Origin of the sequence: Ditibartonella apihabitans (assembly GCF_002007485.1) — a bacterium.
Taxonomy (GTDB): domain Bacteria; phylum Pseudomonadota; class Alphaproteobacteria; order Rhizobiales; family Rhizobiaceae; genus Bartonella; species Bartonella apihabitans.
Genome location: NZ_CP015820.1, coordinates 2,018,499 through 2,076,169, shown reverse-complemented (window position 1 = coordinate 2,076,169; position 57,671 = coordinate 2,018,499). Strand labels below are relative to the sequence as shown.

The following is a 57,671-nucleotide window of genomic DNA, read 5'->3' as shown; positions in this document are numbered from 1 at the left end:
AACCATTCGGACAAGTTCCTGTTAGGTTTCGACACCGAGCCGGTTCCGGCGATGGGGAACAGCAAGGATGAAGTTGATCTCATTGACGATGCCGGTTCGATTGTGGGCTCCTATCGTGATGGTGAGTGGGCGACGCGGCAAGGCCAGCATGGCGAGAAAGTTGTTATCACCGACGATACAACGCCCACCCTTAAAGGGCATTTGCCGACAGATTTATTGAATTCCGGCCGGATTTCGACAATCAATATATATGACAATGGCAAATTACTGACCAAAATTCCGGTAAGCGAAGACGGAAGTTGGGAATATACGCCGACACTCAACGCCGGTAATAATCATAAGTTCGAAGTTGCTTATGAAAACAAGGCAGGTGTCGAGGGAGCACGTACATCATTTCCGTTTGTTCTTGATATGGCAACCGTTGGCCAGACGTCGATCGATTCGGCGACAACAGGTGACAATAATGCACCCTATACATGGGATAATCCGACGAAGGAAAACATATTCCATCTTCAGGGAAGTGCGCCGGCCAATTCGATCATTACTGTTTATCTGAAAGATGATAGCGGCAAGGTCATTCATACGTTTGAAACCACGACAAGCAATGGCTCCGGTAGCTGGTCGCAGACAGTGGATTTGAGCACAGTTTCAGCAGAGACACGCAAAGCCATTACCGATGGTCGTTATAGTTTTGTAGCCGATGCCAGGAACGATGCGGGAGCGGTCGGGGCACCATCGGGTGATAGCTGGATCAATCGTGATACGACGGCACCGGCAAAGCCCGATATTGTCAAAGCGGAAGATAATTCCGGCGATCAGCATGGAAGCATTGAAGAAGGCAAGACCTATGACGAGGATATGCCGATCCTTTCGGGAAAAGGTGAAAAGAATTCAATTGTCACCATTTATGACAATGGCAAGGTTATAGGAGAGACGACCGTCCATGAGGATGGCACTTGGTCATGGACGCCCACCACGCCTCTCAAAGCCGGTGCACACAGTATAACAACCACTTTGACCGATGCGGCCGGCAATGTGAGTGATAAAAGTGACCCGTTAGGGTTCAATCTTGATTTGACACCACCGGAAGTCAAAATCGATCACGCTGTTGATGACTACCAGAAAGACGCAAAAACGATTGTCAATGGCGGTGCCACCAATGATGCCACGCCGAAGCTTGTCGGGCGTGGCACACCCGGACAAAAGGTGACGATTCTTGATAAGACAACCGGTTCAACCTATGAAACGACGGTCAAGGCCGACGGGACATGGGAATTCCAGTTGCCGGCCCAACAGAATGCCGGTGAAGACAAAATCCATGAATATATTGCCTCTTTGACAAATAGTGCGGGCAATAAAGTCGAACATCATTTCAGCCTGCATATCGATACAACAGCACCGGCAACACCTCAGCTTGTCGAGGTTATCGACAATGTCGGCAACGATCCGGCAATCTATCCGGATGGCAACCGTCCATTGAATGATAATTATGTTACCGACGACACCACGCCGACCTTTAATGGTAAAGGTGTCGCGGGAGATATTATCAAGCTTTATACCGTTAATGATAAGGGCGAGCGTACGCTTATCGGCCAGACAGTGGTTCGTGAGGATGGAACATGGTCGGTTACGCCAACGGTCGCTTTGACCGATGATCCAAATCATAGTCCGACAAAATATACATTTGTTGTGACAGAGACAGATAGTGTCGGCAATGAAAGCAATCCGACAGACGGCTATGATCTTTTCATTGATCGTACAGCGCCGGTTCTCGACGACAGCACCATCAAGCTTGTCGATAACAAGGAAACAAATGTCGGTGACTTCCCGAGCTGGCTCGAGAAGGATGACGGTAAGGGTGGAAAGATCAAGCTTACCAATGATGATACGCCGACAATGAGCGGACGCGCGATTTCAAGCGATACCCAATCGGTCAATATTTATGACAATGGCAAGCTGATCGGTTCTGCAAAAGTTGACAAAAATGGCGACTGGAGTTTCACGCCGTCAACAGAACACGGTCTTGCCGATGGCGTGCATGAATGGATAGCGCGTCCGGTTGATAAAGCCGGTAATGAAGGTCAGCCAACACCGGCCTATAAATTCGAGGTTGATACCAAGGGACCGACAGGGACACTTGGCAGTGACATCGGTTTGTGGGATGACGAGGGACCACAGACTGGCGAATTTGATGGCGCCAATGGCACCACGGCATGGAACATAAACGATGCCGGTCATAAAGTAACCGACGACAAAACGCCTGAGATCAAGGGCAAACTTCCGGCAGGAAGCGATGTCACGAAAGTCCATATCTATATTGATGGTACGCTTGCCGGTATTGTCGATGTTGCAGCTGATGGCACATGGTCCTATACGCCGCATTTAAGTTCGGGCTCGCATAAAATCGAAGCCCGTCCGTCCGATGATGCGGGCAATGAAGGTGAGGCCAAGACCTGGGATTTCGACATTGCGGGGGCAGCCCCGGGAATGCCAGCCATTACCGGTATTTACAACAATGATGGAAAAGAGATTGATGCATCCCATCCGGATGGCAAGTTCATTGATAAAAACCAGTTTACCAATGATGCCACACCGCTCATCAAAGGAACCGGTGATGCCGGTTCGTTTATCAATATCTATATTGGCGATAAACTTGTCGCCAAGGGTGTTAAGGTCGGCGGTGACGGCCATTGGGCGGTCGAGATTGATCCTTCATTGGCCGGTATTTTGCCAAATGGCGAGAGCTGGCAAATTCGCGCTTCTGCAAGTGACAGCGCCGGACAGGAATCCGACAAGACAGGGTTCTGGCCGATCAATGTCGATACATTAAAACCGACAACACCGGATCTGCCGAAGTTGGACGACCATGTCGGTGATAAAAAGGGAGATGTCGAGCCAAACACGACAATTGATGACAAGGCACCGACTATTCACGGAAAAGCTGCCGAGGGCAGTGTTGTTGTCAATATTTATGATACAGTTGATGGCAAGACAAAACTTGTTCAGACTGTTATGTCCGATGCCGAGGGAAACTGGAGCTATACGCCAACCGACCTCGGTCAGGGCAACCATTCGATTACCACGACTTACACCGATAAGGCTGGCAATATCAGTGACAAGAGTCCGGCATTCGGCTTTATCATAGATAGTTCGTCAATTCTCGTTTCGATCAATTATGCTGCAGATAATGCAGGCCATATTGTCAAAGACCTTGCAAATGGTGAGACAACGGATGACACGACACCGACGCTTTTCGGTTCAACCAGTCCCAACACTGTTGTCACCATCAAAGAAGGTGACAAGGTTATTGGCACGGTTACGTCCGACGGGCATGGCAATTGGTCGTTCGAACTTCCAAAACAAACAAACGGGCACCATGTTTATACCGCTGTTGTGACAGCTCAAAACGGCAACAATGCCCATTCCGATTTTGCCCTTGATATTGATAATACGCCACCTGAAGCACCGGACATTACGCGTGTTCAGGATGACGTACCGTTAAAAACGGATGATCTAGTTTCGGGTGGCAAAACCAATGATACCAAGCCGACATTCTATGGCGAGGGCAATCCCGGCGATACAATAACCATTTATGACGAGATTGATGGCAAACTTGTCAAGATCGGCACGGCCACTATCGGTAATGATCATCAATGGGTATGCACGGTTGACGAGCTTCTTCCCGGTGCCCATCATTTCAAGCTCCAGACAACCAACAAGCTTGGTGTCGATAGCGAAAAATATACCGAATATGATCTGACGGTGAAAACAGATGCACCGACCGAGACGACAAGACTTGTTTCGATTAATGAAGATCGGGGTTTAAGCGATAGCGATTTCAAGACCGGCGATGACAGCCTTGTTTTCAAATTCGGTGTTAATGAAAAATTGCCGGCCGGCTACAAGGTTCAGGTCAATATTGACGGCAAATGGTATGATGCCACCTATGACGCGACTGACGGTTATTGGTATTATGACCATTCCAACACTCATCTTTCTGAAGGTGTCCACAAGGTTTACGGGCGCGTTGTTGACGATGCAGGCAATGTCAAAGAAGGTCCGGCTCAGGACGTTGTTATCGACAAGACTGCGCCAATCGGTGGCGACTATCAGATTGTGATTGACAGCTATACCGATAATGTCAATGAGGAAGGCGGGTCGAAGAGCCGTTCCAATGGTGAAGCAACCAATGATAATACGCCGACTTTGAACGGTCATACATCGGGTATGAAGGCCGGTGATTATGTCACTGTGCAGGTCAAAATCGGTAATGACTGGGTAACAATCGGCACGGCAACAGTTGATGAGTCAGGCAATTGGAAGTTCGACGTCAAAGGTATTCCCGGTGGTACGGCAAAAGACCATCTCGATGATGGCTATCACGAGTTCAGAGGCGTTATCACCGATGAAGCGGGTAATCTCGGACAAGCTTCTTCAGGCTTTGGCCTCGACGTTGCAACAACACCGCCACCTGCAATCAACGAAAGCGGCCTTGATCTTTTTGACGACCAGTTGCCGACAACCGGCACAATTTTGAAGGGTACAACCACTGATGACAGCCGTCCGACATTAAAAGGGGCTGCCAATTCGGTTGACCCGACAAAAGTTGGTTCAATCAACCTTTATGACAATGGCACATTGATCGGAACGGGTAAGGTCAATAGTGACGGGTCATGGAGTGTCGAGCCGACTGTACCGTTGCGTCAGGGTAATCACAGTTTTGTTGCAAAACCGGTTGATTACGCCGGAAACGAGCAACCGCAGGGAACAACGGCATGGGATTTCAACTTTGTTGGCCATGCACCGGCTACACCTTCGATTATCAATGTTCTTGATGACAATGGCGATACCATCCAGAAAAATGCCGTTACAAACGATTCCACACCGCTTATCAAGGGCACAGGCACAACCGGTTCGACTGTTCATATTTACGTTGACGGGGTGGACGTTGCCCAAGTTGCTGTGAAGGAGGATGGAACCTGGGAAACCACGCTTCCGGCGCTTGCCAATCCGGCAACAGACCCGAATGGTACCCGCCATGTCATTACAGCCAAAGCATTGGATAAGGAAGGCAAAACATGGAGCCATGAAACGGGCGAGTATCCGGTTGTTGTTGACAGACAAGCGCCGGATGCACCCGATGCACCGACGGCCAAAGATGATCAGGGCAATACAATTACCGGAACAACGGCCGATTCAACACCGACTTTAAGCGGCAAGGTCAACGGGCATCAACCCGGTGACAAGGTCAATATCTATCAGGATGGTGTGAAAGTCGGGGAGGCAAAGGTGAACGATCAGGGAGAGTGGTCATGGACACCGAAGGATCCGTTAGGGAAAGGCAATCACCAGTTCCAGACGTCTTTAAGTGATGCGGCCGGTAATGAAAGCGGCAAGGGGACGGCGACCAATATCACGGTTGACACAAGTACGGTCAATGTCAGCATTGACTATCTTGTTGATGATCAGGCACCGCTTGAATCACACATCACAAACAATAGTAAGACCGATGACAGAACGCCGCTTATTGTCGGTAAAGCAACACCGAACTCCGATGTTGTTCTGACATATACCGATGCCAATAATCAGGTTCATGAGCTTGCAAAGGTCAAGGCCGATGGTGAAGGCAATTGGTCTTATCAGGTCAAGGATAGTGAAAAATTCGGCGAAGGCCATTATATCATTCATGCTGAAACCACGAGCCCGTCGAATGTAAAATCGACAGCCGATTTCAATTTCGATGTTGATATAACCAACAATCAAAAGCCGTCGATTGATAGAGTAACCGATGATGTCGGCGCTATTCAGAATGATGTTGGAAGTGGTGAGAGCACCGATGATACAACTCCGACAATTATCGGAAGTGGTGCAAAGCCATATCAGAAAGTCAATATCTATGACCAGGAAGAAAATAGTAATGGCGAAAAAGGCGAAAGCAAGCTGATCGGTTCGGCCATAGCCGATGGTGAAGGAAAATGGAGTTTCACACCACCTTCTCCGCTTGGAGGAGACACAACACATCATTTAAGCGCGACCACTGTCGACGAGGTTGGCAATGAAAGCCAGCACTCTCCCGATTATAATGTGATTGTCGATATTGAACCACCTACACCGATCGCCAATGATACAGTTTCGGTGACCGATGATGTCAAAAACGATGCCAATGATTTTACCGGTCAACTTAAAAAAGACCAGTATACCAATGACAATCAACCCGAATATTCAGGAAAAGCACCTTCGGACGCAAAAACTGTCAATATTTATGACAATGGCAAGCTGATCGGTTCGACAAAAGTCAAGGAAGACGGGACATGGTCATTTACGCCTGACGAAACCCACAAGCTTTCCGAAGGTCAACATACATTGACTGCTCGTCCGGTGGATAGTGCCGGTAATGAAGGCACAGATTGCCAGGGTTCGGAATTTATTGTCGATACAATTGCACCAGGTGCAGTGCCGACAATCAGCGGCGTGTCGAACGATACCGGACCAAAAGACGACGACTTTATCACGCAGGACAAAAATCCGACGATTTTTGTGAGCGTCAATCAGCCGCTTGCTGATAACGAACATGTCGAGATTTCGCTTGATGACGGGCTGACATGGGTTACAGCAAGCTATAATAAGGACACCGGAAAATATTATTATGCGGTGGGCCATGAACTGACCGATCAGGTCTATCACGTCAAAGCGCGTGTGGTCGATGCGGCAGGCAATGTCGGTCATGATACAGCACGGGATATGACGGTTGACACCACCCCGCCTTTAGACGGTTATACAGTTACGATTGACAAATTCCATGACGATGTCGAAAACAATGTTGGCGATTATCCGTCAGGAACGGCAACCAATGACAAGACGCCACTTCTTAAAGGCACCGTGAAAGGTGCACATGAGGGCGATGTTGTTCATCTCTATTATCGTGATTCCCAAGGCAATCTCCATAGTGTTGCCGACAATATTCACCTCACATCAAACGGTGATGGCAGTTATAGCTGGCAGTACCAGTTTTCCGAACTTGCCGAAGGCAATTACCAATATGTTGCAGTGGTCAAGGATGCAGCCGGAAATGAAGGTGCTTCAAGCAACGACTTCCTTTTGACTGTCGATGTGACAGGCCCTCTATGGGGCAATGCCAATTCTATAAAACTGGTGGACGACCAGCAACCGGATATCGGCGATATACCGCATTCGGGTGGCGTCACCGATGACAATTATCCGGAAGTTCAGGCGGGAGCGGGAACTGTTACAGGGGCAGCCGGTGGAATCGTAGAACTCTACGACGGAAACACCAAAATCGGTGAGGGGCTTATCGAGGCGGATGGATCATTCAAAATCGTTCCGAATAAAGCCATTACCCCCGGCCAACACCGTTTCCATCTGGTTGCTGTCGATCCGGCAGGGAACCGCACGCCGCTTCAAGATGTCGAATGGAACTTCAATTTTGCCGGACATGCTCCGGGGACGCCATCGATCACCAATATTATTGATGATTATAACAATCCGGAAGGCAAATCCGTTTACCTGCAAAAAGGCCAGTCGACAGACGATGCGACGCCGACCCTTCATGGTATGGGAACCAAAGGCACACGCATTCACATTTTTAAAAACGGCCAGGAAATCAATACCGATGACAATCCGGTTATTGTCGGCGATGATGGCACATGGACTTTCAAACTTCCGGCTGCTTATGCCTTGAAAGATACTTCGACCGATGGTCTTGGAACGCATTATAACTTTGCCGTTCAAGCGGTTGACCAGACGGGTGTGCCGAGTTCAAAAACCGGCGAATATCCGATTGTTTATGATAATCATGCGCCAAACCAGCCGGATGTTCCTTCTCTTCAATCCGATCAGGAACCCGGTATCGGTACGATTGAAAATAATGGCACGACACCCGATCAAACCCCGACATTCAGCGGCACTGTTCAAAACCCGCAAGTGGGCGACAAAGTTACTATTTACAACAAAGTCGACGGTCAATATGTCAAAATTGGCGAGACAACGGTCGACCCGTCATCGGGCAAATGGTCATGGACACCGGAAAATCCGCTTGCTAAAGGTGATTACGAATTTGCAACATCGGTTACCGATGCGGCAGGAAATGAAAGTGCAAAAAGCCAATCAACAACAGTCACTGTTGATCCGACAAATGTCGATGTCAGCATCCTTTACGCTGTTGATGACCAAAAGAAATCCACCGAAGATTACACCGGAAAGATTTCCGACGGAGGGCTCACCAATGACGCAACGCCGGATTTGCATGGACGTGCAACGCCCAACTCGGCTGTCACTATCTATACTGATGTTGGCGGAGTGAGAACAGAATACGGCAAAGTCTATGCCGATTCCAATGGCGACTGGGCATTTGTCTGGCCGCAAGACAAGCAACTTCCCGATGGTAGTTACACGATTGTTGCCGAGGCAACGCTTCCGAATAATTCGACGAAGTCTGACAGCTTCAAGCTTGTTGTCGACACGCAAAATGACCACGTTCCAGAGATTGCCAGCGCCAGCGATGATGTTGGTGCGAACCAGTCGGATGATCTTGCCTCCGGTGCGGCAAGCGACGACACCACGCCGACTTTGAAAGGCCATGGTGCCGAACCGAACGGCATAGTCAATATTTATGATACGGTGAATGGCGAGACGCATCTGGTTGATAGCGTGAAAGCCGATTCCAACGGCAATTGGGAATATTCGGTTCAAAGCCCGTTACCGGAAGGGGAACATCACTTTCAGGCGACATCTGTTGATGCAGCCGGCAATGAAAGCGACAAATCACCCGAGTTCAAATATACGATCGATTTGACTGCGCCGGATGCTTTGCAGTCTGTCAACTTGACCGACGACGTACCGGAAACCACCGGTACGATCAGCAATAATGGCATGACGAATGACGACAGGCCGACCTATAGCGGTTCGGCCACAGCCGACATCGACAAGGTCTTTATCTATGACCATGGCGTCAAAATCGGGGAAGCCAAGGTTGTCAACAATAACGGGCAATATACATGGAGCTATACACCCGATACTGCCTTGGCAAATGGCGACCATTCGTTTCAGGCCAAGCCCGTTGATGCTGTTGGCAATATCGGTATTCCAACCGGTGCATGGAATTTTAAGGTTCTCACCGGAACGATTGCCACCAAACCGACAATTGTCGGTATTTCACAGGATACCGGTTTTGATACGAACGACTATGTTACCAGTGATACACAGCCGACAATCTACATCACGACCTCGGAAAAGCTCAATGCCGCAAATGGTGAAAAAGTCCAGATCAATATTGGCGGGCAGTGGTACGACACAGAATTTGATGAAGCAAGCGGCCGTTATTTCTTCCGTCCGGTAACAGCTTTGCCGGCGAGTGCCAATGGCACAAATTATATCATCAAAACCCGCATTATCGACAATGCCGGCCGGACATCGGATATCGATGAAAAAACAATGACGCTTGATAATCAAGGTCCGGATGGCACGATAACGCTTGATAAATTCGTTGATAATGTCGGCGTTGAACAAGATTTCAGCAGCCATACCGAAAAAAATTATACCGATGATCGCACACCCGAATTGCATGGAACAGTTACGGGTGCGAAGTCCGGCGATTATGTTGTCATTTATCTTGCCGATAAAGACGGCAATATTCTAAAAGACGAGAATGGCAAGCCGATCAAGCTTGGTTCTATCCATCCGGATGGCACCAATTGGAAATTTACCCCTAATCTTGATGAAGCCCATTATCCGGATAATAAGGATTATTATTTTGTAGCTGTGCTTGAGGATAAGGCCGGTAATCAGGGACCGAAATCACCACCTTTGGGCTTGTCTCTGACGACTGAAGGTCCTGATTGGTCCGGCTCGAAGGATTTTGATGTCTATGACGATCAGGCTCCCGATATCGGCATTATCGGGGAAAATAATAAACCGCACGTCACCGATGACAATCGGCCGACAGTCAAAGGCAAAGCGGGTTCCCTTGATCCTGCCGAGGTCGATTCTGTGCTTCTTTATGATAGCGACCCTTCAGACCCGAACGCCAAGCCGATTGGCAAGAAGACTATCAATAGTGACGGTTCGTGGGAGGTTGAACCGGATAGTCCGTTGATGCCGGGACATCACCGTTTCTGGGTGGTTCCGGTCAACCATGCCGGCGTGGTGGGCAAAACAAAATCCGATGTTTTCGAGTTCGATCTTATCGGGCATGCGCCCGGTACTCCGTCGATTACCCAGATTGGCCATGATGATGATCCGAATGTTGTTTTTCCGGATAACCAGATTCAGCAAAACGGGATCACGCGCGACAATACGCCGTTTATCAAAGGAACCGGTACAAAAGGCTCTTATGTTAAAATTTACGACCAGTTCAATGGCGAAGACAGGTTGCTCGAGACCGTAAAAGTCGATAATGACGGCCATTGGGAAACGAGTTTGCAGGGACTTGACGACGGGACCCATAAAATCTGGGTTCAGGCAACAGATGCCGGCGGCAACAAGAGTGCGGCAACCGCACCTTATCCGTTTGTGGTGGATACAACTCCACCGGCTAGTCCCGGACGTCCGACAATTACAAGCGATGTTGCCCCTAATAAGTCGGTGATCTCCGATGACAGCACCGATCACGGAACAACAAACGACACAACGCCCACCTTCTCGGGCAAGATAGATAAAGCGCAACCGGGTGATGTTGTGACCATTTATGATGGTGACAAAGCAATCGGCGAGACGAAAGTTAATCCGGATGGTTCGTGGTCGTTCACTCCGACAACGCCGCTTGATAAAGGCGAACATCATTTTACCACCACGGTAAAAGATGCGGCCGGTAATGAAAGCGATCGTGGTTTTGCAACCGATATTACAATAGCCGATAATGGAAATACCGTAACGGTTGATTATGCCGTTGACAATGTGGATCCGATTAAAGGCCCGATTGCCAATGGCGGTCATACCGATGATACAACGCCCGAACTTCACGGCACGGCACCGGCAGGCTCGACTGTCACCGTTTATAGCGATGCTACAAAACAAACGAAAGTTGGCGACCCGTGCATTGTCGGTTCGGATGGCAAATGGTCTATCGGTTTGACGGAACAGGCCGCCGGCGAACATAATTATTATGTCGAGGCAACAGGCACCGATGGCACTGTTCTTGCCGGACAGGATTTCAAACTGAATATTGATAATGGTGAACCTGACCGGCCGACAATTACCGAGGTTACTGATGATGTCGGCCTTATTCAGGGTGCAGTTGCAAATGGTGGCTCCCGTGTTGACAATGGCACGACCGACGATACCAATCCGACGATTAAAGGCACCGCACCGAAGAACAGCCTTGTTATCATCTATGATAATGGCAAGGAAATCGGCCGCGTTTATGCCGATGGCGAGGGCAAATGGTCTTATACAACCGGAGCAATGCTCACCGAAGATGACCACAAGTTTACGGCCGTTTCGCAAAATGCCGAGGGAAAGACCAGCGGCGTTTCAAACGAATATGTTGTTACGGTCGACATTACCGCGCCCAAGCAGATAACCGGCGAGACTGTTCAGGATAATGTTTTGCCGAATAGTGCCAATGGTGAAGATGGCCCGGCCATTATCAAGGTCAACCAAAATGATCACACCAATGATGATAGCCCGATCTTTAGCGGAACGGCACCAAGTGACGCCAAGAAAGTGCGCATCTATGACAATAATAAATTAATTGCCGAAGTGGATGTGGATAGCGATCATACTTGGTTCTGGGAAGCGGGTAACAGAAACTCCGATGCCAAGCTTGCCAACGGTTCACACTCGCTGACAGCCCGTCCGGTGGACGCTGCCGGCAACGAAGGACCGGCATCAGAAGCGCATGCATTTATTGTTGATAAAACAGTTCCCGGTGCCAAGGCAACACTCGACAGCATTACCGACGATACGGGCTTCGAGAGCAGCGACTTCACCACACAGGATAATACACTCCTCTTCAGCTTCAAAGTGGATGGAACGCTAAAAGATACCGACAAGGTACAAGCCCTCATCAATAATCAATGGTATGACCTTACCTATAATTCCGCCAATGGAAAGTGGGAACTTGATTGGCGAAACAAGCCTGCCCTTGCTGACGGAAGTTATGTCATCAAGACGCGCGTTATTTCGAGTACCGGCGAATACGATCATGATGCAACCGACAGGTCGGCAAAAACTGTTGTTATTGATAGCGATGGTTCGGCTCAACATTCCGAATTTACGGGCTTTACCGGCAAAGGCGGTAAAGTCTTCCAGAATGGTGAATATGTCGATGTTACAAATCCTGTTCTGCAGGGTAAAATCAGTGGCAATCTTGCCGACCTTGAAGATGGCGCGAAAATCGGCATTTATCGCGATCACGTGCTGTTGGGCTATGTTGACAAAAGCCAGATCAAATCGGATGGTACATTCAGTTTCAAGCTGCCCGATGGCAGCTTGACCGACCATCACAGCTATATCTTCACAACGGCGATTGTGTCGAATTCCGGCTATGTCGGAGAGATGCACAATGTCGAAGTGCGCGTTGACACAACCGGTGCTGCCAATGTTCCCGATTATGGCAAATCGAACAGGAATAAACCTACAGATACGGATGGTGATCTAAGTTATACCCAGGCCGTCGCTCTCAATAATAATGGCGAGTGGCAGGTTATTTCCAATTCGAATGTCTGGGTATTCCGTAACAATAGCAACGGCAAGGCTGACGGTTATTATCTTGATTACAGTCCGGGTGTTGCCGCAAAAACAGTTGACCAGTTCTGGTGGGCGGGCGAGAAAGCACTTTTCGGCTCCTATACAATGGCCGATTATAACCACGACGGTTATATCGACGTGTGGACAACGAAAGCCTGTTACGCCTATTACACGACAGCCGCCTATGTCGGGACGGGAGATAATCAATGGAATTATGTCGATGTGAAATATGGCGACATGTTCAATGGGGCTTCTATTGAAAATCACCTCGGCGGTATTGCCACGTTCGATATGAATGGCGACGGCTATCTTGATGTCATTCAGGGTGATTCCGGTATTGATTCAGGATCTGTCTTCTTGAACAAGGGAGCGACATCGTCAAGCCTGAACGGCAGCCAGTTTATCGGCATGGGGCGGCAATTCGGTGGTAACCAATCTCCGCTCACCAGCAATTTTATGACCGATCACCATGTGTCGGCAATCGACCTTGACAATAACGGGACGATTGATTTTGCCGGTAACGGGCTGATTAATGATACGACAGGCGTTTCCGGTTATGGCAACAACTGGTATCAATTGATGACGCTCATGAACAGTGGCGTTTCTGCCCCTAACGGAGTTTATGGCGCCAACTGGTCTGTCAACCAGCATTTTGACGATTCATTGCCGAGTTTCGGTAATGGCTATGATGATTTTATTGGTCAGGATACTTATAAGAATACCATTTCCATGACATGGGCCGATTATAATGGTGATGGTTATATGGATTTATTCCTTGCCAAAAATCATCACGGTTGGCATTCCAACAGGGAAAGCCAGATCTTTTATAATAAAGGTGACGGGACCGGGCAATTGCGTAATGCTGTCGGCTTGGGCGACGACCTTGACGGTCGCTGGTCGGTTGCAATCGACTGGGATCACGATGGCAAAATGGATATTCTGGAGGTTCCGGGCTACGGCCAGAGTGCTGCGGGAACGAAGCTCTGGCATAATGGCGGCGTTGGACTTGATGGTGCGGTCAAATGGGATAATTGGGATATTTTCGGTGCACAGGGTGGCCGTCTTTCCAGTGCCAATGGCGATGTCGATCCAAGGAGCATTACCGGCAGTGGTTATAACTACATTTATGGTATCGGGCTTGTAGACTATGATTGGGATGGTGCACTTGATGTCACCATGCAGCGTGACAACGCCCATTCATCGCTCATTTTGTCAAACAAAAACAAGGTCGGTTATGGAACGTCGTTGCATCTTCGCATCACCGACAAGGATGGCGCCAATGTGTTCTATAACAATACCGTCCAACTTTTTGACTCTTCGGGAAACCTCGTCGCCGTGCAGGTTATCAATGCACAAGGTGGCATGGGTGTTTCCGACAATACAGGCCTTGTCCATTTCTATGGCTTGAAAGAAAATGAAACCTATTCGGTTGTTGTCTTGCGCAATACCGAGGGGCAATCGAATGATGTTGGCGGTATTGCCCACACCCATACGAAAGATGCAAACGGTTACGGAAAAGACAATACGATAGAAAATGTCAACTCCTCGTGGACAGGTCTTAAAGCTGTTGAAGCCGACCATGCCTATATCCTGAATGCCAATAAGGATGGCGAAACAGTCACGACCGGTGCGGGAAACAATGATCCGGCAACCCAAGGCTATCGTCCGGGACTTGTCGGCACCGGTTATAATGATGTCTTCACCGCCGAAGCCGGTAGCCAGAGCTATTCCGGTGGCGGTGGCTGGAGGAATGATGCCGGTGAAAAATATTGGCAGGCGAGCGGTGGTGAAGACATTGTCGACTTTGGAAAATCGACTGTCGGTGTCACTGTCGATTTGGGTAATAGCGGCTATCAGTCGACGGGCTTCAACAATGCCAAGTTCAATGACATTGAAGGTATCTACGGCAGTAAATTCAACGATACTTTCACCGGTAGTAAAGGCGACAATTTCTTTGACGGTCGCGCTGGTGACGACACCTATCACCTTGAAGCCGGGGGTCACGATCTTCTGCTTTATCGCCTGATCCAGCAGAATGACGCAACCGGTGGCAACGGCCATGATACAGCCTATGGCTTCACGGTTGGCACCTATATCGACGCCGACAAATCCAAGATTGATGCCAATGCCGACCGCATTGATGTCAAGGACCTGTTGCAAGGCTACCGTGCCGATGCCGGTGGCGCTGCCCATTACGACGACAAAGGCAAAGCCCAGATCGACTGGGGTGATAATATCAAGGACTACCTTTCGACCCGCGTTGAAAACGGCAATACGATTTTGAGTATTGACCGTGATGGCAAGGGGAACGCCTTCCAGTCGACCGACCTTCTGACTTTGAACAATGTCCAAACCGATTTGGAAACATTGTTGGCGAACCACCAGATCATCATCGGATGATCCCCATTGATGGCGGATCAACTTCGCCATCTTTTCCGAAACCAAGCTCGGGTCTTCAAAAATCGCTCTATAGCGTGGAGAGAAAAAGTGCTGGATGTCAGACGCGTGAAAAAATTGCAATTATCGGTGGGGGGCTATCCGGCTGGCTCTCCGCTCTGATGTTGCGGCGCGTATTCAGTGCCAATGTCGATATTGCCGTTTTCGAAGACCCGAATTTGCCCTGTTTCAAAGGGGGCGAAGGCGGGCTTCACCATTTTATCGCAATGGTTCGCCGTCTGAACATTGATCTTCAGCATTTTGTCCACACGACAAAGCCGACATTCAAGATGGGCAATGTCTTTCGCGGCTGGCGCAATGGCAGTGCGAGCGACATTTTCTACAATCTTCATCCGGGCATGAACGATCATCTTGAAGAACTTGATTTTTCCCTCTACGGTTTTTGGCCTTATCTTGCCACTGCCATTGCTTCGGGCGTTCCGCTCGAAACAATTTTTCCCGCTTTCGCATTGATTGAACAGAAGGCTAACCAGATCGAAGCCACTGCCGTTTTCAATACACATAGAAGCGGTGTGGAACCGACTTTGCATTTTGATTGTCGTCTGGTTGTCGACTATCTCAAAAAAATCGGCATGGAACGGAAGATCCGTACATTCGCGAGAAAAGTCGTCGACTTCGGGATTTCACCGGATGGTCATGTAGACGCCCTTAAACTCTCTGGCGGAGATATTTTCAACGTCGATTTCGTTATCGACGCTTCAGGTCTTAGACATTTGCTCGTCGGACAAAAATTGAATGGAAAATGGCATTCTTTTTCCGATAGTCTGCTCACCAATAGCGCAATTGATTTCAGGCTTGCAAATAGCGGGGCTAAAGTTGACCTCGTTAGCGAATATTTTGCAACCCCGGCCGGATATATCTGCCGGATACCGTTAAGCGACCATTATAGCGGAATTCATGTTTTTTCAAATAATCATACCGACTGGTTACGCGCTAAAAGAGAGGTGGAATTGCTTTTCCGGTCACCTGTCGCAGCGCGGCCGGTCATTACATTCGATCCGGGAAATTTTGAAAAAACATGGATGGGAAATGCTATAGCCATCGGTGTTTCCTCTGGGTATCTCGGACCTTTGCAAGCAAGTGCTACGGAAACCACAATTCATCAAATTGCACGACTGGAGCGCATATTATTGGAATGTAACGGCGTTATTGGCGAGCATATTATTGAAGACTACAACAAATCCAATAACGGGGCTTTCAAAGCCAATGCCGATTTTTTAAGGATGCATTTTGATGGCGGGCGACGCGACACAGCATTCTGGCGCGATGCCGCATCGGCACGGCGTTCTTCACACTATCAGCAAATGCTTGCCTGTTTTGCCGAACGCTTACCACGCGTCATTGATTTTGAAAATTATGGCGCCGGTTTTCCTCCTTTATATCATGTGCTTGATTGGCTTTTTATTGCTTCTTCACTTGGAATTGTGAGTAAAGCCGCTGCTTTGAACGAGCTTGAGGGACTCCCCCCCAATATCCGCGATAAAATGGAACGCTATGGACGAGACATTTTGGTACGCGGCAATGTACAAAGTGATTTAGGGGCACAAAGTGATTTAGGGGCACAAAGTGAATTACCTCTACAAAACGGTTTGGGTGCAGAAGGCGAATTAAGCCCGCAAAACGGGTTGGGTGCGCAAAGTAAATTGAGCGCACAGAAAAACTTGCCACCTGTTTCCGGACACTCTTTCGGGCAGGAACCGCTTCATGAGGGGGAGGAAATCAAGGAAGCCGGACAAAATTGGCAACGGGGTGGTTACCAGTTTCAATTTGCCAATCATGCGCGGTTTTCCCAAGCGCGAACGGAACAGGATAAGGGGGGTGTTCATGCCGGTTAGCCTCTATCACGATCGTCATTCCGGCGTGCAGCGGAAAATGGCTTTGGCAAGCAGTGCGCTTTTGTGTTTTGTATTGATCGGGGTTACCGGTTGCACGACACCACGCCCTCACCAATCCCGTATTGTGCGTCATCAACAAGCCGGAACAGCACCTCTCCCCGATTATCAAAAGGCGAAAAACGTAAGTTATAAGGAATCGGGTTCCGAAAATCGGAAATTGACACATGCGCCATCATCGACAAAACCCGATGATGCTGTGACAACAATTTCGACTGACCGGATAGGCTTGAAAGATGCTGTCGGTATTGCTTTGGCCCGCCATCCGGATATCGGAAGGGCAAATGCAATTGTTGCGCAGAGTAAAGCGCAAATTGCGATTGAAAAGGCAGCCTGGTACCCGACATTCCAATATAGCCTCAACCCCGGTTATAACCGTTATTATAATTCCGGTAATAATAATAATGATGCCGGCAATGTGCGCGGCACTGTTGGCGCTTCACAACTCATCTATGATTTTGGCAGAACGTCAAGTCGCATAGGCGCAGCCCAAGCCACAAACGAAAAACAGACCCATCAATTGAATAGCACAATGGAAGATGTGGCGGAGAATATTGCCAATATTTTTGTTGAACTTTCTGCCGCACAGGAATTGATCGGCGCGGCAGAACGTGAAACCCACCTTTTGAGCGATACCCATAACAAGATTAGCCAACGCGTTCGTGCCGGCCTGTCGGATGCCTCCGATCTCAATCAGGCCGAGGTCGGAATGCAACGCGCAAGGTCCGATCTTTTACAGGCAACAACGCGCTTTGATGTAGCAGCCGGAAAATTTTCGCAAATTACCGGTTTTCGCCCGCAAAAAGTGAAAACTCTTGCTGAAACAACGCGCTTTATGGACAGTCTGAGCAATGGCGAAAACGACATTGACCATACGCCGGCAGTGCTTGCCGCAGAGGCGGAAGTCAAAGCATCCCAACAGCGGCTACGTTTGGCCAAAGCCGAACGGTTTCCCGCCGTCAGTCTCGGCGTGAGCCAGTCCGGTGCTACCGGACAGCGTAATGCGACGAATGATAGCACTTTTGTCGGCCTGCAATTGAGTGGACAATTTTCTTCCGGAAAGCGCGAAAAATACCAGATAGAAGCAGCAGAAGCAGAATTGCGGGCTGCCCGTCAGGCGGCCGAAAACGAAAAGCTTGTTTCGCGCACAACCAGAGGTGCGGCTGAAACGGAAGAAAGGGGAGCCACCGAGCGTATGGATAATGCCCGCCAGATGATGAATTTGTCGCTTTCTTCGCGCGATCTCTATTGGCAGCAATATACGTTGAACAAGCGTCCATTAACCGACGTCATCAATGCCGAACGTGATGCGTTCGTTGCTGAAAGTGACCAGATTACAGCTTTATCCGATCGCCTCTATGCAAAAATCAAAGCCTATTATGCGGTAGGGCAGTTGGTCAGTCGTTTGCGTGAGCATAGTTGAGAGTTTTGCCATGACAAGTTTTGATCATTTTACCGGTAAATTTGCTTTTTCTCCTCGTGGAATAAATGCGTTTTCGCCTGCCGACGAAGAAAATGACGAACAGAAAAACACAATTGCAAACGGAAGGTCGGCGCAATCTAAAATCAATGACAAACTCGAAAACGGACGCCGTGAACCATATGGGACATCGCTCGAAAATAGCGGAGAAATGTCGGCTGAAAGTGCCGGAAAACAGCAGAAATTGAATGGTGCTCGCGAAGCTCTCGGAGCAAAAGGTGAAGGCAGGAAAACAGGCCCGAAGCCATCCCATGCAGAACGCGATACATCGCAAAAACAAAGAAAAACTGCAAATTCTGCCCGCGAAAATAATGAAAACAGAAACAATGCATTGTTCATGGGAAAATGGGTTGATGTGCTGCTGCTTGCTGCCCGCCAACTCAATATACCGGTTTCAAACGAACTTGTGCGGAATGCTGCAAAATGGAGCAGTGGTGCACAAAAACACGAAACAATTGTCGATATTGCCCTTAGCTGCGGTCTGGCTGCAACATTTGTCGAAGTCGCGCCGACAGCAATTTCTTCGGTTATGATGCCCGCTATTCTTCAGATTGATGGCGAGCTTGGTTTGATCACAGCCAAAGAAGGGGCATCCGGCATTGTCGATTTTGTTGTCGACAACAATGTTTTCAGAAAACGCATTGCTTTTGATACACTCACGCGTGGCAAACAAAAGATAGAGCTTCTCGTTCTCGAACGTCATTTGAGTGTCCATGACGACCGGCTTGACGAATATCTGCAAAAAAAACCAAAATCATGGTTCAAAGGGTTATTTGTGGCCAATTGGCCGATATTTTTGCAACTGGGTCTCGGTTCACTCATCGGTAATTTGCTTGCAATCGGAACATCCTTGTTTGCTATGCAGGTTTGGGACCGCGTTGTACCTGGAAGATCCACCAATACATTATGGGTTCTGGCTTCCGGTGTGGCCTTGGCATTGCTTCTCGAATTCATTTTGAAGACAACACGTGTCGCCGTGACCGACCATTTCGGCAAACAGGCCGATCTCAAATTATCGGCAATGTTTTACGCGCGGGTTTTGAATATTCGCAATGATGCAAGACCGCGTTCTCCCGGAACATTGATTTCGCAATTGCGCGATCTCGACCAGATGCGGGAACTTTTAACGTCGACAACGCTGGGTGTGCTCATCGACCTTCCCTTCGTCGTATCATTTCTCTTTATTATCTGGCTCATTGGCGGCTATGTCGTGTTGGTTCCCATTGCGGCCATTCCTTTCATCGTGCTGCCTGGAATTTTTGCCCAAATCCCGCTTGCGAAACTTTCCAATCAGGGGTTGGAAGAATCCGCCATGCGCAATGCTATTTTGATGGAGTCGATTTATCGTGCCGAAGATATCAAATTGCTTCAGGCCGAACCGCGTTTTCGCCGTTTATGGGGCGAGGTCAATAAAGTAAGCGGCAATATCAGCCTGAAACAGCGTGAAATTGCTTCCATGCTGATGAATTTTTCCCAAACGATGCAGCAAATTGCCTATGTCGGTGTGGTGATTGCCGGTGTTTACGGCATACTCGACGCCAAATTGTCTTTCGGTGCGGTTCTTGCCTGTTCCATTCTCACAAGCCGGACAATTGCACCACTTTCACAAATACCGGCAATCTTGAGTAAATTACAAAATGCCCGTGTGGGGAAAAAAGGGCTTGATGGTTTACTCACTTTGCCGGTCGATCACGACAGTGACAAAGACTATTATCATAAACCCGTCTTGCGGGGAAAATACGACTTGCAGGATTTGGTCTATCTTTACGGGCCGCAGGAAAAACCGGCTTTGATCGTACCGCGTCTTCATATAAAACCGGGAGAAAAAATAGCGATCCTCGGGCGTGTGGGGGCTGGAAAATCAACGCTGCTGCGCCTCTTTGCAGGCCTTTCGGCACCTGTTCAGGGACGTGTTCTTCTTGATGATACCCCGATCGGGATGATCGATATTGCCGATATAAGGCGGGATGTCGGGGCAATGTTTCAGGAATCCAGTCTATTTTACGGCACATTGCGCGATAATCTTCTGGCGGCCAATCCTTTGGCAACAGACGAAGATATTTTGAAAGCCATGCATCTTTCCTGTGCCGACCAGTTGTTGCTCAACCAGCCGCACGGGCTTGATCTCAAATTACGCGAAAGCGGGGTGGGCCTCTCTGGCGGGCAAAAACAGACATTGATGCTTGCCCGTTTATTTTTACGCTCGCCACATATTATGTTGCTTGATGAACCGACTGCTTCGCTTGATGAAGCAACCGAGGTTGCAGTCCTTGAACGCATGAAATCCTGGATTGGCAATAAGACATTCATTGTGGCAACCCACCGCTATCCGGTTTTGAAGCTCGTTGACCGCATCATCGTTGTCGATAATGGCCGCATTGTCAGAGACGGCTCGAAGGACGAGATGCTCGGTCTCGACAGCGCCGCTTTTGCGACCGCAAGTGCTCCCAATGATAATCAGGCGAGGGGCTGACAATGAATGTCGATTCACTGGTAAAGATCCATGGTATCAATGAGAGAGCAAGGCTGATCCTCTGGATCATCATCGCGATGATTGTCATTTTCATGATCTGGTCCTATTTCGCTGTTTTAAACGAAGTCGCAATCGGCGAAGGGAAAGTGATGCCTGCTTCCAAAGGCCAGATTATCCAGAATCTCGAAGGTGGCATTCTTGCAGAACTTTCGGTAAGAGAGGGCGACGAGGTTCGCGAAGGGCAGGTTCTTGCCGCTCTTGATCCGGCAAAGGCAAAGTCCAATGTCGATGAAACTCTGGCCAAGATTGTTGCCCTTCAAGCAAGGGCGGCACGTCTTTTTGCCGAAATGAATTATCAGAACAGTGTCAACTATCCCGAGGAAATTCGGGATAAAAAAGATGTTATTGACCGCGAAACCGAGCTTTTTTTCACCAATCGTCGGGCCTTCAAGGAAAATGTGCTTAATCTGACGGAGCAGTTGAAACTTGCGCAAGACGAAGTGGAAATTGCCAAACCTTTGCTGAAAACAGGTGCCGCAAGCGAGGTCGAGGTGTTGAAATTGCAGCAGAATGCGGCCGAATTGTCATCAAAACTTGCGGCGACAAAAAATGAATATTTTGTCGCCTTACGCGGTGATTATACCAAAACAATGGCCGATCTCGAGCCGCTATTGAAAACCAGAGAAGGATTGGCCGACCAGTTGACGCGCACAGTCATCCGTTCTCCCACCAATGGAATTGTCAAAGATATCCGCGTTACAACAATTGGCGGGGTTGTTGCCCCTGGCGGAACATTGATGGAAATTGTGCCTTTGGGTGACCAGCTTCTTATCGAGGCAAAATTGAACCCGCGCGATATTGCTTTTATTCACAAAGACCAGCCGGCGAATGTCAAAATCACTGCCTATGATTCAGCAATTTACGGTTCGCTTCCCGGTCATGTGCAGATGGTCTCGCCCGATTCAATTGAAGATGATGTCGACAAGCGGATTTATTATTATCGGGCCTATATTCTGACCGATCACAGCTATCTTGAGACCAAGGACGGAAAACGTCATCAGATTATTCCGGGAATGGTTGCAACCGCAGAAATCAGTACCGGTCAAAAAACCGTAATGGATTATTTGATAAAGCCGCTCAATCGCGCAAAAGAAGCGTTGCGGGAACGGTGACGCGTGAATTAAATATTTGATATTAATAATAAGCCGACTAAATATTTTTATAAAAAACGAGTTGTTACACTGTAATAACAACATAATAAGAGGGTTATATGGTAAGTTTTCATAATTTTCTATGTGAAAAATATAGAGTAGATGATAGTTTTAGTTTAACTTATCAAATTATGGGGTAATGAAAAAACAGTTCTAGTGCAAATTAAACGGCTTCTATTGTTATAAAGATGGAAATAGCGCGCTACAATGATCAACATTCCAAAGCTGCTCAGGCATTTGATTGAACGACAAAAATCGCGTCCGAATTCGGACGGTCGGCAGCTTATTTATGAAAAAACGCGTTTGGCTATCAAATCGAAGCTGAATGAGATGAACGCGCCCGATATTGTCCAGCGCTCATATATGTTGAGGCTCGAGGCTGCGATATGCGAGGTGGAGGCTTCTTACCTTTTAAGGCCGGAATATTTCGTGTTGGAGGAAAATCGGGTTCCCTGCCATTTTGCCTATCAGGCATATTTACCGGATTATTTCGGTACAAAACGCGACGTGGCGGTTGATCATGGCCGCTTGCGGCAATTGGCTTCGAACCGAAATATGTTCAGATATTGGTCATTTGAAAACGATGAACCGTCAATGACCGATGTTATCGGCCTTTTCAATTTCAAAGGCCGTAAAGCAGCGGCAAATGGCGCACAAGGCTTAACCGATAATCCGCATCTGACCGATTTTGCCGCCCGCAGAGCTTCACGTCAAAGCGACAGCGACCAACCGGCGGTCATCAACAATCGTGATTTATCCCATAAACGGAATTTAAATGCGGAAGATGATAATGAAATCGAAGCATTGATCGAAGGTAGAGAAAGAACAGTAATCCCGGCTCTTGGCCGGCAGGCGAATTTACAATCGGTCAATGCCCGCAATGACACTTTATTTCCGGATGCCGGAGCACAGCAAATTTCGCAAGGGCAAACTCGGCAATATATGCCATGGCAGCAGAATTTCCAAAAGGAAAATAGCCCTTATTATAGTCTTTCCGGTTCGATCACGAATGGTTTCCGACAGTCTTCATTTAATACCGGCCGCACTCCTTCTTCAAACCGTCAGGCCGCAATGCAAGGGGGGCAATCTTTTCCATTGAATGGCGAGCGTGGTAACAGACCTTCGGTCAATAATATAAACCGGTTTCGTGAAGCCGGTATCCAAAGAGGTCGCGACGGGCATAGACAGTCAATGGGTAATGCTGAGACACCGATGAACGGGGCAAGATCGTCTCGACCGGATGGGGCGTTTTCAAAAAGACAGCCTCAAATGCCGTGGGAAAATGCTATGCAGTCACAGTCCTATCAAGCGACATCCGGCGTTAAGAAGAATAATGGCAAGCGCGCACCATCCGGTCAACAACCTCAACAAGCCGGATACGGCAATGTTGGCGGTTATGCTGCCACCCCCGACATTTATTTTCTTGATGAAACGGACGCGGTGGAACAATTCAGCGTGTCAAATGAGCCGGATCCTGCGGCAGACCGGAAAATATCGGTCGATGAGCAAATCAAGGAATTGGAACGACGTTTGTTCAAAAGAGAAACCGTGGTTACTGCCTCGCCTCTGCCGCGGCCGATAATATCGGCGCCGTCAGGGAGAGGACTATCAAACGCTGCTGCCTCCACTACCGGCATGAACGGCAAATCTCCGGAACAGAAAATATTTATCGCGCCTTTGAACAATGACGCAAAAAATGCTTTCTCCAATGGTGTTGGAGCTGACACCAATCGCAACCGGACAACATATCCACAAACTGTTTTCGATAACGGAAATCTTTTTGCTTTCAATGAGATAGAACTTGCTCGCAAAATTCCTGACGAGGAGACAAGACAGAGTTTTTCTGGAAATAACAGGGATGTGCTGGAAGATGAACCGCCAATTCCCGATTTCATCGTCAAATATGAAAAGCGTGATGCCGATGATGACAAGCGGGATGCCGATTTCTTCGAGCAACAGACGAATAATATAGCGACATCGGGCGAAAACACGAGCCGCAAGGCTCCGGACGAAAATCGGTCACAATCGAAAGAGGCAGATCAAAGGCAGTCCAAGCAATTCGAACAGGATCTTTTTCCGAAGGACTTGTCTTTTGATGACCGCCGCCAAAACAGGTTCGGGAGACAACTGACTTACAAAGCGTTATCGCATGCGATACGCGAAAATATCAAGGGCAAAGGGAGTTTGGCTGCCGGTATTCTGGCTGCGTGTGTATTATCGAGCGGGGTCTATTATTTCTGGCGGGGCAATGTACCGGTTTTCTCATCCATAAATATTGGTGGTGATAGCCGTACTTTCGATTTGTCCGCTACTTCGGCCATCAGTCCTTCAGCTTCGGACGACCTGCCGGCGCAAGCGCTAAGTTTGACCGATGCAAATCATGGCGCTGCAAATTCTGAAGCCGGAAAAACATTTTCAAAAGCTTCAGTTTCTGACATGTCATTCAGCCCGCTCAAGGAAACAAGAAAAGACGTTGATTTGCCCTCGGCGGCTGTCAATGCGAACGGTGTTCAAAACCCTTATCAACAAGCAATGTCGGAACCGCAGAAAACAAAAGGCGTGAAGGGTGTCGATCCGCAAGATGCGCAAATCCGGACAAGGAAACGCGCTGATGCTCGTATGTTGCTGAAAGACAAAAAAGGCATAGAGCGCAAGTTGGAGGGGTCAGTGGCATGGACGCTCCGGCCGCCTCATAGTTCGGAAAATCCTTATGACGAAACCGCTCTCGTAGCAGATTTCACAACACAGGATGGCCAGATGGGCGTGCGTATGAGCATTCGTAAAAATTATCGTGAAAACCTCGACGCTACGCATCTCATCGATTTGTCTTTTACCCAATTCGAAGGCGTGGATAGCAGTTCGGTTGTCGGCGTTCGCGGCATTTATTTTGGCGACAAAACCAATATCCTCAATAATCAGGCGTCAACAACCGTAGCCAATCTTTTTGAGAATAATTTCATAGCGTCTTTACGGCTCGTTCCCGATGATAAAGACTATAACGAAAATTTTCTCGGACATGCCGCGGTGTTCGGTTTTCCGGCTACTTTTAATGATGGTAAAACAGCCTTGTTTGTTCTGAACAAAGGTCCACAAAACCAGGAACTCTTTGATAAATTCAACGAGAAAATACCCATTAGATACCGGCTTTTTCCACAATTTGTGTTTTATTTAAATTTGTATTTGTAATTCAGTAAAATTTTTCCGTTTTCGTTTTCACTAGATCGTCTTGTCCATTTTGTTCTCTAGTAACAATTCAAGGGTCCCGATCGTAAATCGTTTTTCCCCATCGGTACAATTGTCGAAATCAGGTTTTCTTGTCTTTAGGGACGAGAAAAAGATTTATTTGCTTAAGACAAAGCCGTTTCGCCTTATTGTTCTTTATATAGCCCTTGAGTTGACATATAATCCGGCCATTCGAATTAATTCGAATTGTCAAAATTCAGGGGAGACGGGACTTTGGACCAGCAGCTCAAAAGGGATTTGGTGGAAGTGCTGAAAAGGAGTTGGCACAGGAGCTCAAGAAAGATCTGGCGCAGCAGATCGAACGGGATTTGTCCGAGCAACTGAAGCGGGGTTTGGCAGAGCAGCTCAGACGCGACTTGGCGCATGACCTTAAATGGGACGTGAGCCAACAGCTCAAAAAGGATTTGGCAGAGGAACTCAAGCGGGATTTGGTGCAGCCGCTCGAACGGGATTTGTTACAGCAACTCAAACGGGACCTGACACAGCAGTTAAAAAGAGATTTGGCAGAACAACTGAAACGGGATTTGCCACAGCAAATCGAACGTGATTTGTCCCAGCAGCTCAAGCGGGACTTTGAACAGGAACTAAAAAGGACTTGGAACTGGCGCTGAAACGCAGGTAGTAAATCCGGAGTAGCCTATAAAGTTTCAATTGTCTGGTTTGAAAGTGTTATACCGCATTGATTCACGCAAGCGAACTGGTGCGGCGCTTTTTATTCATTTTCGCCTTTTGTCTCTAAGAACAGAGGGGATTAATCAGGATAAAAGATGACTTCAGGGGCGAAACATATAACCCCGTGTTATAGCAAAATGACATAATCGTCTTTTTAGGACAGGAAGAAACATAGCATTTTGTAACGTATGCTCCCTTAAGCTCGCTTCATGAACAGCCAGAAGCAAAGTCGGCAATCGTTATATTCATCTATGAAATTTTCATATTAAAGCTCTTTAGGCGACTGTAAAATAAATAATCAATGTAAATACGAGTTGTCATTTCACGAATTAGTAGAAAAATTGATATTATAGAAACATAATTTATAATATAAAAATAAAAAAGTTAAAAAACGAAAGTTATTATAAAATAAATATAAATAATACTGTTCATAATTAATAATTCAAATTTATATAATATATTTTACAACTAAAATAATTATTTATTGTGTGCGATATAACTCGTTAACATACGAAAATGTGAACAGATCGGGTTGCCAAATAAAGATAGATAGCCGATTAAATGTTTAAAGAAAAATTTTCACCTACATGTTCAGGGATATGGGGATTGTAACAGAAAGTGAATCACAATTTTAGTTTAGAATGACTGTAAATAAAGCGAAAAACTTTTTAACAAATTGATATTTCGTATTAATTTTGTTGTTAACTAAAAATTCACCATATCTTGCAAAAATTTGTTAACTCATTAAAACGTTCTATGATTCTTGAATTGTGGAGTTTGGGCGCGCAGATGGGAAAAATTTCGTCAATATGGTCAATTGGCGGAAAAGCCGTTTGTAGCGGTGGGGGGTAGAATGTTTTTTCGGTGCAGGAGCTGCATCAAAAGGGGTTATTTATGAGATCTACTCGTTCTGTACTGTATTTTTCATTGGTGCTTGCGCTTCTGTCGCTCTTTGCGCTTGTTTACACCGTGGTGTTTCACGGCGATTTTGTGGCGCATAACATTATTTTTAATAGCATCATTGCTGTATTCGACGCGATCGTCCTTGTTTATGCAATTTACACAATGTTCTACCTCAAATCAGGGGTGAAACAGTGGGTAGAATTCAAAGGGAATTTTCCGCGCGATAGTGAAGAGCCGGTTTTAAAAGGCTATATGCGGTTGTTGCGCGGTCGATTGCGCGATCTTATCAGCTTTAATGAAGATGAAAGAAATTCCGCAATCTCACTGGTTTCTTCGGCGTTGGAGTGGCGGGTGGATTTTCTGTTCTATGCAGCCGGTGCTGTTATTTCCATGGGCTTGCTCGGTACGTTTTTCGGTCTGACATTTACTATGGAAGGTATTCGCGGGTCTATCAACGTTTTGTCGTCGGCTGATGAAATCCAGGCGAAGTCGCTGGTCAATTCGCTGGCAGCACCTCTCGGTGGTATGGCAACCGCGTTTTCTTCATCCATGTTCGGTCTGGGGTCATCTATTTGTACCGGTTTGATTGCCCATTTCATGGGACGTACAACAGAAGGTATTGTTTACGATATCGAAAAATGGTCGTTTGTTGCAAGCGGTGAAGAAGCTTCCAAAATGGCTGGCGAGACCGGCACAATCGACGCGACAACACGTGCGATCAACAGATTGGCAGCAGTTCTTTCCCGTCATGTCGAGTTTTCTCATGAAGATACCGGAAAATTTATTGAAATATCCAGTAGCTTCGTCGAAGGGCAGGCTGCCCAACAGCAAACCATGGACAAAATGCTGGAGGTTGTGTCCGAACAATCGGAAAACAACAAGCGTTCTGTCGATGCAATGTTGTCGACTGTCACGGCAAATGGTGAAGCGACAAGACAAATTGTCGAAGTGATCCAGAATAGCTACGAGATGCTCACCCATCTGAGCGACGTGGTTAAAACCAATAGTGCTTATATTGCACGGGGTACCGAGGCTCAGGAAAACAATAGCCAGACTATTGCCCAGGCAATTGCCGGTTTGAACCAGATGCGGATCGAAATTACGACCGGAATCGAAGCAGTTCTTGAAAAATTGAAACAAATTCAAGGGTTTGCTGCTTCGATTGATCAATCGACCGGACGGCTGACTTCTCATAATGACGAACAAAAAGAAGCTTTGGAGAGCGCAACGCAGGTTATGCGCGCACAACAAAAAGCTGTGATGGAGGGGATGCGGGATTTAACTGAAGCACGTGTTTCCATTGTCTCGGCTGTGCGAGCAGCTCAAAAGGTTAGTGAAGTTCCACCCACGAAAGGCTAATTCGAATGAATTGCTCAATCAATCTGAAGCGTGTGGTGTCTGTCCTGTTGGTAAGCTGTAGCGTCGTTTCAACGGGCTGCGCATCCGATAAAAAACCTACAGTTCGTGCTGGCGTCGATACAATGACAACGCAGGCTATCGATAAAAATAACCAGCCTGCAATCAGTAAGGACCCGAAGGTTGCAAACACCAACAACCCGGTAACTGCAAAATCGAAAGAATTTTTCAAGCGTGAAAAGCAAAGGCTGACGCTGGATGAAGCTTTGAAGAAGGCTGCAGATTATTCGTGGACAATCAAAGTTGCAAAAAGCCAGCTTGATATTGCTGAAAGTCGGCTTGATCAGGCGAAAGCCAAATATTATCCGACGGTCGGTGCCGAAGTGACCGCTCCGAATTTGCGCTACGATGGTGGTATCACCAGTCGCGACAGAGATTTTGATGATACAGCTTTCGCCGGTATTGATGTTAGCTACAGTATCTATGATTTCGGGCGGCGTGATGCTGACAAAGAGGCCGCAAGTTATAATTTGCGTGCGAGCGGTCACGCAAAACATGCCGAAGATCTGACGGTGATGTATAATACAGCAAATGCCTATATGGCTGTCCAGTCTTATACAGAACAGCTTCGCTCGGCGATGGCCTATGTTGACAAGATTACATCTCTCAATAAAACAATCGGCGAAAGTGTTGCCGGTGGTATTTCGCCGCAATCGGATGCTGTGCGCGGGCGTCTCGCTTTAAGCAATGCGATTAACCGCCGCAAGGATATCGAACTCAAATTGTCGCGTGCCCAGCAGAAGTTGAATGCTCTTGTGGGGATAGAGGTCGAGGCATTGCCCGCCAAGCGTATGGCGCTTCCCCGTGTTAGGGATCTTGATGCTGTTGCTGTCAATGCGGCAGAACAGAACCCGGCAGTGCTTGCACGTGGTGCGGCGCTGGAAGGAAGCCGGAAAAGTGTTGTCGGTGCCAAAGCGAGCTTGAAACCGAGGCTGGATTTGACAATCGATTATAAGCGCACGCTCGAAAACGTAGACAATCTTTATAATGTATCGGATACTGATGGCGGCGTTCAGCTCAAACTGACATTCGATATTTTTGACCTTTCGAAAAAGGCTAAAATTCGTGAAGCCTATGCACAATTGAATGTCAACGAGGCACAGCTTGGCAAGGAGCGCTCGACAGTGAATGACGAGGTGCGGGCTTTGCTTGGTGATATTGATATTACGTCGCAGCAATGGACAATCAGTGAAGAGGCGTCCAAAGAGGCTGATAAGACACGCGGTCTTTACCTTGAAGAGTTCCGTCTTGGTGATCGGAAACTTTCCGATCTGATCACGGCAGAGACCGAATATTTTTCGTCCCGTACAGATGCTATTGACGCCCGTTATGGCTTTATGCGCGCTGTGTTCAGTATCTATTATCTTGCTGGCAAGCCTCATGACGGACTTGTGGCTCTTCAGCTTGTGGAGCGTTGATAATGGCACAAAAACGTGGTGGCGAGAATATCTGGATTGCATATGCCGATATGCTCACCGTTCTGTTGATGGTTTTTCTTTTGCTGGCTATGTTGTTCCAGGTGATTGTGGCAACTTCGAAAATAGCCGGACCGGAGGATCAGGCAGGCAATCAGAAATCGCAAGCCGAGCAGAGTGCCAAGCAAGCTGCCTCGAAATTCGGTGAGACGGTAGAAAAACAACAAAATAAACCGTCGTCGGACGGAAACATTAATGACGGCATGGAGCAGGTTGCAACCAAATTGCCGCTGGTGATGGTTGATACCGCAGCCTTGCAACCACGCGATGGCGATTTGCGTATCAATGTCGAATTGAACAGAACCTATTTGACAGGTGTTCAACAAAACGAAGTGCGCGCATGGGCATTAAGAAATAAAAGCGTTCTGGCGACTGAAAAATTACGCATTTATTCGGTTGGACGTAGTATAAATGTTTCGACAGGTGATACATTATTGTTGCAAGTCAATCGTGCTGTGGCAACGATGGCTGCATTGCAAAAAGAAGGTGCCATCATCAAAAACATCAGATTTGATAATCTGATTGTGCCTAATAATACAGACGACTTTATTATATTACGTGTTGAAAATACCGATGCAAATAACGGCAAAACGCAGTAAACCGAGAAAAACGACCGACGGGCTTTGGCTCCTCCTGAAAGGGAAGTGGGCTTTGGCTTTGTGTATTCTGGCTGCTGTTTTGTGGGCTGCATTCTGGCCATTCGATGTTCTGGTGCGCGGGCACGGAATTATTCGTGTCGAAGGTCATAATATCGAGATACAACATCCCGAAGGCGGGGTGTTGAAACAATTGCTCGTTACCAATGGTGAAACAGTCAAAGCAGGACAGGTTCTGGCAAATGTCGAAAATTTGACAGTGGCTGAAGATAACGAAAGCAATTTTATTGCCCTTCGTGCCTATGAATTACGTGAACAGCGGCTGCGTGCGGAGCTTGCCGGCAAGGACTTCAAGCCTCCGAAACCGGAAAATCCGAAATTGGCGGAAATCTACCAGAATGAAACCGATTTATATAATGCCCGTCGCCGTGCACTCGACGAGTCAATTGCTATAGCCAAAACCCAATATGAACAAAAAGAAGCCCAGCTTGCATCGAATGCCATTGCAATCGACAATCTTGGCGCTGAAATGCAATTGTCAAATGAACATATCAAGCTTCTTGAGCCGCTGGTCGCGAGAGGTGCAGCACCGGAGGCAACGCTTGTCCAGCGGCGTCTCGAATATCAGAAAGTTTTGAGCACACTTGCCGATGCGCGCTCGAAAGTGCCGGGAATGACCGCCGCGCGTGACGAGGCAAAACTCAAAATGTCGATGTATAGAACCGAATTCAACGAGGATGCCAACAAGCAGCTTGCGGAAGTTCAGGTTAAACTCGAAACAGCGAAAGCACAGTGGGAAGCAAGTAGGCAGAGAGCAAAAAATTCGGAAGTTGTTTCGCCTGTCGACGGTATTATCCAACAGGTTGTGATGCCCCATGTGGGGGCGGTTTTGCGACCGGGTGAAAAATTGTTCGAAATTGCACCAAGCGAAGTGCCGCTGGTTGCGGATGTCAAAGTTAACCCGCAAGATCGTGACCGCTTGTGGGTAGGGCAGGATGTGCGTGTAAGAGTACTTGCTATTTCCAATTACAGCAGCCCCACTTTGAAAGGGAAAGTTTCGGTCATCAGTGCGGATGCTGTTGGCGAGGAAGACAAAGGGGGACGTTATTACGAAGTTACCGTGACAATGGACCCCAAGCAGAATGAAAGTTTGAAGATATTTCCGGGTATGACGGTCGAGACATTTGCACTTGCCGGACAAAGAACATTTCTGCAATATCTTTTCAAACCGTTTATTGATGGAATGTCGGTTGTCTTCAGCGAGTAAGAGAGGCACTGTGTCGCAATTGAGCTTGTTAAAAGATCGGCTATAACTATATTCTAGTCGAGGGATTTTTTTCAATGTCGGGGTATTGGATTATCTTAGGGGTTATATCGAAATGAAACTACCTTTTCCGCAGAAGGACGGCGTGTCCGTTCTGGTTGATACTTATTCGGATAACGATGTACCGCTAGCTATTTCCCAAGTCGAAATTATTATTCGCGGGAGCGATGTGGTTATTCGCACCCAGGACGGTTCGGAACTGACATTGGTTCAGGCTGCGCAGATGTCTTCTATGCATGAAAATCTGTTCAACCTGAATTTTGCTGACGGGACAAGTGTTTCGTCGAATGAATTGTTCCAACGTGCCGATTTGATCGAACCCGGCCCCGAACTCAGCGAAATTCGTGAAAACAATATCAAGAGCGATGCCAATGCCGATCCTTTGGTTGCCGTTGTCCAGTCGGCACCGGTAAGTGAAACGACAGATCTTGATTCCGACGACGTAACAGGTGGTCAGGGTGGCGGTAAAGGCGACAGCGATGAACATCTGTCTGTGGCCGATTTTTTGGGCAATCCGCCATCTGTAGAGGATACGATAAGTTTTGTTCCATCGACTTCAGCGGGAGGCGGCACTCCTCCGTCGACCAACACTCCTTCCGAGGCAATGCCTGCTCCGGTAATGCCAGCGTCACCGTCGGAACCGTCAACACCAACAACACCTGGCAATCCTGATCATGGCAGTGATCATAATGGTGGCAATAACGATAACAACAATGATCACAATGGCGGTAATAACGATAACAACAATGATCATACCGGTGGCGATGGCGATAACACTGGTAATGCGGGATTGGCTTTTGTCGAGCAGGCTAATCTTTATCAGGTAACAAACACCAAAACGGTTGTTGACAATGGAGACGGAACACAATCGACCGTTTGGCATCTGGGCGGCGGTTCGCCTGCTGCACGTACAAATCCTGATCTTGGTGTTCAATATGGTGAACCTGCTATTCTTGATTTGCGCAATGAGGCTGATCAGGAAAAAGGTTTTACTGTCCATGCCGATAACGAGGCCTTCAAATATGGTCAGGTCAATACAGAAAACAGCCCGAACAATCTGGATCGTCGTTTAGGGCGTATTGTCACTTTCGACCAATTGGTAGGCGGAGAATCTGTTGCCGGTAAAGCTATCAAGAACATAACCGGCATTCCGGACGGTATGACTATCATCTGGAAGGGAGGACCCGGATATGATGATTTTGTTGCCAAATACGGTATCGAACTTAAAGATAACGAGATATTCGTTAACTATAAGGGCAATGTCGATTATAACGGCAACAACATCAACATTACCTGGGTTGATGCTCAGGGCAGGATAACCAAAGCCAAATCCGAATTTACCAACCAGTATGACGGAGATCATCCGGATACGGTTATCAATGGTAATCACGCGATTGTTTTGCCGAAAACGCCGAATGCACGTGAAATTTATGGCGGCAGCGGAAACGATACGATTTATGCTTCGCAGTTCAACAACAACATCAAATATGATGGCGAGGGTGGTACAAACCGCCTGATCTTTGGTGATGATTATCCGATTACCACCGAGGAAGGGTCAAATGCACTGCCAGGACTGGTATACGATGTTGCCAATAACAAGATCACCGATACCGGCAATGGCGATGTTGCGGAAATGCATAATTTTACCGAAATTGTCGGTACCAAAGGCGATGATCATTTTCTGATCGGTGACACAGCGACTTCCTATTATTTCGACGGACGTGATGGCAATAACGTTTTCGATATGCAGATGACCGATCCGCAAGACAGCACCATTATTAAGGGGTCGAGCGGTAATAACCAATTATTTGCCGGCTCAGGGGAAGACACTTATAATCTTGTCAATTCTTCGGGCAACAATACCGTTGTCGATCGTGGTAAAGGTGACTCGAACGATACCTATAACTTTGAATCCTCAACAGGGCAAAACAAGGTTACAGATGCCGGCGGAAGTGATTTCTATCACTTCAACAAGGCGACCAATCGTGTAGAAATTAATGATTCGGCGGCCGGTAACGATCAGTATCAGTTCCACAATATTAAAGACAATCATGTTACGATCAATGATCGCAATGATGGTGACAGTTTAAGCGGAAGCGATATCTATGATTTTGCGACCTTGACTGCCGAAAATTCAAACGCAGACGACCATATCGAGAATTCCGTTGTTACTATTCTTGATGAAAATGGCAGTGACAAATATCAATTTGACCGCACAAAAGGTGGTTCTGTCACGATTGATGACGAAGGCAAGATCAGCGCAAAAGATGTAGCCAAGGATGAGTACCATTTTTCGGGCGCCGAAACGAAAGTTGATATTACCGATAAGGATGGTGCTGACAAATATTCCTTTGAAAATGCTAAGACGAGTGCGGATAACACAATCACAGTCAAGGATTATGGTACCGCCAATGATATTTATAATTTCAATGATGTAACATCGGAAAGCAGGGCTGAAGGTACGGCTTCGAATGTTTCGATTCTGGATAAAGGCGGCAAGGACGAATATCACTTTGACCGGCTTCAGACCAAAGTCCGTATTGATGATATTGGCTCGGGCGACAACTACTTTACATTCCACAACGCTGATAAATCCGACATTACGATTAACAACCTCAATGATGGTATTTATCTCGGTGGCAACGACATTTATGACTTTGCAACGCTAAAGGAAAATAACCAATCCGCTGAAGATCATATTAATGATACGACGGTTGCTATCGCCGATGAGTATGGCAATGATCTTTATAACTTCGATCGCACAACAGGCGGTTCTGTAACCATCAAGGATACAGGTGTCGGAAATTCAAACGACAGAACAGTGGCGGCTGATCAATATCATTTTTCTAAAATTAATACGAAAGTCGATATTACAGATCAGGATGGCAGTGATAGCTATGATTTCAGCGATTCTACAACATCGGCTGAAAATACAATTAAAATTACCGATAATAGTAACAACTATTATACAGACACCTATAATTTCAACAACACCCAGGCATCAAGTTTTGCCACAGGGGCGGCTGCAAATATCGTTATTTCCGATACGGGTGGCACAGACCATTATTATTTTAATAAAATCACCAGCAAGGTGAACATTGACGATTACGGATCAGGTCAAGACGATTATAGATTCCATGAGGCAAAAGACTCCAATATTACGATCTATGATCACTTCTCCAATCGTGGCACATCGCAAAATCTCGACAATGTTTATGATTTTGCTACCCATAATACATCATCAGGCGGTCAGAACCCGACAGATTTTATCTCCAATACAATCGTCAACATCACCGACGAAAGCGGTGCCGACAAATATTATTTCGACCGCACGCAAGGCGGCTCGGTCACAATTGTGGATTATGCAATCGGCAATAGTGGCTCGAACGATCGGGATCAATACTTTTTCGATGATTCCTATTCAAAGGTTTCAATAACCGATGGTGGTGCCTCCGATAACTATAACTTCAACCGTATCCTGGTTGATCAGGACAACACTGTTACTATCAAAGATCAGGGTGGTACTAATTCGGGAGATGATGTTTATAACTTCAACGACGTGAAAGCGAAATCTGACGCCGTTGCCGGTGGAAGTCATATTTATATTTCAGACGATTATGGTTCGGACCACTATAATTTTAACAATTTCGGCGATGCGACCAGTTCGGTTATTTCGTCAGTAAAAATCGATGACAGCGGTCGATGGGCTGATAATTACTCGTTCCGTAATGCAGTGAACGCGAAAGTCGACATTCATGACTATGGCGCCAACGATGCTGATGATAGTTACGACTTCGCAGGTAATGGTAACTCGGATACGGATCATATATCCAATGTGACTGTCAATATTCAGGATGACACCGGTCAGGATCGTTATTATTTCAACCGCACAGATGCTTCAACAATCAGTATTATCGACGGTGATAACTGGCAAGATAACTATTTCTTCAATGATACGAACAATTCGAACATCACGATCAGAGATGGTGGTGGTGTAAAGGGTGGCAGCGGAGGAGATAATTACAACTTCGATCGCACCCAAGGCGGTAGTGTAAAGATAACCGAGGGTGACGGGACCTCGAACTATAACTTCCATAATGTTAAGACAAAAGTAAACATTGAAGATGGTGGTGGCTGGGATAACTATAATTTCCAGAATTCAACGAACAGTGATGTAAATACAATTACAATCGTTGATGGTACAGGGAAAGATACTTATAATTTCCAGAATACCACAAGTGAAAATTTTGCTGCCGATAATTTGTATAATATTACCATCACAGATGGGTTGGGGGCTGATATTTATGACTTCACCGGTTCAAAAACAAAAGTAAGTATCGAAGATACAAATACCAAAGGCGATGAAAAGGATGATGGCAGCGATACTTACATTTTCAACAAGATACATGATTCAATTGTCAAAATTAAAGATATTGCCGCAGATACCCTAAATGGGAATAATACGTACAATTTCGGCGTGGATGAAGATACAAAAATTGTAAATTCCAAGGTCGATATTACTGATCAGGGTGGTGATAATAAATTTTACTTTAGGTATGGACAGGGCGGCGATGTGAACATCACCACAACCACTATTGAAGGTGCTGGTGATGATGGAGACGATAATTATTTCTTCAATAACAGTAATTTCGATACGGTAAAGATCGAAGATTCCTATTTTGGCGACTTATATAACTTCATTAGTTCAACGACAAAAAATGTAACGATTCTGGATCATGGTTCTAACGAATCTCGCACGCTCCGTCTCACAGATAATTATTATTTTAACGATTCGGCAATCGCTCAAACCACAATCGTAGATGATCAGGGAAGGAGTGATTATAATTTCACGAATTCCGGTACCGCAGATTCTATTGTAAAAATCAGTGATGGTGGCGACTCCGATATCTATAATTTTCAACAAGCCAAAGGCGATGTTACAATTTTTGACGGGGGTGGTAACGACGGTTACAATAACTTTGACAGAATTGTCTATGATTCCGAAGGGCATATGGATTACTATCGGGACAAAAACGGCAATTATACCGACAAAGACGGAAATTTGCTTTCCTTTGGTAGTCAACCAATTGTCAGACACGAGAATTTTGCAGCACAAAATCCGGACGACTTCGATTTCAGATATTCATCTGCTTCGAAAACTATAACGGACGGTATTGTCAATGACGCTGATAGCAGCGCAAGCGGTCTGAACAAGGATAATGGTAATTCGGCCGGTGTTTATCACCTCCAATATTCGACAGGCAGTACGGTTATCAACAACCGCGGCGGCTATGACAAATATTATCTTGGCGGTTCAACAGGAGAAACGATTATCAATGGCGGAACCGGTACCGATATTGTTTATGTCGGTAAAGGTAAACTCACCTATGATGGTGGTACACGAACCGATGGCGGCAAGGAAAATGACTGGATTTCGTTTCAGGATGTTCTGGAAAGTACAGATGCCAACGGCAAAAACGTCGCTCCAATGGATCCGAACCAACGCACCGAGGGGGTTTATATAAACCTGGCGGCCAGTGAAAAAGGTTATGCCATTAATAATAATCAAAATATACTCAGCCATGACAGTAATGGTGCAGTGCTTGCCGAAGGTGCCGCTCAGGGTCATGTAACCAATGTTGAAAATGTTATTGGCAGTAAATTTGATGATCTGATTTACGGCAACGAGAAAGACAATTATTTCTTGGCAACGCAAGGACACGACATTTATTACGGTGGTGCAGGTTCTGACACTTATTTCGTCGGCGCACCGAATTTAGGTGGGCGTGTCGATGGCTTGTTGCCCGATGACGAGCGCGATCTTTATCAGCTTGATCCATGGGCAGCCAAACCGGATATCGGCATTCAGAATGATGTGACCATTAACCTTGATACCGGAGAAGCGACAACGCTTTGGAAGGATAAGAATGGCAAGCAATATACAAACGAGCTTCATGATTTTGAAAATGCTTATGGTGCATATTTTTTCAATAATAAGATAATTGGCCGCTGGGGTACCGACGGAACATTGGTCGGCGGTTACAAAGGCGACCAGATCTATTCTGTAGAAAATTCGAGTAAGGATGGCATCAGCTATATTGATGGTAATGATCTCTCCACTGCTTCCAATGATACCCTCTATTACAATTATGTAAGCAACGGGCGGTTTATAAATGGCGTCTATGTCAAAATGGATGACGGGCAGAGCTATTCCGGAACAACGGTAAAGGGCTTTTACGGTTACGACGAAAACCATGTTGCCCAAGGTACCCAAGGCCACGACGTATTCAAACGCATCGGAACCATAACTGGTACGCAAGGTAACGATGTGTTTGAAGGCAGCAGTGCCGGTGGACACAAATTTAACGGCGGCGGCGGTGGTGATGACCTTTTCATCAGCCATGGTGGTGTAAGTTCCGATTATACGCATGGCGTTGTCGATTACAGTCACCTCAATCCAAACGAATTTTTTGTCTACAAGCTTGCAGGTGAATATAATGGTTCGCTCGTTCGTGACAGAAATCCGACTTATGAGGACCACCTGAACAATATCACCGGCATTATCGGTTCGAGCGGTGATGACAGCGTTCTATTCACCACTCACCCGACCAACGACAATACAAACCTTATTTCGTTTGATGGCGGCGATGGCACGGACTACATGCTAAAAAGAATTGACTCGACGAACAGCCATCCTGGTTCAATCTATAATATCTCCGGTGGCATCAAAAATGTCGAAGGCATCGGCTTTATTGATAACTATAAAGATACCGTCAACCTTGATATGGACAAGTTTTTCAAGGACTTTATGACCGGCAAGGCAGATACCGACGGTCATTACCACGCCCACTTCTTCGTCGACGGTCAGGACGAGTTCAACGCCTTTTCCTCCGGCACAGGTGATTGGCAATGGAAACTGACGTCGGATAACGGGAATGGCGATAAGCAATGGACTGCTTTCGGGAAAGATTCAGATGGCAATTACACGCATGATACGGGCAACACCATCGACGTTGCGAAAGGCAGTGTTGGGGATTCGCATCCGCAAGACAGAGGATAATGCGCATTGCCAATTCTCTTGCGACGCTTGACCGATAACATCTGGAAAGAACCGAATGACTCCTCTGATCGACGCTCTGGAAACCGCGTGTAACAAAATACGCGGTTCTCTTCCTTTTCACTGGCAGCGTCTGCGTACTTTGCCAATGTCAGGCGACGAAACCTTGATCAAGCTCGTCGAGCGCCAACTCGGCGTTCACATTGTACGCGTCAACAAACAATCGGCTTTGCAGATTGGCGGCGTCTATATTGTGCTAACCCCTGCGGGTAATTACCGTGCGGTGGAAGTGGCAAATGACGGGACATTCGTTTTTCTTGATGAAGATAAAGAGCAAAGCCACCACAAAGCCGAAGCTGATAATATCCGTTCTGCTGCGGATGTGGTGACCGTTGAAAGCAAAATCGAACCTTCCCTTGAACTGGAAAAACGGCCTCCCGAGGCAAGCGAAAAGCCGCAGGCTCTCAAAAAAACTGTGCATCCGGCCGAGGTTGTGAAACTTGATGCACTCGCCAAAACGGATGACAAGCGCGATATAGCGCAATTGGGCAATGCGGAAAACGGTGGCTCAAAAACTGCTCAAGAAAAAGCTCAAAAATTTACTGATCAATGCATTCCGCAATATCAGGTTTTCAAAGCAAGCCTTCTTGATAATTTCGATTTGCGCCGCCTTATTTCTTCCGATCCGGTGGCGGTTTCTATTCTATGGAAATTGCTTTTCGGCTCGATTTTCATCAATCTGATGATTGTGGTCACACCGCTTTATCTGAATGCAATTTATAGCCGCATTTTACCGGCCTATGCATCTGCATCGTTATGGACTTTTTCGATTGGAGTCGCATTGGCATTGCTCGGTGAATTCCTGCTTCGTCGTGACCGCCAGAAGCTCAATATTTCGCTCATCCAGCGCATTCACACAACAATCGAACCCAACATTGTGAGGCGGCTTTTGCGTGTCAATGCCAGCCAGTCGAATGAATGGGGCGCTGCCCAGTTCCGGGCACTTGATGACTGGAAAATGGTGCGCAATTTTGCGCTTTTGACTTTGAATCTCAATGTCGTGGATGTTCCCTTCATTCTGCTCTTTCTTTTGGTCATTGCCATACTCGGGCAATGGGTTGTCATTGTTCCGTTATTTATCATCGCCATTATTTTTTGCGTCATGTATTACTATTGGCGACAGGCAGAGTTGCAGTTTAAAGAACGGCCACTTCATCGCGACCCTCCGACACCCGTTGATATGATGGTGGCTTCGATTATTGGTCGGCCGGATGTTGTCAGTGATCGCTATATGTCCGATTCCGAGACCGATATTGAAGCCTGGCAAAAGCGTTATCAACGAACTGCTGCTTTCCAGCGTTTAAATTATGCAATCAATGGCATTCAGCTCGTGCTCATTGTCATTATGGCTTATTATCTGGTGCTTGCCGGTTCTCTAAATCAGGGTGCAATTTTTGCGGTTATTCTGCTTGCCGGCCGTATGTTGATGCCATTGTTCGGTGTTTCAAGTATTGTCTATGAGGCTTATGGAGCCCATCTTAGTTACAAGCGGCTGAAAAAACTTATCGGCGAAAGCTCCGACAATCAGGAACAGCCGATCCATCTTGAAAAATACGAAAATCTCAAATCGCCATTATGGCTAATTGAACATGGAACTTTTGCCTATAACAGTGAAAAGGTTATTCTCGATGATCTTGATCTTGTTATACCGAAGGGACAGAAAGTTGCACTGTTCGGGCGCAACGGGAGCGGCAAAAGCACGTTGTTAAAATTGCTGGCCGGCTATCTTTCACTTGAAAAAGGTACAATTACGTTTTCAAAACGTCCGCTCCATGCCGGCGATGAATCGATCAAACATCTCATTCATTATGCCTGGCAGGAACATGTGATGTTGACAAGCTCGGTTTATGAATTTTTGTGTCTGGAAAGGCGGCTGTCGCGCGAAGAATGTGAAAACATTCTCCATCAGCTTGATCTTGTAAGTGGCGAAATGCAAATTGCCGACAAACTGGAAGTGACATGGCGCGATGCCGGATTTTATCCCAATCCTGCACATCGCCAAATGCTGGCCTCGGCACGCCTTGCACTGACAAAACGCAAGATTCTCATTCTGGACGAGCCGACCTCGCAATTGTCGCAAAAACAGGAGTCGCGTGTTGCCAATGTGCTTAAAAACATATTGCAGCCGGATACAACAATGGTCGTGTCGACAGACCGTTTTGATATTCTGAATTTGACAGAACGTGTTATCGTTCTTGATCAGGGACATATCCAGTTTGACGGGCCAACACGCGAATTTCTGCGCCGTTCCAACCACCCGCAAAATAGCTAAAAGCGAACATGAAGAACATAACAACTCTTGAAATGTCCCAAGGAAAGAGGTCCTGAATTCAATCTCAAGGTTTTATGCTTGGGGGCAAAAATCGTTGTTTCCACTTTTTAGCTCGTCAATAATTTTTAACATATCAGGTGGAAATTCACCGACCTACAATCAGGACTTTTATTCATAATAATACATTACAAATAGTGCATTATAAAAATCATAATAGAAAACGGTCTGAAATCTGTTTCATTCAATTTTTTTGCCGGCTTATTGGCGAAATTTGAATGCAAAATGTTGCACATGGTTTGGTATGACACTTCTCTCTCTTTTTGCTATCGCTTCGCGCTGCCGGCACAAGCAAAATAGAGCAGGACGATAACAAACAACAAAGTCTTTTCGATTAGTGTTTTGTGTGATACAATCTAAGTGTATTTATGAAAAATACATTATCGGATGGCGTAAAATCATGAGGATTAGCACTCGTCCATGATCGTTGTGGAGAGAGACCATGGTTACATCTGTACATTCTTTATCCGGTGTGCGCGGAGAGATCGCGCTCAAGCTTATCACTGATATAGCGCACCCCGAAGCCGCAAAATCCAAGAAAAACGAAGAACCGACTGTAAAAGTAGGTGCTGATACGACTGTTTCCGACCGAACACAATCCGCAATTTCATCAATTACGTGGGACCCTAATAAAAAACCATCAGCTGAACAAGTTGCAAAGCTCGTTGAATATTACTCAACACATGATGAACCTATGAGTTATGATGCTATGATGATGATCCATTGCTCTGATTGGGCTAAAGTCAATCTACAAGGTGGGCAAATAAATCAACGTGTGCCGTCGGATATGTCGATGGATGAATTTAAGCAGCTTGCAAAAAATGTTGTCCGCGCTCAATTAACCGAAGCTCAAAAAATGCTTGGCGATGAAGATGGTAGTATCTCAAAACAACTAGCCGCTTTGAAAAACGGTAATTTTGAGATTTATACAAATGGAGAACGATCAGACCTATTCGGTTCTGCCAGTGTTGAAAGCACCTGGCATAACGGTGCTTTTGGATTCAGCTGGAACGAGGACAATGTAGATCAAGATGTTGTTCAGCAAAAAATAAAAGACGGTTTAGGAATTGCAAGATTTCAAATAGGCGGTTTTGTTTTCACATTTACCTACTGGTAAATGTGCTTTTTGTTAAGTGAGAGGAGAATAATAGGCGTATTTTACCTGCTGTTTTATCATCTATTGCTATTTTGACTGTTTCTATTGGATCGTCTTATGCCGCAAACAGTATGAGTGTGGGCATCCGGAATGCTGTTAAGGATGATAACGGCCGTACATATTCTGTAAGCCGGACAAGCGAACGGTGGTGCGGTTCTGGACAAACATGTGACGCACCTTCATCAATCGGTTTTGGCGGTTATGGCACAGCAACAAATCGATAAATCGGCTTTGGAATTGGAAACATTTCCGGATTCGACGGGAACATTATTATCTATCAAAAGTAAGGCCATCCAATCTGCGAGCGAAGGTTGGACGCTGACGGTCAGGTTTATTTTGCACTTAGATTCTATCTTGACCGAAATTCTACCGGTCCGCTTCTCTATCAGATACGGCCGCTTGGCCGCGACTTTCAGGGAGCCTATGAAGCCATAGAATGTATCGGTTTCCATTTTAACGACAAGTTGAAACTTCCCCCGTCGATCGACCGGAAAATTCAAAATGACGAAGAAAATGAAAAGGTTAATATTGCTACGTCAAGGTTTTCGGCAATATTGCCAATTAATTCCGACATTTCAAGTTGCAGCTTTCCCTGGTGTAAAAACGATCTATTAGACCAAACTGACTGGTATGATTATGTGTCAGGCGGTTTACGGAACTCTATGATCAGCTATCAGTGGAAATTTACCCGGCAAGAAGAGGTATTTTCCGATTGTTCAACATTTTTAAAGTTGCGCACACGTCTAACTGGCCCGAAAGTTTTGCAACACTACATACCGAATATCTTCGTCGTCAGTATCTTAGGGAATATGACAGCTCTCATCATGGGAGCATTGGTTATTAAATTGGCGGCATTGGTAATGAGTGTCATTGTGGGCGCTATAGCCCTATTCTTTCTGTATTCTGTGTTTGAAATGATTCAAATTATAATCAATACAAAAAGTTGAAAATATGAATTGTTTTATAAAAGTTAATATAAGACAGGAGATTTATATGAAATTGCTGAAACATACATTATAAAGCACAATGTTGTTGGTGAAATTTGTAATTAGGTAAATTATCCTTCCGTCAAAAATATCCGGTGTTGCTATGTCAGATATAATTTCCCACATATCAATATTTCACATGCTGACAAACGGTTAATTGCTTTTGAAACAGGATTTTAACAGTTGCAAAAACAGAAAATCACTGTTTGAGAAACGTATTTTGAAAGATTGTCGGGCGGGCTTTTAAAACAAAATGAAGATTTTCGCAGTCTCGCCAATTTGAATACCGGCTATCTCTATGATAGGAAGCAATAAAATATACTTACCCGAGGGAGAATAAGGGGATGTCCCGACCAGAGTTCAGACATAGAAATGTTTCTTCGAAATCGGTAAATCTTTGTCATTGATAAATTTTTTGCGGGATGAAATTGGATTTTCTGGAAACAACAAAGCCGGCGGCGAAATTTGCCAGTGCCCGTTATTGGCAGGAATGGGCAAGCGATATAGCAAAGATTGTACAAAGTTACATCAGGCAAATTGCGGAACGTCTTAAAAATGCCGACAAAACGGAAATAGGTGCTGTTTTTGACGAGTTTTCAGAGTTTCTCGGCAAAGACATTGAAAGCCCTCCTGACAAGGATGACATCGTTGAACTGTTGGCACAATATCTCGTTAGCAAACCTGTTTTCGATAGTTTATTTTCACGTTCCAGTATTGCCGAACATAACCCGTTATCGGGAAAAGCCATTCGCAAAATTTTCAACACTTTTGACGATATTCACAGCATTTTACCAAAGGAAAGCCTCGATCAATTCTATCAAGCTGTTGCAGAACGCGCAAAAGGATTGGAACAAAAACCGGAAGCCCGTCAAAAATTCATTGCCGAATTGTATGACCGATTTTTCAGCAGAGCTTTTCCGAAAATCACCAATCGTTTAGGGATTGTTTATACGCCTGTCGAAGTTGTGGACTTTATTCTTCACAGCGTCGATGACATTTTGCGAAGGGAGTTTAATTGCTCGTTTGGAAGTCAAGGCGTGCAAATCCTTGATCCTTTCACCGGAACAGGCATTTTTATTGCCCGTTTGATCGAGTGCGGGTTGATCAAACCGCACGATTTAGAACGGGTTTATAAGAACGACCTTCACGCCAATGAGGTCGTTTTACTTGCCTATTTTATCGCCAAGCTCAATATCGAAACAGCCTATCAAGTGAAAAACGGCACGTTCTATCGGGCTTTTTCAGGTGTCCATTTTTGCGATACATTTGTGACCAGTGAAAAAGACAAATCCCGATTGGTGGACTCTGCCAACAGCCACGATCGCCAACCGGATCATAGGAAGCTCAATTATGAGAACAGACGCGATTTGCCGGATATCCGGATTATTATCGGCAATCCGCCTTATTCGACGGGGCAGGAGAGCGCCAATGATGATGCGGCCAATCAGAAATATCCGGAAGTTGACCGGAGGATTGCCGAAACCTATCTTGCTTCGACATTGACAAAAGGTGGCAAGCGTTCTTCTTATGACAGCTACATCCGTGCTATCCGTTGGGCGTCCGATTATATCGGCAATTGCGGCATTATCGGCTTTGTAACCAATGCCGGTTTTATTCAATCCGCCTCAGCCGATGGCATGCGCAAATGTCTTGCCGAAGAATTTTCCAATATCTACATTTTTCATTTGCGGGGAAATGCGCGCACATCCGGCACATTGCGACAAAAAGAGGGAGGCAATATATTCGGCGTCGGTTCACGCGCACCTGTTGCCATTTCGCTTCTTGTCAAAAATCCTTTTGTCAAACAAAAAGGGCAGATTTTTTTCTATGATATTGGCGATTATCTCGACATCACTCAAAAGCTTGAAAAAATTAAAAAGCTCAAAAGCATTGCCGGTCTTAAAGATAAATGGCAAAAAATTGTTCCTGACAATTATCACGATTGGCTTAATCAACGCGATGGGTGTTTCAGAAATTTTCCTGCAATGGGCGACAAAAAAAATAAACAGCGCCTCACCATTTTCAAACTCTATTCAAGCGGCGTTGTTTCGGGGCGGGATGCATGGGTCTATAACGCGTCAAGAACGAAGCTCTTGCAAAATGTCCGGCGGATGACAGAATTTTATAATCAGGAAATTGACCGATATTCCCGCTATAGGAAACGCTTTCCCAATACAATCGTCAATGTGCGAGATTTTGTCAAAAAAGACGTCAAAAAATTCAGTTGGGGCGGGGGCAATTGGCAGGCAAGTTTTAAAAAACAGATCAAAGAAACCTTTTCGGAAAATTTGACCGAAATATCCAATGTCCGGCCGTTTACAAAATCATGGCACTATTGCGCAACACGTTTCAATCACAGCTCCTATTCGATGAAAGAAATATTTCCGACGGGGGCTTCGGAAAACCTTGCTATTTGTGTGTCCGGTAATGGCAAGCGCGGCGGTTTTTCAGTTATCATGTCAAACAGGATTACAGATTTCCAGTTCGAAGATAATGGACAATGTTTTCCGCTTTATTTTTATGAAAAAAATGATGCGCGTGAAGGGGAAGAAGAGGGCGCCAAACAGAGTGGCTTCAAGCGTTCTGATGCTATCACCGATGAGGCTTTAAAATATTATCAAACCGCCTATTCAGATAATCACATCACTAAAGAAGACCTGTTTTATTATATTTACGGGATTTTGCATTCACCGGAGTTTCGAGCCCGTTTTTCCGACAATCTCGTCAAAGAATTACCCCATATTCCGGCTGTCAAAACACTTGAAGACTTCAAGGCTTTTGTGAGCGCCGGTCGTGCATTGGGGCATTTGCATGTGAACTATGAAAGTGTAGAACAATATCCGGTCAAACTTGTTACGAAAAAGAAAACACTTGGTGCGGCCGATTTTTATGTAACCCGAATGCGCTATGGCGGGATGGGCAAAAACAAAGACCGCTCGGTCATCCATTACAATGACAAAATAACTATTACGGGAATACCACTTGCCGCTTATGGTTATATCGTCAACAATAAAACGGCGATCGACTGGGTGATGGAAAGGCAAAGTATACGCATTGATAAAACAAGTGGAATTGTTAACGATGCCAATGACTTTGCACGCGAAACGATGCATAATCCTGCCTATCCACTGGAATTATTATTAAGAACTATTACTGTTTCTCTGGAGACGATGAAAATTATTCGCAACTTGCCGGAATTGGAGATTTGATATGGCATCTTCGCCAACGATATTAAAACAATCTATCGCAGAGTTGTTGGCAATCTGTGATAAATTACGAGAGGCTTATCCTGCAAGATCTTTCGCATTGGATGGTGTTCTTTTAGGGGATATTGGTAAAACACTTGCAGAAGCTGATTATTTTTTAAAAATATTAAGCCCCAAACAACAACAGCATAATGCAGTTTCGACGCATCCCGATAATCATGGAGCAAAAATAGAACTTCGTGTAACTATGCAAGACAGTATCTTTTATATGGGGGTGACGGAGGAAAGAGTACCGGATTATTATTTGGGCTTAAAGATAAAGCATAATGGCGATCTTGAAGAAATTTATAACGGTCCAGGCTGGTTAATTAATGAGTATTTTGGTTTTAAAAACAAGCAAATAAAAACGACCAGTCGTACGCTGGATATTAAACGACTAAAGCAACTGAATAAAGATCCGCGAGCCAATCTTAAAATACGGAAACGCCCATAAGTCCAAGAAAGACTATATTGGCCAAAACAGCTTTTACAAATGTGAGTTATGAGCATGTGGGGGAATGACAAATTACTTCTAAATCGCCTACTACCCGCCAAATTTAGGTATCTGAAGGGAATTAGGAGTAGTGCTGAAAAAGGTGATGAAACAAAAATAATTAATAGTGTATCCGATCTCATCGAAAAGGTTTTGAACAAACAAACCAAAAGTAATGATACCTCGGCACAACACAAAGAAAGTAATGATGACTCGTCTCAACAAGCCGAAAATTATGTATTTTGTTATCGTGGACAAGCAGACTTTGATTGGGAACCGGAACCGAGTCTTAACCGGTATGAGAACGGTGCTGATGTTGAATGCAAAAGTTTGACTGAATTGATCAATGAAATACCGGACGAGTTTCAAAAGGATGTGACTTGCTTTCAGCGCCTCATGCGTAGTCAACATTATGGACTACCGACAAGATTGCTTGATGTCACAACGAATCCATTAGTTGCGCTTTTTTTTGCATGTAATAACGAAGAAGAACAATGTAAAGATGGCGCTTTTTTTACATTTAAGTTCAAAGAGAAGGAAATCCTTAATCCGGATAGTGATAAGCTATCTATTATATGTAATTTATCCCAATTAAGTGAGTCCGAGAAAACATGTCTTAAATCGTTAATCGATAATTATAAAACAACGAAAAATAAGCAGGCGTTTACAGTATATTTAAAAAGCAGTTCACTAGAAGTAAAAGAAACAGAAAGCTATGGAAAATTATTAAGTTTCATACAAAAAGAAAAGCCATATTTTGTGAACAAAATAGAACCGGATTTTTTGAAAAATATTATTTTGTTAGTAGTTTTAAGTCAAATAAAAGAATTATAGCGCAGTCCGGTGCTTTTATAGTTTCGGGATTTATGGATTATAAGTTCAAAGATAATACGGAATTTAAAACAAAATTCAAAATCCCGAAGAAGAAGAAAAAAGCTATAATTGAGGAACTCAAAAAATTTAATATTACGGAAAAGTCGTTATTTCCTGATATTGAGCATATAGCTAGCTACCTGAAACATAAATATCAAAAGAAAAAGTAAGGATAGAACATGTCCGCCAAAACCGCTTTTACAAATGTGAGTTACGATCTTGCGGGATTGTTAAATGACTTGAAAATGGGAAGCATAGCTCTTCCTGATATTCAACGCCCTTTTGTCTGGTCAAATACCAAGGTGCGGGATCTTCTCGATTCCATGTATCGCGGTTTTCCTGTTGGCTACTTTCTATTTTGGGCAAATGCTCATGATGATCGCGCTCGTCAAATTGGCACTGAAAATAAGCAATATAAAAATCCGGCGCGGCTTATTATTGATGGACAGCAGCGTTTAACCTCACTTTATGCGGTGTTCAATAATCAAAAAGTTCTCGACAAGAATTATCAGGAGCGGCAGATTGAAATCGCCTTTCGACCACGTGATGCACGTTTTGATGTTTGTGATGCAGCCGTAACTCGCGACCCGGAATATATTCCGAATATTTCGGTGCTCTGGGAACCGGAGAAAACTGCTTTTACAGTTATCAATCAATTTCTTTCGAATTTGAAGGAGAGGGTCGAATTAAGTCCTAAAGATGAGCAACGTATCGCACAGAATATAGAGCGGCTGTTTAACTTGAAATCTTACCCGTTTACCGCTTTGGAAATAGAAGCAAATGTCGATGAAGAGCAGGTTTCCGATATTTTTGTGCGGATCAATAGCAAAGGTGTAAAGCTCAATCAGTCTGATTTTATTCTCACACTTCTTTCGGTTTTCTGGCCCGAGGGCAGGAAGGAACTGGAAACATTCTGCCGCCAGTCACGTGAGGTACCGAGGAGTGATGCGTCTCCGTTCAATCAACTCATCATGCCTGATCCAGGCCAGCTCTTACGTGTTTCTATCGCCCATGGTTTTGGTCGGGGACGTTTGCAAAGTGTATATCAAATATTGCGGGGAAAAGATCCGGAAACAGGCCTTTTTGATCCAGAACGTCGCGACAGGCAATTCGATACATTGAAAGAGGCGCAGGCGCAGGTACTCAAGCTGAGAAATTGGCATCAGTTTTTAAATGCAATCATCGGGGCAGGGTTTCGTAGCAGGGAGTTAATTTCATCAAAAATTACACTGCTTTATGCCTATATATTCTATTTAATGGGGCGGGAGCGGTATAAAATCGAAGAACACGATTTACAGCCTTTGATAAGCCGATGGTTTTTTGCAACATCTTTGACAGGACACTATACAAGTTCGTCAGAAACAACACTTGATGGCGATCTGGCGAGATTCAGAAATATCCGGAATGCGTCGATGTTCATGTCGGAATTGAATAACATGATCGCATCAATGCTGACCAATGATTTCTGGGAGATAACACTTCCTGATCGTTTGGATAATTCATCGGCAAATAATCCTGGTCTCTTTGCCTTTATTGCTGTTCAAAACATTCTTGGTGCCGGAGTTTTGTTCTCGACAAAAACCGTTCGAGATTTGCTTGATCCGGAATTGAGACCGAATAAAAAAGCTCTTGATCGTCACCACCTGTTTCCAAAAAAATATCTGGAACGTCTAGGCATAGAAGATACGCAAATGACCAATCAGATCGCGAATTATGCATTGCTAGAATGGCCGGATAATATTGATATTAACGATGCAAAGCCTTCTGAGTATGTTCCATTGGTGTTGAAAACCCGAAATATTAATCAAGAGCAATGGCAAAAAATGTGCTACGAGCAAGCACTACCAGAAAATTGGCAAGAAATGTCTTATGAATCTTTTTTACCTGTAAGACGTAAACTCATGGCGGCTATGATCCGAAAAGGATATGAAAGTCTGAGTAGGAATTGAGAAAAAGGGTGGGGGAAGTTCGAGAGAAGGCGCAAAAGAACCTATCTCGCTTCATGTGCTTTGTGTGCCAGTTTGAGAAAGAACGACGCTGGCGGCTTAGGATGGCGCAACATGTTCATGTCGGTGCGGCTACTATATGAACAGAAAAAAGCGGATTTAAAACGGTTGTCATTCCACTGTTTTTGCCCGTCTTAGCGTGGAAGTTAAAAAAATCACCAACAAGCGATATTGCCTTAATCTGTGGCAGTGACGGGCAGCCTTTAACAAAAGAAACGTTTGGTAACTATTTCCGCGTTGCCTGCAATAAGGCAGGTGTTCATAAATCTGCTCATGGCGTTAGAAAGATCAGTGCAACACGTGCTGCTAATGCGGGTGCAACTGTGGCACAACTTAAAGCACTGTTCGGGTGGACTGATGACGTAATGCCGTCACTTTATACCAAGAGTGCAGACCGCGTCCGACTTGCCAAGGAGGCGATCACAAAACTACAAAAATAGAACAAACTATCAACTTCTATGCCCTCTCTTTTAAAATTCTTGCCCTCTCTCTAAAAATAATTCAATAAAATCAGTAAGTTATAATTTAAAAAAATGGGAATGGTGCCCAGAAGAGGACTCGAACCTCCACGCCTTGCAGCACAGATACCTGAAACCTGCGCGTCTACCAATTCCGCCATCTGGGCATTGCGTTTCATCTAAGCTGGCAATCTTTAACTGTCAACCCGAATTTTGTTTAGCCCACAAGCCAACATGACATTTATCTCGGCGACAATTTCGCCGTTCAAGAAATTATAGATTTCTTCAGCAGCAAAATGGAAATCAAAACGACAATGGTCGGGTTTGATAAAAGCTGGTTGTTTTGCTTTTTTTTAGATCAAACAATGGAAAGAGGCACAGGTGTCACCTTATCCGGCAGGGGGGCACGACAAAAAAATCGAACTCTATAGGACTGGCCGGCAGCGGGATGATTGGCATGAGGTCGGTCGTTGTCAAAAAGTATGAGACGGCCAAAAAGTTTAAGCGGGTCATTGTGAACGGGATGGGAGCTAATAACAAAAGTCAGGTGAAACGGCGTGCACTCAAATAAACTAGATGGAACGAAACAGAGAAGTAAATGGAATGAAATTGAGCGCACGCAAAAGGGAAAATAAAAATGAAGGTGGGGTATAAACTAATGGATGAAATGGCAGGAATTAATCAAATTGTCTCGACTTTTCGTCGATTGATAAACATTCTTTCAGAATTGAAATAACGTAGTTTTTTTAACCGCAATTTGGGACAGTATAATATCGGGTATCGAGATGTCGAGCAGAGTTATGTCATGCAGAGCAACTTCACGAAGACTAATGTCGGGTGGGATAATGTCGTTAGGCAAATATCGGGTAGTTTGATCTCAGGCGGTGTAATGAGAAGCAATGTGACGTTACGTCAGAGTAATGTCGAGCAGTGCAAAATCAAGTAGCGCGACGTCAGGCATTGCGATGTTGAGCAATATGATGTCGGGCAATGTCGTTCAGAACAACGTCACGAAGAGTAAGTCGGCCAATGGAACGTCTCGGAGAACAATGTCAGGCGGTGTAACGCCGAGCGGTGCAATGTCACGCAAAGTAATGTAAAGCGGTGTGGTGTCGGGGGGTATGAAGTTTCGAGCAGGGTAATGTCGTGTAGTGTGGTGTCGGGGAGTGCGGTCTTGGTCTTTTTAACTCCGTACCGTCTTTAATATTATGCGTTGCTTTTTCACGTGCCTCAGCTTCAGGATTTTTGGCTTCAGCTTTATATAAAATTTCCACGATGCAGACTGATAGAAAGCAGTGATCATAAAAAATGCCGGAGCAGACTTGTTCCGGCATGGCTTAAGTTTAAATTGAAGTTTATCTATTCAAGCACTTTTTTGGAAGCAATTGTTGAATCGGCATTGAGTTCGTAAATCATCGGAACACCTGTTGCGAGCTCGCGTTTGACGATTTCTTCGCCGCTCAAGCCTTCCAGTGCCATGATGAGTGCGCGCAATGAATTGCCGTGGGCGGCAACGAGTACCGTCTCTCCACGCAATACATGCGGTTGGATGTTATGGAGGTAATAGGGCCAAACGCGTGCACCTGTATCGCGCAAGCTTTCGCCACCCGGAGGTGGGACATCGTAAGAACGGCGCCAGATGTGAACCTGCTCTTCGCCCCATTTCTTGCGGGCGTCATCTTTGTTGAGGCCGGAAAGGTCGCCATAATCGCGCTCGTTCAAAGCCTGATTTTTGATTGTTTCAAGTTTTGGCTGACCCATTTCGTCGAGAATGTGCTGGCAGGTATGTTGTGCACGTTGCAGAGCGGATGTGAAGGCAATGTCGAACTTCAATCCTGCTGCCTTTAATTTTTTCCCGGCGGAGATTGCTTCTTCCAATCCTTTTTCAGAAAGATCGGGATCTTTCCATCCGGTAAAGAGATTTTTCAGGTTCCACTCGCTTTGTCCGTGTCGAACCAAAACCAATATTCGCGACATTCTTTCCTCCTTGATAGGGGTTTACTCAAGTCAATTAATCATTAAGGCCTAAAACATCGGCCATGGAATAAAGTCCATGCTTTTGTTTTTGCGCCCAAAGCGCAGCCTTCACCGCGCCATCGGCAAAAATCGAGCGATCCTGTGCAAGGTGCGAAAGAACAATGCGCTCGTTATCACCGGCAAAAATTACCGAATGGTCACCGACTACAGTGCCGCCGCGCAAAGACGAAAAGCCGATTGTACCGGCTTTTCTTTCGCCTGTATGCCCGTCACGGCCGCGCACGCTCACATCTGCCAAATTCTGGTTGCGGGCCTCTGCGGCTGCTTTACCTAAAAGCAGCGCTGTGCCGGAAGGGGCATCAACCTTTTTGCGGTGGTGCATTTCGGCAATTTCAATATCGTAATCTTCCATATCCAAGGCTTTTGCCGCTTTTTTGACGAGCTCTGCGAGCAGGTTTACGCCAAGGCTCATATTGCCTGATTTGACAATTGTTGCATGAGCGGCAGCCGCTTTGATTTTCTTTTCATCTTCTTCGGAAAAACCGGTTGTGCCGATCACATGGACAATGCGTGCCTGCGCGGCATAGCCTGCATAAAGCACACTTGCCACCGGACTGGTAAAATCAAGAACACCTTCGACCTTGGCAAAAACCGGCAAAGGATCATCGGTAATGGTGACGCCAAGATTTGCCTGACCGATAAGAAGGCCGGCATCCTTTCCGATAAACGGAGAACCCGATTTGACAATGGCGCCTTGAAGTTCGACACCGTCAATCCGGCCGATTGCCGAAAGCAGCTCTCTTCCCATTCTACCATCAGCACCAACTACAGCCAAACGCATCGTTTTCTCCTGTCTATCATCATCGGAAAATCATTTTCTTCCGTTTTATCTGATCGGCAGGAAAATGAGAAGAGCTTTAACCGGTGAATAAAGTGGCATCCCGCTTTTTAAAAAATTGGCTGCCGAATTTTGAACGCCGTTTTGTGTCACGTCGATTTTCGTCATGCCGATTTGTCTTGGCTACAATTCCGGTTTTCTTTTTTTACTTTCTTCTTTTGAGGTGGTGAATTTGGCAATTTGAAAAAATTTTATGGAATGTTTTCTTGAGTAAAACGGACGGTCGAGCCGGATGTTTTATTCAAAAAAAGCCGCGCTTTTGTTTTTCTCTCAGGAGTAAGAGCGTTCGGTTTGATCAAGAATAATATTTCCTGACCAGTGAACAATAAAAATAAACTTATGATTTAAGATTCTAAAGCGTTCAATCACATTAGTAAATTGAAATGAATTGAATATTATTTATGTTGATCATATCTAAGCAGGATAAACGTCATTTTTAGATTTATCTAATGAATGATCGGGGAATATATTGATATTAAAATTGGAAATTTTTTAAAAATTTGAATTTATATGTGAAATATACTATATTCAAAATGGCATTAATGAATAATGTCAATCGGGTCCATAAAGGCAGACATGATGGCTGTCATTTCCCCTTCATTTATGCATCAGGTGGGGCGGTGCATAAGAGGTGAGTCAAATGATAAACACATCCTATTCCGCTTATGGCATTAATCAATTTTCCACTCAGAATACGACGACAACGTCCAAGCCCAAGGGGAGTGATACAGCAAACTCGGTTGCGGCCGAAAAGTTGAAACCTGCCCGTATCAACGTGACAGATGATGCTGAAAGTTTCAAAGGACTATCACGCAGTCAACTTGCTGAAATCATGGCCAATAAAGATGGACTTTACACGGAAGACCAGCAGGACACAGCAGAGTTCTTCATTTATGAGATGGGCATGGATGAATATACGAGGGTCTATCAGGCAACTGGTAGTCATAGAGCCGGTTTCGAGGCGTTGATAAAGTTTGAAGATCAAGCAGATCCTCTAGAAAAACAGACGTTTCAATGGGCAAAAAGGCGCGCGAATGCGGTTGTCATTTACGAGAACTATGCTCGAAGCGATGGTGTTATTGCCAAGGATTATGACATCGGAAACAGTCTCTATAAAAAGTTGAAAGCTTTCTATATTCGCATGTCTAACGAAAGTTCTATTGCTTTTCTCGCTGGTCGCGAAATGCCCGACCTTTATGGTGATCCGGAATATAAAAAGATAAAATCGGATTTTTATGAAGAGAACAGAGCCGGTTTCAAATTTACTGTTTGAGACGGTTTTATGTCTTCATCAGCAGAACTTGTAGTTGTTTTGATCGTCTCACGCTCCGGTTGAGTGTTTTTCGATTTGGCTGTCGGGTAGGGACGGGATGTTAGCAAGCAATCGAAAGGTCAGGATAAGTATAAAAAAGCGGTGGTTCATTGGCGTGATCTCCTTCGTCTTTTAACCGGATAATTCCGCCTTGACGTTCAAACGAAACGACCCTGTCCGGATAATTTACCGAAACAATCCTGCTTTTCCATTTCATTGATGCGCCCCCGTTCGGATAATTTTCAGGAACAATTTGGCGCTCCGATTTTAGAGATGAAATCCTATAGAAGCGTCATTGGTAAAACTTCTGCTTTGATTAGCTCAAAGTTTTCGCATTTCGTGGTTTTCTATCTTTTAAGTGCTTGCCGTCTTTTGCACGGATTTTAATTCAGAAATAAAAGGCCTTGCGGAGTGTTTTTCCGTAAGGCCGTAATTCGTTACCGGTCAAAATCAACGAGAATTCGGTTTAATGCCTGGAAAACTTTAAAAGATTTCAGTTTAGTATTTTCAAAGTTTATAAGGCTCGATTGATCTGTCTCAACAAAGCGATTGGGGTAAAGCGCATTTTTTCTGTTTAGCTAAGCCTTACCTTGTAGAATGCAAAGCTTTACAGAAGCATGTTTTATCAGAACGCGTATTTGGGTTTGGCACCGCCGCCGCCGTGACGGGCACCGGCAGAACTCTGACCGGCGCAAGTAATGGACAAAGCCTTGCTTGATGCAATCTCTCCGGCAAGGACAGACCGCCTTTTTGGGACTTGCTTTGCCAAAGCCTGAAACTTTGTCCTGATAAAGTTGAAATTATGCTCTGACAAAGCATGAAACTAATGCTCTGCCAGGGCTTGAGATTTTGCTTTGCCAAAGCGTGTTTTATCAGAACTCGTATTTGAGTTTGACACCGCCGCCACCACCTTGGCGGGCACCGACATAACCCTGACCATCCACATTGATCGTCAAAGCCTTGTTGTCTCTCAACGGGTTCAACTTGAAGCCGGCTTCAAAAATACCGGTCGAGCCTTCCAATGACGGTTTGTGCAAATTGAATTCATAAGCTTTTGCCCCGACATCGCCATCAAACTCGTAATCATAGGTTGCGCCGACATAAGGCTTGAACCAGTCATTATATTGATAGGAATACCGTGCACCAAGCTCGATGCGCGAACTCGTCGCACTGTCAAAATGCAATTGTTCAGGCTCGATTTTAACCGTGTCGCTTTCCATATGTGTCCATAAATAGCGGCCATAGACATCAAGGGCACGTTGATCATCAAAATTGAAGACATAGCCGCCCGTGACATGGCCACCGAAATAATTGACCGTGCTGTCATAAGAACCGTGATAGTCGACCACCTGTTCTTCAAGGCCGAATTTGCGACCGGCAGTAAACTTCCCGTCCGACTGGCCGAAACGCAAGGATGCATCGGCATAAAGCCCGTCCGTTTCGTCGGGTTTCAGGTCTTTGACCAACCCGAGGCCGGTACCGGCAAATTCAATACGGGCGAGAATGCCACCGCCCTTGTAATCGCTATCACCATCACCATGAACCGAGGCGAAACGGTCGAAACTGTTATAAGTGTCATAGGTGCCGCGACCATATTCGAAAAATGCGCCGGTTGTGACTTTATGACCAGCTTCAAGGTTAAAGCCGAAAGCAAGACCGGCAATCATATTGAAACCGTCAATCTCGACATGGCTTCCGGTCTGATAACGCGAGGAAGAACCGCCGGTGATGATAAAGGGAACATAGAGCGGATGATTGAAGCGGCGATCTGTTCTTGTTGCCATGCTGCTGATTGTGCCCATGCTGTTGGCAATAATATCGGAGCCTTGCGAAACAAAGGCGAGGCTTGCTGCACGACCTTCCGAATAGGTTTTTGACTGCGGGTTCAATTGAGCCGCCGATTGACCCGGATTGTTGTGATCGCCACCTCCGGTATTATCACCGGAGTGATCGTGATTGGGAGTTTTGTCGGTTTTCTTGTTGATTTGCAGAATGAAAGCGGTATTGTCTCCGGCCTTATTTTGTTTAAGCGTTGTATCGTAAAAGATAAATTGTCCTTGTTTGAGTGTATAGGAAGCAGGTGACCAACTGCCGGCAGATTTATCAATCATGGTCACCATATCGCCAGCCATAAATCGCGGACCATTCGGGTCAAGACCGGCAATAGTGTGTTTGGTATTGGTTAGATCAACCGGTGTACCGCCTTCGGCAATTTTTATCACCGTATCGCCATTTTTTACATCCGTCGGCAAAGTCCAGTTATAATTTTCAAAATTATAGATACCGGAAACGGTTCCGCGGTAACCGTTGAGATTGAGAGTGTTGCCGGAAAAAACATCGGCTGTAAGGCTGTCTTGACCATCACCATTAAGGCTGCGACCACCCCAGATCGAGCCGTATTTTATGACATTTCCGCTCTCATCGCGTTCGCCAATGACGATCTGGTCACCGTTAAGAGTTACACTATTGTGGTTGGCATTACCGCCGAACCCGACCTCGCTGTTGACGAGCTTATTTTTGTCGTCAAAGTGAGTGCCAGCTTTTCCACCTTGTGAAAGACCGCCATAAATATCTTTATTGATTGTGGATTTTCCCGAAATCTCAATTCTATTGCTACTGACATCGCCGGCATCACCACCCTTGCCGCCGTTTTTGTCAATGCTCTGGCTAATGTCGCCAAAGCCGCCGTCGCCGCCAATGCTGACGCCGCCATAAACCCCGGATTTATTTTCGCCATTAGTGGTTGTTTTCGTGCCATAAAGTGTCACGTCGGTCAAACTGATACGGTTATTGGTGACATTGCCACCTTTGCCGCCATTACCATTGGTTTGTGTTGCGTCATATCCTATTCCGCCAGCGCCACCGACACTTGCACCACCATAGATACTTCCGCCATCCGAACCGCGAATGCCGGACCCTTCATTGCTATTGTTTTCGCCGTCGATATTTCCGGCAGCGCCGCCAGCACCACCAT

Annotated in this window: 27 protein-coding genes and 1 tRNA gene (2 of these 28 cut by a window edge); 22 read left to right on the top strand and 6 right to left on the bottom strand. The window is 45.8% G+C overall.

Annotation, left to right across the window (positions count from 1 at the left end):
- The 20 genes from BBC0178_RS09240 to BBC0178_RS09140 form a co-directional block, all read left to right on the top strand.
- Positions 1-15,105 carry the 3' portion of an Ig-like domain-containing protein gene (locus tag BBC0178_RS09240; protein ID WP_078039950.1) on the top strand. Its footprint begins 3,117 nt before the window's first position, so the window shows 15,105 of its 18,222 coding nt (coding positions 3,118-18,222); the start codon falls outside the window, past its left edge; the stop codon is at positions 15,103-15,105.
- Positions 15,102-16,997 (top strand): tryptophan 7-halogenase, encoded by a 1,896-nt coding sequence (locus tag BBC0178_RS09235; RefSeq protein ID WP_078039949.1) that lies wholly within the window; start codon positions 15,102-15,104, stop codon positions 16,995-16,997. Before BBC0178_RS09240 ends, BBC0178_RS09235 begins: the two co-directional genes overlap by 4 nt.
- Positions 16,987-18,477 (top strand): TolC family protein, encoded by a 1,491-nt coding sequence (locus tag BBC0178_RS09230; RefSeq protein WP_078039948.1) that lies wholly within the window; start codon positions 16,987-16,989, stop codon positions 18,475-18,477. Before BBC0178_RS09235 ends, BBC0178_RS09230 begins: the two co-directional genes overlap by 11 nt.
- Positions 18,478-18,487: 10 nt before the next feature.
- On the top strand, positions 18,488-21,007 hold the full coding sequence (locus tag BBC0178_RS09225) for a type I secretion system permease/ATPase (RefSeq protein WP_225868309.1): 2,520 nt from the start codon (positions 18,488-18,490) through the stop codon (positions 21,005-21,007).
- 2 nt (positions 21,008-21,009) lie between these two features.
- Positions 21,010-22,179 (top strand): beta-barrel domain-containing protein, encoded by a 1,170-nt coding sequence (locus tag BBC0178_RS09220; protein ID WP_077972567.1) that lies wholly within the window; start codon positions 21,010-21,012, stop codon positions 22,177-22,179.
- Positions 22,180-22,425: 246 nt separating this feature from the next.
- The gene (locus tag BBC0178_RS09215; protein WP_078039947.1) at positions 22,426-25,404 is read left to right on the top strand and encodes a hypothetical protein; all 2,979 of its coding nucleotides are present in this window, start codon (positions 22,426-22,428) and stop codon (positions 25,402-25,404) included.
- 317 nt (positions 25,405-25,721) lie between these two features.
- A complete protein-coding gene (locus BBC0178_RS09210) occupies positions 25,722-26,072 on the top strand; it encodes a hypothetical protein (RefSeq protein ID WP_078039946.1) in 351 nt (116 codons plus the stop codon).
- A 955-nt stretch (positions 26,073-27,027) separates the two neighbouring features.
- Entirely contained in the window at positions 27,028-28,395 is a 1,368-nt protein-coding gene (locus BBC0178_RS09205) for a MotA/TolQ/ExbB proton channel family protein (protein WP_149867477.1), read from the top strand.
- A gap of 5 nt (positions 28,396-28,400) precedes the next feature.
- The gene (locus BBC0178_RS09200) at positions 28,401-29,870 is read left to right on the top strand and encodes a TolC family protein (RefSeq protein ID WP_078039944.1); all 1,470 of its coding nucleotides are present in this window, start codon (positions 28,401-28,403) and stop codon (positions 29,868-29,870) included.
- Between the two features lie 2 nt (positions 29,871-29,872).
- Positions 29,873-30,526, top strand: a complete 654-nt coding sequence (locus BBC0178_RS09195; RefSeq protein WP_078039943.1) for a hypothetical protein — start codon at positions 29,873-29,875, stop codon at positions 30,524-30,526.
- Complete coding sequence (locus BBC0178_RS09190; RefSeq protein WP_078039942.1) at positions 30,501-31,790, top strand: HlyD family type I secretion periplasmic adaptor subunit; 1,290 nt, start codon at positions 30,501-30,503, stop codon at positions 31,788-31,790. Before BBC0178_RS09195 ends, BBC0178_RS09190 begins: the two co-directional genes overlap by 26 nt.
- 112 nt (positions 31,791-31,902) lie before the next feature.
- Complete coding sequence (locus BBC0178_RS09185; protein ID WP_149867476.1) at positions 31,903-38,907, top strand: beta strand repeat-containing protein; 7,005 nt, start codon at positions 31,903-31,905, stop codon at positions 38,905-38,907.
- 55 nt (positions 38,908-38,962) lie between these two features.
- Complete coding sequence (locus BBC0178_RS09180) at positions 38,963-41,236, top strand: ATP-binding cassette domain-containing protein (RefSeq protein WP_078039940.1); 2,274 nt, start codon at positions 38,963-38,965, stop codon at positions 41,234-41,236.
- Positions 41,237-41,735: 499 nt separating this feature from the next.
- Positions 41,736-42,410: a hypothetical protein gene (locus BBC0178_RS09175; RefSeq protein WP_078039939.1), complete on the top strand. Its 675-nt coding sequence runs from the start codon at positions 41,736-41,738 to the stop codon at positions 42,408-42,410.
- Between the two features lie 350 nt (positions 42,411-42,760).
- Positions 42,761-43,396, top strand: a complete 636-nt coding sequence (locus BBC0178_RS09165; protein WP_077972551.1) for a hypothetical protein — start codon at positions 42,761-42,763, stop codon at positions 43,394-43,396.
- 467 nt (positions 43,397-43,863) lie between these two features.
- Positions 43,864-46,644 carry a type ISP restriction/modification enzyme gene (locus BBC0178_RS09160; RefSeq protein WP_149867475.1) on the top strand — a complete coding sequence of 927 codons (2,781 nt, stop codon included), beginning with the start codon at positions 43,864-43,866 and terminating at the stop codon, positions 46,642-46,644.
- A 1-nt stretch (position 46,645) separates the two neighbouring features.
- The gene (locus tag BBC0178_RS09155; protein ID WP_078039935.1) at positions 46,646-47,134 is read left to right on the top strand and encodes a DUF6998 domain-containing protein; all 489 of its coding nucleotides are present in this window, start codon (positions 46,646-46,648) and stop codon (positions 47,132-47,134) included.
- Positions 47,135-47,188: 54 nt separating this feature from the next.
- On the top strand, positions 47,189-48,007 hold the full coding sequence (locus BBC0178_RS09150) for an FRG domain-containing protein (protein ID WP_188317724.1): 819 nt from the start codon (positions 47,189-47,191) through the stop codon (positions 48,005-48,007).
- A 218-nt stretch (positions 48,008-48,225) separates the two neighbouring features.
- Complete coding sequence (locus BBC0178_RS09145) at positions 48,226-49,995, top strand: GmrSD restriction endonuclease domain-containing protein (protein ID WP_078039933.1); 1,770 nt, start codon at positions 48,226-48,228, stop codon at positions 49,993-49,995.
- Positions 49,996-50,177: 182 nt separating this feature from the next.
- Entirely contained in the window at positions 50,178-50,492 is a 315-nt protein-coding gene (locus BBC0178_RS09140) for a tyrosine-type recombinase/integrase (RefSeq protein WP_225868308.1), read from the top strand.
- A 100-nt stretch (positions 50,493-50,592) separates the two neighbouring features.
- Here the strand turns inward: BBC0178_RS09140 and BBC0178_RS09135 are convergent.
- A tRNA-Leu gene (locus BBC0178_RS09135) sits at positions 50,593-50,677 on the bottom strand.
- Positions 50,678-51,430: 753 nt separating this feature from the next.
- On the opposite strand from BBC0178_RS09135, the gene BBC0178_RS11735 reads away from it, so the two are divergent.
- Entirely contained in the window at positions 51,431-51,610 is a 180-nt protein-coding gene (locus BBC0178_RS11735) for a hypothetical protein (protein ID WP_149867474.1), read from the top strand.
- 259 nt (positions 51,611-51,869) lie between these two features.
- Here the strand turns inward: BBC0178_RS11735 and BBC0178_RS09125 are convergent, their stop codons facing one another.
- The gene (locus tag BBC0178_RS09125) at positions 51,870-52,487 is read right to left on the bottom strand and encodes a 2,3-bisphosphoglycerate-dependent phosphoglycerate mutase (protein ID WP_075869068.1); all 618 of its coding nucleotides are present in this window, start codon (positions 52,485-52,487) and stop codon (positions 51,870-51,872) included.
- Positions 52,488-52,521: 34 nt separating this feature from the next.
- Positions 52,522-53,328: a 4-hydroxy-tetrahydrodipicolinate reductase gene (dapB, locus tag BBC0178_RS09120; RefSeq protein WP_078039931.1), complete on the bottom strand. Its 807-nt coding sequence runs from the start codon at positions 53,326-53,328 to the stop codon at positions 52,522-52,524.
- Positions 53,329-54,025: 697 nt separating this feature from the next.
- Between dapB and BBC0178_RS09115 the strand changes: the two genes are divergently transcribed.
- Positions 54,026-54,658 (top strand): hypothetical protein, encoded by a 633-nt coding sequence (locus BBC0178_RS09115; protein ID WP_078039930.1) that lies wholly within the window; start codon positions 54,026-54,028, stop codon positions 54,656-54,658.
- 100 nt (positions 54,659-54,758) lie between these two features.
- On the opposite strand, the gene BBC0178_RS11890 is transcribed toward BBC0178_RS09115, so the two are convergent.
- The 3 genes from BBC0178_RS11890 to BBC0178_RS12225 form a co-directional block, all read right to left on the bottom strand.
- The gene (locus BBC0178_RS11890) at positions 54,759-54,914 is read right to left on the bottom strand and encodes a hypothetical protein (RefSeq protein ID WP_188317723.1); all 156 of its coding nucleotides are present in this window, start codon (positions 54,912-54,914) and stop codon (positions 54,759-54,761) included.
- Between the two features lie 408 nt (positions 54,915-55,322).
- The gene (locus BBC0178_RS11885; RefSeq protein ID WP_188317722.1) at positions 55,323-55,466 is read right to left on the bottom strand and encodes a hypothetical protein; all 144 of its coding nucleotides are present in this window, start codon (positions 55,464-55,466) and stop codon (positions 55,323-55,325) included.
- 103 nt (positions 55,467-55,569) lie between these two features.
- Positions 55,570-57,671: the 3' portion of an autotransporter outer membrane beta-barrel domain-containing protein gene (locus BBC0178_RS12225; protein WP_188317721.1), read on the bottom strand. It continues 2,062 nt past the right edge of the window; the window shows 2,102 of its 4,164 coding nt (coding positions 2,063-4,164); its start codon lies off the right edge, out of view; it ends in the stop codon at positions 55,570-55,572.

Bases quoted from the DNA above. Each gene is read 5' to 3' on its own strand.
- BBC0178_RS09235 (WP_078039949.1), top strand. From the start codon at position 15,102: ATGATCCCCATTGATGGCGGATCAACTTCGCCATCTTTTCCGAAACCA.
- BBC0178_RS09230 (WP_078039948.1), top strand. From the start codon at position 16,987: ATGCCGGTTAGCCTCTATCACGATCGTCATTCCGGCGTGCAGCGGAAA.
- BBC0178_RS09225 (WP_225868309.1), top strand. From the start codon at position 18,488: ATGACAAGTTTTGATCATTTTACCGGTAAATTTGCTTTTTCTCCTCGT.
- BBC0178_RS09220 (WP_077972567.1), top strand. From the start codon at position 21,010: ATGAATGTCGATTCACTGGTAAAGATCCATGGTATCAATGAGAGAGCA.
- BBC0178_RS09215 (WP_078039947.1), top strand. From the start codon at position 22,426: ATGATCAACATTCCAAAGCTGCTCAGGCATTTGATTGAACGACAAAAA.
- BBC0178_RS09205 (WP_149867477.1), top strand. From the start codon at position 27,028: ATGAGATCTACTCGTTCTGTACTGTATTTTTCATTGGTGCTTGCGCTT.
- BBC0178_RS09200 (WP_078039944.1), top strand. From the start codon at position 28,401: ATGAATTGCTCAATCAATCTGAAGCGTGTGGTGTCTGTCCTGTTGGTA.
- BBC0178_RS09195 (WP_078039943.1), top strand. From the start codon at position 29,873: ATGGCACAAAAACGTGGTGGCGAGAATATCTGGATTGCATATGCCGAT.
- BBC0178_RS09190 (WP_078039942.1), top strand. From the start codon at position 30,501: ATGCAAATAACGGCAAAACGCAGTAAACCGAGAAAAACGACCGACGGG.
- BBC0178_RS09185 (WP_149867476.1), top strand. From the start codon at position 31,903: ATGAAACTACCTTTTCCGCAGAAGGACGGCGTGTCCGTTCTGGTTGAT.
- BBC0178_RS09180 (WP_078039940.1), top strand. From the start codon at position 38,963: ATGACTCCTCTGATCGACGCTCTGGAAACCGCGTGTAACAAAATACGC.
- BBC0178_RS09175 (WP_078039939.1), top strand. From the start codon at position 41,736: ATGGTTACATCTGTACATTCTTTATCCGGTGTGCGCGGAGAGATCGCG.
- BBC0178_RS09155 (WP_078039935.1), top strand. From the start codon at position 46,646: ATGGCATCTTCGCCAACGATATTAAAACAATCTATCGCAGAGTTGTTG.
- BBC0178_RS09150 (WP_188317724.1), top strand. From the start codon at position 47,189: ATGTGGGGGAATGACAAATTACTTCTAAATCGCCTACTACCCGCCAAA.
- BBC0178_RS09145 (WP_078039933.1), top strand. From the start codon at position 48,226: ATGTCCGCCAAAACCGCTTTTACAAATGTGAGTTACGATCTTGCGGGA.
- BBC0178_RS11735 (WP_149867474.1), top strand. From the start codon at position 51,431: ATGTCGAGCAGTGCAAAATCAAGTAGCGCGACGTCAGGCATTGCGATG.
- BBC0178_RS09125 (WP_075869068.1), bottom strand. From the start codon at position 52,487: ATGTCGCGAATATTGGTTTTGGTTCGACACGGACAAAGCGAGTGGAAC.
- dapB (WP_078039931.1), bottom strand. From the start codon at position 53,328: ATGCGTTTGGCTGTAGTTGGTGCTGATGGTAGAATGGGAAGAGAGCTG.
- BBC0178_RS09115 (WP_078039930.1), top strand. From the start codon at position 54,026: ATGATAAACACATCCTATTCCGCTTATGGCATTAATCAATTTTCCACT.
- BBC0178_RS11890 (WP_188317723.1), bottom strand. From the start codon at position 54,914: ATGAAATGGAAAAGCAGGATTGTTTCGGTAAATTATCCGGACAGGGTC.